The organism is Streptomyces sp. NPDC005962, assembly GCF_040629205.1.
In the GTDB taxonomy this organism is placed as follows: Bacteria; Actinomycetota; Actinomycetes; order Streptomycetales; family Streptomycetaceae; genus Streptomyces.
In genome coordinates, this window is sequence record NZ_JBEXVE010000011.1 from 115137 (window position 1) to 172359 (window position 57223).

The following is a 57223-nucleotide window of genomic DNA, read 5'->3' on the forward strand; positions in this document are numbered from 1 at the left end:
GCGGCCGCCTCCCGTTCCGGCCCGTGCGCCGTCCCGCGCCTCGTCGGACTCCACGTCGTCCATCAGTGTCGTCGCCATATCGCCGTCCGTCGTTCTCCACACTGTCCGGCCCCGTCGGGCACGGCCATTGTGCCCCAACCCATGGCCCGGTACTGCCGCGTTGCCCGGACCCGGCCATCTTCCCGCGTCGCCCGTTCGGCGGACATAAGGACAGGCCGGGGCGCCGGAATCCCGCCCCTGACGGGGCGGGAACGGCGTTCGGGAAGCGGTGCCGGGCGGCGGACCGATTGACCGGATGAACCGGACCCGCCGCGTTGACGGCCGGCCGGCCCCGGGTCAGCTCAGCTTCGCCTGGAGCGTGGTCACGATCTTGGACAGCGGAACGGCCTCCTGCTCGCCCGACTCCATGTCCTTGAGCTGGACCACGCCCTCGGCGAAGTCCCGCTCGCCCGCCACGATCGCGTAGCGCGCCCCGCTCCGGTTCGCGGCCTTCATCGCGGCCTTGAGCCCCTTGCCGCCGTACGCGAAGTCCGTCGCCACGCCTTCCTTGCGCAGCTCGCCGACCACGCCGAAGAGGACCTTGCGGGCCTCCTCCCCCAGCGGCACGGCGAAGACGCTCGTCGCGTCGGGCAGGTCCAGCCGGACGCCCTCGGCCTCCAGCGCGAGCACCGTACGGTCGACGCCGAGCGCCCAGCCCACCGACGGGAGGGCCGGGCCGCCGATCATCTCGGACAGGCCGTCGTACCGGCCGCCGCCGCCGACCGCGGACTGCGAGCCGAGCCCGTCGTGGACGAACTCGAACGTGGTCCGGGTGTAGTAGTCGAGGCCGCGGACCAGCTTCGGGTCGTCCTCGAACTCCACGCCCTGCGCGGTGATCAGCTCGCGCACCTGCGCGTGGTACTCCCGGCAGCCGTCGCACAGGTAGTCGCGCAGCAGCGGCGCCCCGGTCAGCTGCTTCTGGACCGCGTCGCGCTTGTCGTCGAGCACCCGCAGCGGGTTGATGTCGATGCGCCGCCGGGTGTCCTCGTCCAGGTCGAGCGCGCGCAGGAAGTCCTGGAGGGCGGCCCGGTAGACGGGGCGGCACTCGGTGTCGCCGAGCGAGTTCAGCAGGATGCGGAAGTCACGCAGCCCCAGCGACCGGTAGGCGTCGTGCGCGAGGATGATCAGCTCGGCGTCCAGGGCCGGGTCCTCGGCGCCGATCGCCTCGGCGCCGACCTGCGAGAAGTGCCGGTAACGGCCCTTCTGGGGGCGCTCGTAGCGGTAGTACGAGCCGGAGTACCAGAGCTTGACCGGCAGGCTGCCGGCCTTGTGCAGGTTGGCCTCCAGCGCGGCGCGCAGCACCGACGCCGTCCCCTCGGGGCGCAGCGCCAGCTCGTCGCCGCCCTTGGTGGTGAGGGTGTACATCTCCTTGGTGACGATGTCGGTGGACTCGCCGACACCGCGCGCGAAGAGCTCGACGTTCTCGAAGCCGGGGGTCTCGATATAGCCGTAGCCGGACCGCCGGAGCGGGGTGGCGATGGCGTCCCGCACCGCGAGGTAGGTCGCGGAGACCGGCGGGATCAGGTCGTAGGTGCCCTTGGGGGCCTTGAAGGTGCTCAACGTGGGTTCTCTCGTCACATTCCTCGTCGCGGAGCCGCGGCCGCGTCGGCGGCGTCTCCGGGGCCGTCGGCCACCTGCCGCAGGAAGGGGTTGGTGGCGCGCTCGCGGCCGATGCTGGTCTGGGGGCCGTGGCCGGACAGCACCACGGTCGAGTCGTCGAGCGGCAGGCACACACGGGCCAGGGACTCGAGGATCTCGGCGTGGTCGCCGCCGGGCAGATCGGTGCGTCCGATGGAGCCGGCGAAGAGCAGGTCGCCCGAGAAGAACACCGGAGGGATGTCCGGCTGCTCGGGCAGCCTGAAGGTCACCGACCCCTTGGTATGGCCCGGCGCGTGCGCGACGGTGAACTCCATTCCGGCCAGCTTCAGTTCGGAGCCGTCGGCCAGCTCCTTGACGTCGTCCGGCTCGCCGACGGTCAGCTCGCCCATCAGCTGCGTCCCGATGGACCGCCCGAGCGCCTTGGCCGGATCGCTCATCATGTAGCGGTCGGCGGGGTGAATCCACGCCGGTACGTCATGAGCGCCGCAGACCGGGACGACCGAGGCGACGTGGTCGATGTGGCCGTGGGTGAGGATGACGGCGACGGGCTTGAGCCGGTGTTTGGCGACGGCCTCCTCGACGCCTTGGGCCGCCTGATGGCCCGGGTCGATGATCACGCACTCCTCGCCGGCGGCGGGGGCGACCAGGTAGCAGTTGGTCCCCCAGGCCCCGGCGGGGAACCCGGCAATGAGCACGATCGTCCTTAATTGTCGTCCGGAAGAGTTCGGCCGGCGAAAGAATGTCGGCAGCTCCAGAGCCTACCGGCGGCGGCCCCGGCACAGCGAACCCGTATACGGTACGGCCGAGCCCTCCGGCAGGACACCGATTGGCATACGGCGTGAGGAGACGACCCGGTGGTCAGTAGCGAGCAGCGGCGGCGGCAGCTTGCCCGGGAGAAGTACCTGCGGCAGCAGCAGCGGCGTGAGACGGCACGGCACAAGACCCGTCAGCGCAATGTGGTGATCGCCTCCGTACTGGCCGTGGTGCTGGCCGGCGGCGGGGCCGTGGCGGCCGCGGGCGCCTTCTCCGGGGACGGCAAGGACAAGAAGGACGACGCCGCCGCGTCCACCCCCTCGGCCCCCGCCACCAGCAAGGCGCCGGACCCGTGCGCCAAGGAGGCGAAGGCGGTCGCGGGCAAGAAGCCGAAGAAGATGTCGTTCAAGAAGGAGCCGGCGGTCACCATCGACAAGTCGGCCACGTACGCCATGAACATGGAGACCACCTGTGGTGACATCTCCATCGACATGGACGCGGCCAAGGCGCCGCACACGGTCAACTCGTTCAGTTTCCTGGCGGGCAAGGGGTACTTCGACCACACCAAGTGCCACCGGATGGTGAACCAGGGCATCTACGTGCTGCAGTGCGGCGACCCGCAGGGCACCGGCGCGGGCGGCCCCGGCTACACCCTCCCGGACGAGAACCTGAAGGACCCCTCCCTCAAGGGGAACAAGTACCCGGCGGGCACGGTCGCCATGGCGAACCAATACAACGCGCAGACCAAGAAGGGCCGCGACAGTGGCGGCAGCCAGTTCTTCCTGGTCTACAAGGACAGCCAGCTGCCGCCGGACTACACCCCCTTCGGGAAGCTCTCCAAGGAGGGTATGAAGGTCCTGAAGAAGATCGCCGCGGCCGGAGCGGCACCCGCCGATCAGATGGGGAACACCGCTCCGAACGCCAGCGTGGTGATCAACAAGGCGACGGTCACCAAGTCCTGAGGTCGCCGGGCGTGCGTACCGCGAAATTTCGGTCGCGCAGGATACGGACAGCCGGGGCACCGGTCGCCTATGTTGGCGTTGTACAGGGTGTCTGCCGCGATGGCCGTACCACCCTGCTGGGAGACCGGCCCGGGCGTCGCTGCCCGGCCGGAAGAAACTGTGGACGATGCCCGCGGGACGCGCGCCCGCCCCGGCATCATGTGGAGGAGGCGCTGTGAGCAGCGAGCCTTGGGGCCGCGTCGACGAGGCGGGGACCGTGTACGTGCGTACGGCCGACGGTGAGCAGGTCGTCGGATCGTGGCAGGCGGGGTCGCCGGACGAGGCCCTCGCCTACTTCGAGCGCAAGTACGACGGTCTGGTCGTCGAGATCGGCCTTCTCGAGCGCCGGGTCAAGACCACCGACCTGTCTGCCAAGGACGCGACGGCGGCCATCGAGCACATCCGGCACCAGGTCGACGAGCACCATGTGGTCGGCGATCTGGAGGCGCTGCGCAAGCGGCTCGACCAGCTCGCCAAGGACGTCGAGGCGCGCCGTGAGGAGCGCCGGGCGGCCAAGGCGGTCCAGACCGACGAGGCCCGCCAGGCCAAGGAGGCGCTGGTCGCCGAGGCCGAGGAGCTGGCGGCCAGCGAGCAGTGGCGGGCGGCCGGGGAGCGGCTGCGCGCCCTGGTCGACATCTGGAAGGGCCTGCCGCGGCTGGACCGCAAGACGGACGACCAGCTGTGGCACCGGTTCTCGCACGCCCGCTCGGCGTTCTCCAAGCGGCGCAAGGCGCACTTCGCGGCGCTGGACGCGCAGCGCGAGGAGGCCCGGCAGACCAAGGAGAAGCTGGTCTCCGAGGCGGAGGCGCTGTCCGGCTCCACCGACTGGGGGCCGACCGCGGCCCGCTACCGGGAGCTGATGTCCGACTGGAAGGCCGCGGGCCGCGCACAGCGCGAGCACGAGGACGACCTGTGGAACCGCTTCCGGGGCGCTCAGGACGTCTTCTTCCAGGCCCGGGGCGCGGTCTTCGCGGAGCGCGACGCCGAGCAGCGGGAGAACCTGACCCGCAAGGAGGAGCTGGTCGTCGAGGCCGAGAAGCTGCTGCCGATCTCGGACCTGAAGGCGTCCCGCGCGGCGTTCCGGTCGATCAACGAGCGGTGGGAGGCCGTCGGCCATGTGCCGCGGGACGCCCGCGCCCGCATCGAGGGCCGGCTGCACACGGTCGAGCGCGCCTTCCAGGAGGCCGACGAGACCGAGTGGCGGCGTACGAACCCCGAGGCGCGGGCGCGCGCCCAGGGGCTCACCGGGCAGCTTCAGGACGCCGTGGACAAGCTGCGTTCCCAGGTCGACGCGGCCCGCGCGGCGGGGAACAACGCGAAGGCCGACAAGCTCTCCAAGGAGCTGGAGGGCCGGCAGGCGCTGCTGGACCAGGCGCTCAAGGGCCTGGAGGAGTTCGGCGGCTGACGCCCGGCACCTGACACGGCGGAAACGCGAAGAGCGGCCCCGGGAGAGCCCGGGGCCGCTCTTCGCGTTCTGCGGCGCTTTCTCAGCGTGCGCGGGCGGAAGTGACCCGGTACACGTCGTAGACGCCCTCGACGCCGCGTACGGCCTTCAGGACGTGTCCCAGATGCTTGGGGTCGCCCATCTCGAACGTGAAGCGCGAGGTGGCCACCCGGTCGCGGGAGGTCTGGACGGCCGCGGACAGGATGTTCACGTGCTGGTCGGACAGGACGCGGGTGACGTCCGACAGCAGCCGGGACCGGTCCAGCGCCTCGACCTGGATGGCGACCAGGAAGACCGACGACTGGGTGGGCGCCCATTCGACTTCGAGGATGCGCTCGGGCTGCTGGGAGAGCGAGTCCACGTTGACGCAGTCGGCGCGGTGCACCGAGACGCCGCTGCCGCGGGTGACGAAGCCGATGATCGGATCGCCCGGCACCGGCGTACAGCACCGGGCCAGCTTGACCCACACGTCCTCGACGCCCTTGACGACGACGCCCGGGTCGGCGTTGGAGCGGCGCTTGGAGCGCCGGATGGGCGGGGCGGTCTCGGCGATGTCCTCGTTGGCCGCCTCCTCGCCGCCGAGGGCCGAGACGAGCTTGCCGACGACGCTCTGCGCGGAGACATGGCCCTCGCCGATGGCCGCGTAGAGCGAGGAGATGTCCGGGTAGCGCATCTCATGGGCGAGGGTGACCAGCGAGTCGCCGGTCAGGATGCGCTGGATCGGCAGGTTCTGCTTGCGCATCGCCCGGACGATCGCGTCCTTGCCCTGCTCGATGGCCTCGTCGCGGCGCTCCTTGGAGAACCAGCCGCGGATCTTGTTGCGGGCCCGCGGTGACTTGACGAAGCCCAGCCAGTCGCGGGACGGCCCGGCACCGGCCGCCTTGGAGGTGAAGACCTCCACCAGGTCGCCGTTGTCGAGGGTCGACTCCAGCGGCACCAGCCGCCCGTTGACCCGCGCCCCGATCGTGCGGTGGCCGACCTCGGTGTGGACGGCGTACGCGAAGTCCACCGGGGTGGCCCCGGCCGGGAGCGCTATGACGTCGCCCTTGGGCGTGAAGACGAAGACCTCGTTGCGGGACAGGTCGAAGCGCAGCGACTCCAGGAACTCGCCCGGGTCCTCGGTCTCCTTCTGCCAGTCCAGGAGCTGCCGCAGCCACGCCATGTCGTTGACCGCGTCGTCCTTGCCGGCCTTGCCCCGGGGCACGTCGGTGCGCACCTTGGAGGTCCCGGCGACCGCCTCCTGCTTGTACTTCCAGTGCGCGGCGATGCCGTACTCGGCGCGGCGGTGCATGTCGAAGGTGCGGATCTGCAGCTCGACCGGCTTGCCGCTGGGCCCGATGACCGTCGTGTGCAGCGACTGGTACATGTTGAACTTGGGCATCGCGATGTAGTCCTTGAACCGCCCCGGTACCGGGTTCCACCGCGCGTGGATGGTGCCCAGCGCCGCGTAGCAGTCGCGGACGGTGTCGACGAGCACCCTGATGCCCACCAGGTCGTAGATCTCGGCGAAGTCCCGGCCCCGCACGATCATCTTCTGGTAGACGGAGTAGTAGTGCTTGGGGCGGCCGGTGACGGTCGCCTTGATCCGGGCCGCCCGCAGATCGCCCTGGACCTGGTCGGTGACGACGGCCAGGTACTCGTCCCGCTTGGGGGCCCGCTCGGCGACCAGCCGGACGATCTCGTCGTACATCTTGGGGTAGAGGATCGCGAAGGCGAGGTCCTCCAGCTCCCACTTGATGGTGTTCATGCCCAGCCGGTGGGCGAGCGGAGCGTAGATCTCCAGCGTCTCGCGGGCCTTCTTCTCCTGCTTCTCCCGCTTCAGGTAGCGCATGGTGCGCATGTTGTGCAGCCGGTCGGCGAGCTTGATCACCAGGACCCGGGGGTCCTTGGCCATCGCGACGACCATCTTGCGCACGGTCTCGGCCTGGGCCGCCTCGCCGAACTTGACCTTGTCCAGCTTGGTGACGCCGTCGACGAGCAGGGCGACCTGGTCGCCGAAGTCGCGGCGCAGGGTGTCCAGGCCGTACTCGGTGTCCTCGACGGTGTCGTGCAGCAGCCCTGCCATCAGGGTGGCCGAATCCATACCCAGCTCGGCGAGGATCGTGGTCACCGCGAGCGGGTGGGTGATGTACGGATCGCCGCTCTTGCGCTTCTGGCCGCGGTGCCAGCGCTCGGCCACCTGGTACGCGCGCTCGATCTGGCGCAGCGTGGCGCCGTCCGCCTTGGGGTCGTTGCCGCGCACGATGCGCAGCAGGGGCTCCAGAACCGGGTTGTACGGGCTGGAGCGCTGCACGCCGAGGCGGGCGAGGCGGGCGCGTACGCGGTTGGACGAGCCGGAGCGCGGGGCCGGGCTCTGGGTGGTGCGCGGCGCGGCCGGGGCGGGCCGCAGCTCGCCGCGGGCCGCGGCCGGGGGCTTGGGCCGCGTCTGCTCGGGAGCGCCGGACGCCGGCGCCGGACGGTCCGCGCCGTTTCCGGGCGTGGCTGAGGCCGCCGTCGTCTGCTCGGCGGCGGCGGTCGCGTCCGGAGCGGGACGGACTCCGGGAGAGAGCGGCTGGGCCTCGTCTGGCAAGAGATGACTCCTCAAGCGGTCCGGACCCCGGGGGGTCGGGGTGCCAATGGTAGCGATCCCGCCACTCCGCTTGCCTGTCGGCAGCGATGTCCGGGGAATGCCGGAGGGCGGGGACCTGTTCTTCGCACAGGTCCCCGCCCTCCGGCGGCGGTGTCGGCGGATTCCGGTCAGACCGTGATCAAGGCCTCCAGCGGGGCGCTGTCCAGCGCGCCCACCAGACGTCTGCGGCCCTCCAGGAAGCCCAGCTCCATGAGCACGGCCACACCGGCGACCTGGGCGCCGGCCCGTCGGATGAGCTGGAGCGACGCTTCGGCGGTGCCGCCCGTGGCGAGCACGTCGTCGATGACCAGGACCCGGTCGCCGGGCTCCAGCGCGTCCGCGTGTATCTCGATCTCCGCGGTGCCGTACTCCAGCTCGTAGGACTGCCCCAGGGTCGCCCCGGGAAGCTTGCCCGCCTTGCGGACCGGTACGAAGCCGATACCGGCGCGCACGGCGGCCGGGGCGGCGAGGATGAAGCCGCGCGCCTCCAGGCCCACGACCTTGTCCGCCCGGTGCCGCACGCACAGCTCGGCGAGCGCGTCGGTCAGCGCGGAGAAGGCCGCGGCGTCGGCGAGCAGCGGGGTGATGTCCTTGAACATCACGCCCGGCTGCGGGTAGTCCGGCACGTCCTGAATCCGGCTGAGCAGCAGCCCGCGCAGCTCCTCGGTGCCGAGCGGTCCGGGGGCCGCGGTCACGGTGTGTTCCCCGGACTGTTCCGTGGCCTGGCCGCTCATCGGCGCTTCCCCGACGGTCGGCCGCGGCCCCGGTTGCGGGAGGCGGGCTGGCGGCGCTGGCCGACGACTCCGGCCGCGGCCGCGTCCTCCAGGTCCGGTTCGCCGCCCTCGGCCCCGGCCCCGTCGTCCTCCTGGGCCTCGCGCCCGGCATCAGCCTTGGCGGCCGCGGCGCGCTTGGCGCGCACCCGCTTGGCCAGCGCCTTCATCTGCGGGTCGCGGCTCTTGAGGTCGGAGACCAGCGGGGTGGCGATGAAGATCGAGGAATACGCACCGGCGGCGAGGCCGACGAACAGGGCGAGCGAGATGTCGTTGAGCATGCCCGCGCCGAGCAGACCGCCGCCGATGAAGAGCATCGCGCCGACCGGCAGCAGCGCCACGATCGTGGTGTTGATGGACCGCACCAGGGTCGAGTTGAGACTGCGGTTGGCCACTTCGGCGTAGGTGAAGCGGGTCTGCTTGGTGATGTCCTTCGACCCCTCCTTGAGACCGTCGAAGACCACGACGGTGTCGTAGAGGGAGTAACCGAGGATCGTCAGCAGACCGATCACGGTGCCCGGGGTGACCTCGAAGCCGACCAGCGCGTAGACACCGACGGTGATGGTGAGGTCGTGGATCAGGGCGATCAGGGCGGCCAGCGCCATCCGCCATTCGAAGGCGATGGCGAGATAGATCACCACCAGCACCATGAAGATCGCGAGGCCCTGCCAGGCCTTGCCGGCGATCTCCTCACCCCAGCTCGGGCCGACCAGCTGGGTGTCGATCTTGTCGGTCTTGACGCCCAGCTCCTTGGCCAGGTTCTCCTGGACCGGCACGGCCTCCTTGGTGCCCAGCTCGCTGATCTGGATGCGCAGGCCGCCGCGGCCCAGCTGCTGGACGACGGCGGTGTGGCCGCCGGACGCCTTCTCCGCCACGTGCTGGGCCTGGGAGACCGAGATCTTGCTGCTGGGGGTGTTGAAGACCGCGCCGCCGGAGAACTCGATGCCCATGTTGAGCCCGCGCACCGCCACGCCCGCGATGGCCGTGATGGTGATCAGTATCGAGATGGCGTACCAGATCTTCCGCTTGCCGACGAAGTCGTAGCCGACCTCGCCTCGGTAGAGCCTGGCGCCGAGATTGCCGAGTCGCGACATCTCACGCCTCCTTCGTGTCGGCGGGGCCGGGGGCGGCGGGACGACGGCGGCGCAGCGGCGGTTTGGCCCCGAGGCGCTTGGGGTCCAGACCGGACCACGGATGACCGTTCCCGAAGAACGGGCGGCGGGCGAGGAGCGTCATCAGCGGCTTGGTGAACAGGAACACCACGACGACGTCGAGCAGCGTGGTCAGCCCCAGGGTGAAGGCGAAGCCCTTCACCTTGCCGACGGTCACGATGAAGAGCACCGCGGCGGCGAGGAACGACACGAAGTCGGAGACCAGGATGGTGCGCCGGGCCCGGGGCCAGCCGCGCTCGACGGCCGGGCGCAGCGTGCGTCCCTCACGGATCTCGTCCCGGATGCGCTCGAAGTAGACGATGAACGAGTCGGCGGTGATACCGATCGCCACGATCGCACCGCAGACGGCCGGGAGGTTCAGTGCGAAGCCGATACCCGGGCCGAGCAACACCATGATCGTGTACGTCAGTATGGCGGAGACCCCGAGGGACGCCATGGCCACCAGGGACAGACCGCGGTAGTAGCCGACCAGGTAGATCACCACGAGGGCGAGGCCGATGGCGCCGGCGATCAGACCGGCCTGCAGCTGCTCACCGCCGAGGGCCGCGGAGACGGTGGTCTCGTCCGCGATGTCGAAGGACAGCGGCAGCGCGCCGAAGGACAGCACGTTGGCCAGGTCCGCGGAGCTCTGCTGGGTGAAGCCGCCGGAGATGGTGGCCCGGCCGCCGGTGATGGCGCCCTGGGTGACCTCGGGGTCGGAGACGACCTCGCCGTCCAGGACGATCGCGAAGCGGTTCTGCGGCGACTGCTGCTTGGTCAGGTCGCCGGTGACCTTGGCGAACTTCTTGGCGCCCTTGTTATTGAAGTCGAGCTGTACGATCCAGCCCCCGGCGTTCTGGCTCTCGAAGACGGACGAGGCGTCGTCCACGTCGGTGCCCTCGACCTCGGCGGGTGCGAGGACGAACTTGGAGTCGCCCTTCTGGCTGCAGGCCAGAACGGGGTCGGTCGGCTTGATGTTGGCCGCCTTCTCGGCGGCCGCGGCACGTCCGGCCCGGGTGGTGCAGTCCAGCGCCGCGAAGTCCTTGGCCAGCTTCTCCTGGCTCGGGGAGAGCGAGGGCTGGCCCGTCTGGCCGCCCCCGGGCGTCTTGGTCGGGGTGGGCGTCGGTGCCGCCTTGTCGGCCTTGACGGCCGTATCGGCGTTGTCGGCCTTGCCGGTCTGATCAGCCTTGTCGGCCTTCAGCGCCTCGGGGATGGCACGGCCCTGGGTGGAGGCGCTGGGAGTGGGCGAGCTCTCGGGCTTGCCGCTGCTGCTCTGGTCGCCCTTGTCCGTCTTCTTGCCCTTGGAGGCGCTCGCGGAAGGGGACGGGGTGCTGCTGGGCTGCTTGGTCTTGCCGCCGGAGGTGGTGGTCATCACCGGCCGGAAGTACAGCTGGGCGGTGGTGCCGACCTGCTGACGGGCCTGTTTCGCGTTCGTCCCCTTGGGGATGTTCACGATGATGTGCTTCGGGCCCTGGGTCTGGACCTCGGCCTCGGATACACCCAGGCCGTTGACCCGCCGCTCAATGATGCCGACGGCGGTGTTCATGTTGGCCGTGTTGATCGCGTTGGGCTTGCCCGGCTGGTTCTTGGCCTCCAGCGTGAAACTGGTGCCGCCCGCGAGATCGATGCCCAACCGCGGTGTGGTGTGACCGGAGATGAACATCCCCCCGATGAGCGCCACCATGGCGAACAGGATCACGGCCAGCGCGCGCCCGGGCCTGCCCTGTGACCCGGGGGACCTGCGGCCCTTCTTCGGTGCTGCCACCTTGTCGTATCTCCCTGTCCAACCGCCCCGCGGCGAATGTGCTCGGGGCGGCCACGAAGTCTTGTGGGGGCGTGCCCCCGCCGGAGCCTAGACCGTCCATGAATCACGGCGCGCCGAGCGGGGGCACGCCGTGGTTCACACAGTGCAGGACTACTTCGCGTCGGCGCCGCCGTCCCGCTTTTCGTCCTCGGGCGCGTCGGCCGCGTCGGCGTCGTTCTTGCCGAGGTCGATCTTCTTGGCGCCCGCCTTCTCGTCCTCCGGCTCACCGGCGGCCTTCGCCTCGTCGGCGGCGGCGTCGTCGGCACCGCCCGCAGGGGTGGCCGCGGGGGTGGTCAGCGACGAGGCGTCGTCGGGGACGACCGGCGCGTCGGAGCCGTCGACGGCCTCGACGCCATCCTCATCGGGGTCGATGCCGTGAACGATGTGGTTGTACTCGGCGTCGGAGAGGACCGCTCCCACCGCGTTCTTCGCGTAGATCGCGTGAACGCCGGGTGCCACCTCAAGAAGGACCGTGTCGTCGTGGACCTCCTTGACCGTCGCGTACATGCCGCCGATGGTCCGCACGCCGGTGCCCGGCTGCATCTCGTTCCGCATCTGTGCGGCCTGGCGCTGCTTGTTCTTGGCCGACCGCGTCATCAGGAACATGGCCCCGATAAGCACGATGAACGGCAGGAGAGTCACGATATTCACGGGACGGAGATCCTTCACACGACCGCTGGGGCGCGGCCTGGTCTACGGGGATGGGTATGCCGTACGGAAGAACGTCCGGCATACGGACGGCATCGGCGGAGTCTAAGCGAGCCCGCGCCTATGGAACAACGCCCGGCATGGCACCGGGGTTCCTGACCCCACCATTATTCGCTATTCAGGCCATGATGCCGGAGATGCGCGCCTTCATGCCTCGAAGAGGCCGCTCTGGCCGCCCCCGGCACCCCGCTGCGGCGGAGTGAGGCCCAGGTGCTCCCAGGCCGCGGGGGTCCCGATCCGGCCCCGGGGCGTACGGGCCAGCAGGCCCTCACGCACAAGGAACGGCTCGGCGACTTCTTCCACCGTCTCACGCTCCTCCCCCACCGCGACCGCCAGGGTCGACAGGCCCACCGGGCCGCCGCCGAACAGCTTGAGCAGGGCGCTGAGCACCGCCCGGTCCAGCCGGTCAAGACCCCGGCCGTCCACGTCGTAGACCGCCAGGGCGCTCTCGGCGATCTCCCGGGTGATCAAGCCGTCCGCCTTGACCTGGGCGTAGTCCCGGACCCGGCGCAGCAGCCGGTTGGCGATCCGGGGCGTGCCGCGCGAGCGCCCGGCGATCTCGGCGGCGCCGTCGGTCTCTATGGTCACCTCCAGCAGCCGGGCGGAGCGGTGGATCACGCGCTCCAGCTCGGCGGGGGCGTAGAACTCCATGTGGCCGGTGAAGCCGAAGCGGTCGCGCAGCGGGGGCGGCAGCAGCCCGGCCCGGGTGGTCGCGCCGACCAGGGTGAACGGCGGCAGCTCCAGCGGAATGGCGGTGGCGCCGGGCCCCTTGCCGACGATGACGTCGACGCGGAAGTCCTCCATGGCCATGTACAGCATCTCCTCGGCGGGCCGGGACATGCGGTGGATCTCGTCCAGGAAGAGCACCTCGCCCTCGGCGAGGGAGGAGAGGATCGCGGCGAGGTCGCCCGCGTGCTGGATGGCCGGGCCGGAGGTGATGCGGATCGGGGCGCCCATCTCGGCCGCGATGATCATCGAGAGGGTGGTCTTGCCGAGCCCGGGCGCGCCGGAGAGCAGCACATGGTCGGCGGTGCCGCCGCGCTGCCGGGCAGCCTTGAGGACCAGGTCCAGCTGCTCACGGACCCGCTCCTGGCCAACGAACTCCCCCAGGTCCTTGGGGCGGAGGGCGGCCTCCACCGCCTGGTCGTCCCCGTCTGCGTCGGCGCCCACCAGCCGGCTGCCCGCGTCGCCGGGCAGGGCGCCGGTGAGGGCGTCGTCGGCGTCGGCCGGTGCGGTCTCGTCCCAGTTCACTGCGTTTCGCCTCGCGAGATCGTGTCGAGCGGTCCGGCCGGGCGCGACAGGGCGCCCCGGCGGCCGGTCAGCGGGTGCGGTTCAGGGTCTGCAGGGCGGCCCGCAGCAGCTGCGCCACCTGCGGCGCACCGCCCTCGGCCAGGGTCGCCTCGGCCTGCGGGGTGACGGCGGCCACCGCCTCGTCGGCCTCCCGGGTGGCGTAGCCGAGGCCGACCAGGGCGGTGTGCAGCTGGTCGCTCCAGCCCGCGGCCGCGGCCGGGCGGGCGGCGGGCACGGTCCGGCCGACCGGGGCGCCGAGCCGGTCCTTCAGCTCCAGCAGCAGCTTCTGCGCACCCTTCTTGCCGATGCCGGGGACGGCGGTGAGCGCCTTCTCGTCACCGGTGGAGACGGCGAGCCGCAGCGCGTCCGGCGCGTGCACGGCCAGCATGGCCTGGGCGAGCCGGGGGCCGACCCCGCTGGCGGTCTGGAGCAGCTCGAAGACCTGGCGCTCGTCGTCGTCCGCGAAGCCGTAGAGGGTCAGGGAGTCCTCGCGCACCACGAGCGACGTGGCGAGCCGGGCCGGTTCGCCGACCCGCAGTCCGGCCAGGGTGCCCGGGGTGCACTGGACCGCCATCCCGATGCCGCCGACCTCGACGACGGCGGTGGTCGGGGCGAGGGCCGCGACCGGACCGGAGACGAACGCGATCATGTAATACGGCCTTTCGTGGTGCGGCTCGTGGTGCGGTGGGCCGCGACGGCCTGCTGGAGCCGGTTGGTCGCGGGGGCGCGCCAGATGTGGCAGATGGCGAGCGCCAGGGCGTCGGCGGCGTCGGCCGGTTTGGGCGGGGCGTCCAGCCGCAGCAGCCGGGTGACCATCGCGCCGACCTGCGCCTTGTCGGCGCGGCCTGAGCCGGTGACGGCCGCCTTGACCTCGCTGGGGGTGTGCAGCGCGACCGGCAGCCCGCGGCGCGCCGCGCAGAGCATGGCGACCGCGCTGGCCTGCGCGGTGCCCATGACGGTACGCACATTGTGCTGGCTGAACACCCGCTCCACCGCGACGTATTCGGGCCGGTGGGTGTCCAGCCACTCCTCTATGCCGCGCTCGACGAGGACGAGCCGCTCGGCGATCGCGGTGTCCGCCGGGGTCCGTACGACGCCGACGCCCAGCATCCGCAGCGGGCGGCCCGCGACCCCCTCGACCACGCCGATGCCGCACCGGGTCAGCCCCGGGTCCACGCCGAGTACCCGCACCGCGCCCCTCCCCTCGATCACGCTTCGGTCATCTGTTCCCGCAGGCTAGCGGCTGCCACCGACAAACCTGTCCGACAACGCCGACGGGCCGGTGGGGTGTGTCCCCGCCGACCCGCCCGCCATACGCGTACTGATATGCCCTCAGGCGTCGACCTTCGCCATGACCTCGTCGGAGACGTCGAAGTTGGCGAACACGTTCTGCACGTCGTCGCTGTCCTCAAGCGCGTCGATCAGCTTGAAGATCTTGCGCGCGCCGTCCTCCTCCAGCTCCACCTGCATCGTGGGCACGAAGTTGGTGTCGGCCGAGTCGTAGTCGATGCCTTCCTTCTGGAGCGCGGTGCGGACCGCGACCAGGTCGGTGGCCTCGCTGAGGACCTCGAAGGACTCGCCGAGGTCGTTGACCTCCTCGGCGCCCGCGTCGAGCACCGCGGCCAGCACGTCGTCCTCGGCCAGCTCGCCCTTGGGGACGATCACGACGCCCTTGCGGTGGAACAGGTACGACACCGAGCCCGGGTCGGCCATCGAGCCGCCGTTGCGGGTCATGGCCACGCGGACATCGGAGGCGGCGCGGTTGCGGTTGTCGGTGAGGCACTCGATGAGCACGGCGACACCGTTGGGGCCGTAGCCCTCATACATGATCGTCTCGTACTGGGCGCCGCCCGCCTCAAGACCGGCACCGCGCTTGACCGCACTGTCGATGTTCTTGTTCGGAACCGACTGCTTCTTGGCCTTCTGGATGGCGTCGTAGAGCGTCGGGTTGCCCTCGATGTCGGCCCCGCCCATCCGGGCCGCCACCTCGATGTTCTTGATCAGCTTCGCGAAGAGCTTGCCGCGCTTGGCATCGATCACGGCCTTCTTGTGCTTCGTCGTAGCCCATTTAGAGTGGCCGGACATCCGCCTGTCTCCTTCGCGTTACCCATTCCTGCACGAACGCCTGAGATCCTACCGGGATCGCCGCTCAGCGCGCGGCCCGCGCCCTCCCGTCGCCCACCGCCACCCGCAACGGACCGCTACGCGCGCTGAACCATCTCCACGAACAGGGCGTGCACCCGGTGGTCACCCGTCAGCTCCGGGTGGAACGAGGTCGCGAGGACATCGCCCTGCCGGACGGCGACCGCGTGACCCTCGTACGTAGCAAGCACCTCGGCACCGGCGCCCACCGACTCGACCCACGGCGCGCGGATGAAGACGCCCTCCACCGGACCGCCCTCGATGCCCTTGATACCGACCGCGGCCTCGAAGGACTCGTTCTGGCGGCCGAAGGCGTTACGGCGCACGATCATGTCGATGCCGCCCAGGGTCTCCTGGTCCTCCCGGCCGTCGAGGATCTTGTCCGCGACCATGATCATACCGGCGCAGGTGCCGTATACCGGCAGTCCCGCCCGGATGCGCTCGCGCAGCGGCTCCAGCAGCCCGAAGATCACCGCGAGCTTGGACATGGTGGTGGACTCGCCGCCGGGGATCACCAGACCCTCGACCTCGGCCAGCTCCTCGGGGCGGCGCACCGGCCGGGCCCGGGCGCCGGCCGCGGTGAGCGCGGCCAGATGCTCACGGACGTCGCCCTGGAGGGCGAGCACGCCGATGAGGGGAGTCTCGGACGTCTCGGACACGGTACGGGGACCTCTCGGATGTCAGGGTGATACGCGTCCGGTGGACGGCCCGCGGGCGGTGCGGGCCGTCCACCGGACGCGTGATGCGGTGCTTACCGGCCGGTGCCTACCGGCCGGTGCTCACCAGCCGCGGTTGGCGTACCGCTCGGCCTCGGGGAGGGTGTCGCAGTTGATGCCGACCATGGCCTCGCCCAGGTCGCGGGACGCCTCGGCGATGATCTTCGGGTCGTCGTAGAAGGTGGTCGCCTTCACGATCGCCGCGGCGCGCTTCGCCGGGTCGCCGGACTTGAAGATGCCCGAGCCGACGAAGACGCCCTCCGCGCCGAGCTGACGCATCAGCGCGGCGTCGGACGGGGTGGCGACACCACCGGCGGAGAACAGCACGACCGGCAGCTTGCCGGTCTGCGCGATCTCCGCGACCAGCTCGTACGGAGCGCGCAGCTCCTTGGCCGCGGCGTACAGCTCGTGGTTGTCCAGGCCGCGCAGCCGGGCGATCTCGCCCTTGATCTGGCGCAGGTGACGGACCGCCTCGACGACGTTGCCGGTACCGGCCTCGCCCTTGGAACGGATCATCGCCGCACCCTCGGCGATGCGGCGCAGCGCCTCGCCCAGGTTGGTGGCACCGCACACGAACGGGGTGGTGAAGGACCACTTGTCGCTGTGGTTGACCTCGTCGGCCGGGGTCAGCACCTCGGACTCGTCGATGTAGTCGACGCCCAGGGACTGCAGCACCTGCGCCTCGACGAAGTGGCCGATCCGGGACTTCGCCATGACCGGGATGGAGACCGCGCCGATGATGCCGTCGATCATGTCCGGGTCGGACATCCGGGCCACGCCGCCGTCCTTGCGGATGTCGGCCGGAACCCGCTCCAGCGCCATGACCGCGACGGCACCGGCGTCCTCGGCGATCTTGGCTTCCTCCGGCGTGACGACGTCCATGATCACGCCGCCCTTGAGCTGCTCGGCCATGCCGCGCTTGACACGGGCGGTGCCGGTCGCGGGAGCCGCCGGATTCTGGGCGGACGGGGACGTGCTGGCGGACGTGGTGGACACGGTTTGACCTCACTCGATAGTGAAAAGTGCGATGAGCCCATCGTAGGGCCGTTCGATACCTGTTCATGACCCGGCCATCCGGTCCGGGTCATGGACGTGTGTGGTACATCCATCAACGAAACCGGGTCCGGACGGGCCTCGGCAAGGGCCAATCGAAGGCCGGTGGCCCGAACGCCCTCGGCCCGAACGCCCCCGGAAGGCCGTTGGCGCGAACCGGCGTCAGTGCGACGCGCGCGCCACCAGGGCCGCCGGAGGCTCGTCCTCCATCTCGAACGCCAGCGGGAACGGCGCATGGCCCGCCAGCCGGAACCAGCGCACCGCGCGGTGGCGGCGCAGCGCCCGCGCCGCCCGTACCGCGTCGTTGTGGAACCGCCGCGCCATCGGCACCCGGCGCACCGCCTCCGCCAGCTCCTCCAGCGCCGCCTCGCCGCCCGGCGCCTCCCGCACCGCCTCGACCTGCGCGGGCTCCTCGAAGACGGCCCGCAGCGCCTGACTCAGCTCGCTCTCGGCGACCTCACGGTGCTCCTCCTCGCTCTGCCGCGCGGCGTGCGCGGCCTGATAGAGCACCATCGACGAGGCGGGGTCGAGCACTCCGGCGGTGCCCAGCTCCTGCGCGATGGAGGCGCGGCGCAGCAGCTGCGCGTCCAGCGCCGCCCGCGCCGCGTCCAGACGGCTGTGCAGCCGGTCCAGCCGCCCCGCGGTCCAGCTCAGATAGACGGCGACGACGACCAGCGCGACCGCGACCCAGATCAGTGTGCTCACGGCGCGCCACGCTACCGCCTGTAGGGCACCGGGCTCCGCCTTAGGGTCTGTCGTTTGGATCAGGCCGGATCAGGGAGCGGGATCTGGTGCGTGCAGCTGCAAGGCGGAGGAGGGAGTCGACGCGGAGCGTCGGCGAGTGACGACAACGCCGCAGATGCGCGTGCCAGATCCCGCGAGCCCGGCCCTGATCCAAACGACAGGCCCTAGTCCCGGGTCAGGCCCAGCCGGGTCAGGAGGCCGATGCGGTCATCGGCGTCCACGGAGGACGCGCCGTCGCGCACCGTCTCGTAGACCGCCAGGATGTCCGCCCCCACGGTCGACCAGTCGAAGCGCCGCACATGGCGGCTGCCCCGCTCCCGCAGCTCGGCGAGCCGGTCCGGGTCGCCCAGCAGCCGTACCGCGGCGGTCGCCAGCGCGTCCGCGTCCTCGTTCGCGAACAGCTCACCGGCCGCTCCCCCGTCCAGGACCTGGGCGAAGGCGTCCAGGTCGCTCGCGAGGACCGGTGCGCCCGCGGACATGGCCTCGACCAGGATGATGCCGAAGCTCTCGCCGCCCGTGTTGGGCGCGATGTACACGTCCACGCTGCGCAGGAAGCGCGCCTTGTCCTCGTCGCTGACCATCCCCAGGAACTCGACCCGGTCCCGCAGCCGCTCCGGGAGCCCCGCGACCGCCTCCTTCTCGTCGCCGCGCCCGGCGACCAGCAGCCGGGTCCCGGGCCGCTCGGCGAGGATCTTCGGCAGGGCGCGCATCAGCACCGGCAGCCCCTTGCGGGGCTCGTCGATACGGCCGATGAACCCGATCGTCTCGCCCTGCCACTCCTCCTTCGGCTCGGCGTCGGCGAAGAAGCCCACGTCGACACCATTGGGGATGACGACGGCGTCGCCGCCCAGATGCTCGACCAGGGTCCGCCGCGCGTACTCGCTGACCGCGATCCGCGCGCTGATCTTCTCCAGGGCGGGCTGGAGGATCGGATACGCGGCGATCATGGCCCGCGAGCGGGGGTTGGAGGTGTGGAAGGTGGCGACGATCGGCCCCCGCGCCGCCCAGCAGGCGAGCAGCCCGAGGGAGGGCGAGGTGGGCTCGTGGATGTGGATGACGTCGAACGCCCCGTCGTGCAGCCAGCGCCGCACCCGGGCGGCGGACAGGAAGCCGAAGTTGAGCCGGGCGACGGAGCCGTTGTACGGCACCGGGACCGCGCGCCCCGCGGAGACGGCGTAGGACGGCAGCGGAGTCTCGTCGTCCGCGGGCGCCAGTACGGAGACCTCGTGGCCACGCCGGATGAGGTGCTCCGCCAGGTCGCGGATGTGGAACTGCACACCGCCCGGGACGTCCCAGGAGTAGGGGCAGACGATCCCGATCCTCAAGGTTTCTCCATTCCAGGACCCTGATCCGGTCCAGAACCGCCATCCGGTCCAGGACCGCGATCCAGGTCGGCGAGCCACAGCCGCTGGAGCATATGCCAGTCCTCCGGGTGTTCGGCGATCCCCGAGGCGAACGCGTCGGCGACCTGCTGAGCCATGACGGCGGTCCGCTCGGCGGGCGTGCCGCTCTCCGGCACCTCGACGGGCGGATACACCCGCCCCCGCATGACCGGGGACTCGTCATACCAAAGGGTGACCGGCAGCAGCAGCGCACCCGTCTGCGCCGCGAGCCGGGCCGGGCCCGCGGGCATCTTCGCCGTCTCGCCGAAGAACGACACCTCCACGCCCGCGGCGGACAGGTCCCGGTCGGCCACCAGAGCGACCAGACCGCCCGCCCGCAGCCGCCGCGCCAGCGTGCCGAACGCAGCTCCGCCCTGATGCGGCAGCACCTCCATGCCCAGCCCCTCGCGGTAGGCGACGAAGCGGTCGTACAGCGACTCCGGCTTCAGCCGCTCCGCGACCGTGGTGAAGGGCACCCCCAGCTTGGTGGTGACCCAGGCCCCGGCCAGGTCGTAGTTGCCCATATGGGGCAGGGCGAGCACCACGCCGCGGCCGCTGTCCAGGCCGTCGACCAGGTAGTGGGCGTCCTTGATCTCGACGCCGTCGCGGATGCGCTCCGGGCTCCACGTGGGGAGCCGGAAGGACTCCATCCAGTAGCGCATGTACGAGCGCATGCCCGCCCGGGACAGCTCGGCCAGCCGCCGCGGCGAGGCCTCCGGGACGACGCGCGCGAGATTGGCCTCCAGGCGCAGCACGCCCTTGCCGCGCCGCTTCCACGTCTGGTCGGCGACGCGCTGCCCGAGCGCCACGGCGACCGGCTCCGGGAGCTTCTTGACCGTGCTCCAGCCGAGCCCGTACAGGGCGTCGGTCAGCCTGTCCTTCACCGTGTCTCGCCCCCCTGGGGCACCGCCTGCTCCGTGGCGTCCGCCTCGGCGGCCTCCCGGCGCACGGTGACCACGCGCTGGACGAGGGTCACGGCGCTGCCCACCGCGACGATCCACAGCGCGATCGGGAGCAGGATCTCGATATGCGGCACGCCGAAGATCGACAGGCCCGAGAGTCCGCAGGCGACCAGCGAGATCACCAGCCGCTCGGCGCGCTCGACCAGCCCGTTGACGTTCACCGGCAGCCCGATGCTCTCGCCGCGCGCCTTGGTGTACGAGACCACCTGGCCGCTGGTGAGACAGAAGATGGTCACCGCACACAACACATTGTCGTCGCCGCCGCCCGCGTACCACAACGCCAGGCCCCCGAAGATCGCCCCGTCGGCGACCCGGTCCAGCGTCGAGTCGAGAAACGCCCCCCAGCGGCTGGAGCGGCCCAGTTGCCGCGCCATATTGCCGTCGACCAGGTCCGAGAAGACGAAGAGCGTGATGACGACGGTGCCCCAGAAGAACTCGCCGCGGGGGTAGAAGACCAGCGCCCCCGCGATCACACCACCGGTTCCGGTGAGGGTCACCGCGTCCGGGCTGACGCCGAGGCGGATGAGCAGGGCGGCGAACGGTGTGAGAACACGCGTGAAGAAAGCACGCGCGTACTTGTTCAGCATGGCCTTCCCGGTGGGTCGATACGGGCCGGATGGTCAAAAGGCCACCGGCTGGCCCATCGTAGCCAGGCGCTACCAGGGCGCCGCGCACCTGTCGGACCGCTCCCACGCCCCTCCCGTGTGATCCCCGGATGTGCGACGTATGGACGCACCGTGACCTCGGTGGAAAGCTCGAAGTATCGCAAGGTGTCGACCGGGAGGCGAGACACATGGGCGAGAAGACGAATACCCACCCAGGGGCCGCCGGAAGGGCAGCGGCGGCCGACCGGCCCAGCTCCCTGCGGAATGTGGTGCTGGTCGGCCACAGCGGGTCCGGAAAAACGACACTCGTGGAGGCCCTCGCGCTGGCGACCGGCGCGATCAACCGGGCAGGACGCGTCGAGGACGGCGGCTGCCTCTCCGACTACGACGAGATCGAGCACCGGCAGCAGCGCTCGGTACAGCTGTCCCTGGTACCCGTCGAATGGGGCGGGGTGAAGATCAATCTCCTGGATACCCCGGGCTATGCCGACTTCGTCGGAGAGCTGAGGGCCGGTCTGCGGGCAGCGGACGCGGCCCTCTTCGTCGTTTCGGCGGCCCAGGACGCGGTGGGCATCGCGGGCGCCACCCGCATGGTGTGGGAGGAGTGCGCGGCGGTCGGGATGCCACGCGCCATCGTGATCACGCACCTGGAGGCGGCCCGCGCCAGCTTCGAGGACATGACGGAGATCTGCCGCCGGACCTTCGGCGGCGACGACCCCGACGCCGTCCTGCCGCTGTACCTGCCGCTGCGCGGCGAACCGGCACCGGACGGGCACGCCCCGGTGACCGGGCTGATCGGCCTGCTCTCCCAGCGCGTCTACGACTACTCCTCGGGGTCGCGGACCGAGACCCCGCCCACCGACGGCCAGGTCCCGCTGGTGTCGGAATCCCGCGACCGGCTCATCGAGGGGATCATCGCCGAGAGCGAGGACGAGACCCTCATGGACCGCTATCTGGGCGGCGAGGAGATCGAGGTCAAGACGCTGATCGACGACCTGGAGAAGGCCGTCGCACGCGGCAGCTTCCACCCCGTGCTGGCCGCCGCGCCCGCCACCGGCGGCTCCCGGCAGGGCCTGGGCACCACCGAGCTGCTGGAGCTGATCACCCGCGGCTTCCCCACCCCGCTGGAGCGCGAGGCACCCGAGGTCACCACCCCGCGGGGCGGCTCCTGCCCGGCGCTGGTCTGCGACCCGGACGGCCCGCTGGCCGCCGAGGTCGTCAAGACCTCCTCCGATCCGTATGTCGGCCGGATCTCGCTGGTCCGGGTCTTCTCCGGGACGCTGCGCCCGGACGAGACGGTGCATGTCTCGGGGCACGGCCTGGAGGACCGCGGCCATGAGGACCACGACGTGGACGAGCGGGTGGGCGCCCTGTCCACACCGTTCGGCAAGCAGCAGCGCACGCTGTCCCAGGCCATCGCGGGCGATCTGGCGTGCGTCGCCAAACTGACCCGCGCCGAGACCGGGGACACACTTTCGGCCAAGGAGCGGCCGCTGCTCATGGAGCCGTGGCAGATGCCCGACCCGCTGCTGCCCGTGGCCATCGAGGCGCACAGCAAGGCGGACGAGGACAAGCTGTCGCTGGGCCTGTCGCGGCTGGTGGCCGAGGACCCGACGATGCGGCTGGAGCAGAACCCGGACACCCACCAGGTGGTGCTGTGGTGCCTGGGCGAGGCCCATATGGACGTCGCGCTGGAGCGGCTGCGCGCCCGCTACGGGGTACAGGTGGACGCCGTCCCGTACAAGGTGGCGCTGCGCGAGACGTTCGGAAGCAAGGCCTCCGGGCGCGGGCGGCACGTCAAGCAGTCCGGCGGGCACGGCCAGTACGCGATCTGCGAGATCGAGGTGGAGCCGCTGCCGGGCGGCTCGGGCATCGAGTTCGTGGACAAGGTCGTCGGCGGCGCGGTCCCCCGGCAGTTCATCCCGTCCGTCGAGAAGGGGGTACGGGCCCAGGCGGCACGCGGCGTCTCCACCGGAAACCCGCTGGTCGACGTGCGGATCACGCTGCTGGACGGCAAGGCGCACTCGGTGGACTCCTCCGATGCCGCGTTCCAGATGGCGGGTGCGCTCGCCCTGCGCGAAGCGGCCGCCGACACCTGGATCGAACTGCTGGAACCGGTGGTCAAGGTCGGCGTGCTGATCTCCGACGACTATGTCGGCGCCGTCATGAGCGATCTGTCCGGGCGGCGCGGCCGGGTCGTCGGCACCGAGCAGTCGGGCGGCGGCCGGACCTTGATCCAGGCGGAGGTCCCGGAGATCGAGATCGGCCGGTACGCGGTCGACCTGCGGTCGCTGTCCCACGGCACCGGGCGGTTCAGCCGCTCCTACGCCCGGCACGAGCCGATGCCGCCGCAGGTCGCCGAGCGGGTGCGCGGCGAACGGGCCGAGGCCGGGGCGTAGTTCACGGGCCGCCGTACGCCGCCCGCCCCAACTCGGCCGGGGCGGGGCGGGCGGCGGGCGGCGCGCGCCTGTGAGCGGGGAAGTTATCCACAGGCCACCACGCCCTGGCGACAGGCGGTACGCACCCCGGATACGCTGAGGTCGCAGCGCAAGCAGCGTGCGGTATTGGGGGCGTTGGTGACGGACGGATTCGATTTCAGTCCCGGGGCACAGGTGCCCCTGTCCGGGTCTGCGGGAGAGACGGCGGCGACACAGGCGCTGGCCTCTGCCGCGTACCGTGACGACCCGGTGGCGAAGCTGCTGGAGGCCAACTCCGAGTGGACGGTCTCGGAGGTGAAGGCACCCAAGATCTCGCTGTTCGAGCCGAACCTGGGCGAGGCGTTCTCGCGCGCCGTGCAGCTGCGCATGCTCGGCGGCGGCCGCAACCAGGTGATCCAGTCCTTCGGCATCGAGCCGCAGACGGTCGTCGAGCACTGCCTGGCCGCCAACCGGATACGCAAGGTCCGCGACGCCCGGCTCACCGTCGTCATGGTGATCTTCGGGCTGCTGTTCCTTCCCGGGGCGCTGCTCTGGCTCGGCGCCTTCCAGCTGCGCCGCTCGGTGGCCGGCGCCCAGGACAAGCGGATGGGAGCGCTGGGCACCGCCCTCATGGCAGCGCTCGGCATCTTCGTCCTCATCTTCCTGGTCAAGCTGCCCTTCGGCGGCTTCTGGGGCATATATCTGCGGGGCGTGGTGGTCGCGCCGGTGATCGGCTGGTACATCGCCAAGCAGATCTGCGAGCGCACCGCCAAGGAGCTGCGGGACTACTGGGGCGGGCTGGTCTCGGGCACCGGAGTCGGCGCCAAGGTGCCCGAGACGGTGCCCAACCACCCCGGCCAGACCTCCGCCGAGGAGCTCCGCAAGTCGCTGCACAAGCTCACCGCCGAGCAGTACAGCAACGTGGTCTTCTACGCCGGCGCCAAGGGCATACTCGGCATGGGCACCCGCTGGGGCAGCTGGCAGCTCGCCGAGGACCTTGTGTCGGCCGACCCCGACAAGGAGATCGACCCCTTCCGCAGCTGGGACGTCATACGGGCGATCCACGACCAGCTGCGCCTGCTGGAGCGCACCCCGCTGCACACCGGCGGCTTCACCGCCCCGCCCCAGGTGCGCCACTGGGTGGTCTCCGCCGTCACCGAGGGCGCCAAGTCGGTCGAGCGCGGCGGCACTTCCGAAGGGGAAGGTTTCCAGATAAAGGGCGTCGAGCTGCAGCGGATCTGCGATCAGCAGCAGTTCGGCGCCGGTGACCGGCACTACCTGGGCGTGCAGTTCGTGCTGTGGGACGGCCAGTTGGTGATCACACTCATGATCACGGTGACGCTGCTGCACAAGACGATGCGGATCGAGGTCACCGGGCATGCGCTGGGGCCGGTGAACCCACTGTTCCGCGGCAAGCCGTCCGCGCCATCGAAGACGGTCCCCAAGACCTTCCGGTTCTGGGAGACCAAGTCGATCCCGCTGCCGCTCGTGAAGCCCCAGGAGGTGGTGCGGCTCGCCGCGCGCGCCCCCTTCACCTGGTACCCGCCGATCCTCGACCACCTCGGCGGCAAGCTCGTGCTGCCCGAGCCGTTCGGTCTGCGGCACGCCTGGGCGGACAAGCCCTGGCGGCACCGCTTCATGGCGGACGACGCGCTGCGGACCGCCGCCCCCGTCCTGCGGGTGGTCCACGAGGCGGCGATCGGCGTACTCAAGCACCACGGTGTGGACACCGAGCGCTTCGGCAACCGCTCGCTGACACTCAGCGGCCAGGTCCAGGAGGCGTCGCCGAAGAAGGCCGATCTGTACGACGCGTAAGACGCGTAAATCGCAGGGCCCGGCGGCGGTGCCGCCGGGCCCATGGGCAGGGGGTCGCTACGGCTTCGGCCAGGCGTCGGCGAGCAACCGGCGGGTGTCGGCGAGAAGTTGCGGCAGCACCTTGGTGCGGCCGATGACCGGCATGAAGTTGCTGTCGCCACCCCAGCGGGGCACCACGTGCTGGTGCAGATGGGCGGCGATCCCCGCCCCGGCGACGGTGCCCTGGTTGAGCCCGATGTTGAAACCGTGCGCGCCCGAGGCGGTGCGCAGCGCGGTCATGGCGGTCTTGGTGAACTCCGCCAGCTCGATCGTTTCCTCGGCGTCCAGCTCGGTGTAGTCGGCGAGGTGCCGGAACGGGACGATCATGAGGTGGCCGCCGGTGTACGGGTACAGGTTGAGCACGGCGTAGACGCGCTCCCCCCGGGCGATGATCAAGCCGTCCTCGTCGGACTTGTCCGGGATGGAGCAGAACGGACAGCCATCGCCCGACCCCGGGCCCGTGGGCTTGTTCTCGCCCTGGATGTACGCCATCCGGTGGGGCGTCCACAGGCGCTGGAACGCGTCCGGCGTTCCCACTCCGATCTGCTGTTCCGGGTCACTCGTCATGCGGGCCAGCATATTCGTCCCCGGCGGATGGGGGTGCGGTGAGGGGCGGCCCGGCAGGGCCGCCCCTTGTGTATTGCCCCCCCACGCCAGGTGGGGAGCACGTTAACGCGCCGCACATCAGCAAGGCGAAGCTCGGATCACCCCCGCCTACGCGGGGACCACATCACACCTGGGTCCGGCGCTCCACAACGTCAACGATCTCGGCGATGGCCTCGTCACGGGGGATGCCGTTCTTCTGTGAACCGTCGCGGTAGCGGAAGCTGACCGCTCCGGCCGCCACGTCCTCGTCACCGGCGATGACCATGAACGGGACCTTGCTCTTCTGCGCGTTCCTGATCTTCTTCTGCATCCGGTCGGACGACGAGTCGACCTCCACCCTCAGGCCCTTCGCCCGCGCCTGGGCGGCGAACTCCTCCAGGTACGGCACATGGCCGTCGCCGATCGGGATGCCGACCGCCTGGACCGGGGCGAGCCACGCCGGGAAGGCACCCGCGTAGTGCTCCAGCAGTACCGCGAAGAAGCGCTCGATCGACCCGAACAGCGCCCGGTGGAGCATGACAGGCTGCTGGCGCGAGCCGTCGGCCGCCGTGTACTCCAGGTTGAACCGGGCGGGCTGGTTGAAGTCGACCTGGATGGTCGACATCTGCCAGGTACGGCCAATCGCGTCCCGCGCCTGGACCGAGATCTTCGGGCCGTAGAAGGCCGCGCCGCCCGGGTCCATGACCAGCTCCAGGCCCTGCTTCTCGGCGGCCTTGCGCAGCTCCTCGGTGGCCTCTTCCCACTGCTCCGGCCCACCGATGAACTTGTCGGAGTCGTCCCGGGTGGACAGCTCCAGGTAGAAGTCGTTCAGACCGTAGTCCCGGAGCAGGTTGAGCACGAAGGTGAGCAGCGAGTCCAGCTCATCCGGCACCTGCTCCTTGGTGCAATAGATGTGCGAGTCGTCCTGGGTGAAGCCCCGGGCCCGGGTCAGTCCGTGGACGACGCCGGACTTCTCGTACCGGTAGACCGTGCCGAACTCGAACAACCTCAGCGGCAGCTCACGGTAGGACCGCCCGCGCGCCCTGAAGATCAGGTTGTGCATCGGGCAGTTCATGGCCTTGAGGTAGTAGTCCTGCCCGTCGAACTCGATGGGCGGGAACATGCCCTCCATGTAGTGCGGCAGGTGGCCCGAGGTCTCGAAAAGGCGCGCCTTGGTGATGTGCGGGGTGTTGACGAACTCGTACCCCGACTCCTCGTGCCGCTTCCGCGAGTAGTCCTCCATCTCCTTGCGGATCACACCACCGCGCGGGTGGAACACCGCCAGGCCCGAGCCCAGCTCGTCCGGGAAGGAGAACAGGTCCAGCTCGGCGCCCAGCTTGCGGTGGTCGCGCTTCTCGGCCTCCGCCAGGAACTCCAGGTACGCCTTCAGCTCGTCCTTGGTCGGCCAGGCGGTGCCGTAGATCCGCTGGAGCTGCGGGTTGCGCTCGCTGCCACGCCAGTAGGCAGCGGCGCTGCGCATCAGCTTGAAGGCCGGGACGCGAGTGGTCGGCAGGTGCGGACCGCGACACAAGTCCTTCCAGCACAGCTCGCCGGACTTCGCGTCGAGGTTGTCGTACATGGTCAGCTCGCCCGCGCCGACCTCGGCGGACGCGCCCTCGGCGGCGTCGGCGGCCGAGCCCTTGAGCCCGATCAGCTCCAGCTTGTACGGCTCTGCGGCCAGCTCCTCGCGCGCGGCCTCGTCGGTGACCGCCCGGCGCGAGAACTTCTGGGCCCTCTTGACGATCTCCTGCATCTTCTTCTCGATGCGCTTGAGATCTTCCGGCTGGAACGGGGTCTCGACGTCGAAGTCGTAGTAGAAGCCGTCCTTGATCGGCGGGCCGATGCCGAGCTTGGCCTCCGGGAACAGCTCCTGCACGGCCTGCGCCATCACATGCGCGGTCGAGTGGCGCAGGATGTCCAGACCGTCCTGGCTGGTGATCTCCACCGGCTCGATCTCTTCGCCGTCGGCGGGCTCGTACGCCAGGTCCTTCAGCTGCCCGGCCACGCGCGCGGCGACGATCGAGCGGTCGCCGGCGAAGAGATCCGCCGCCGTAGTGCCCGTCGTCACCACGCGCTCTTCCCGCTCGGAATCGCGTTGGATGATCACACGGACGTCTGACACCGGTCTCTCCTGACTGAAGGATCACTACCCGCGGCGAATGCCGCGCAGCGAGAATCGTACCGAGCCGACGGGTCCGACCGCGAAACGGTTATCCGCGCGACCGGCGAAGGCGGCGCCCCGGCGCGATCAGGGTTCGCCGCATGCTCCCTCGCCGCACGTCCCCTCGAAGAAGTCGAGGTTCTCCTGAAGCGACTTGAGCAGCCGGTCCCGCTCCCCGTCGTCCACCCGCACCGGGGCGACGCCACCGGCTCCGGTCAGCCGCCGGAAGCCACCGCGGCTCTCCAGCCGCCCGCTCACCCGGATCGGCAGCCCGACCAGATGCGCATGGCCCGCGATCCGGTAGTCGTCCTCGTCCAGCACGATCCGCAGCTTCGCCACGTCCGCCCCGGCCAGCACCCGCAGCCGCACCGTCCCGGGGCCGCCCGGCCCGGCGCGGCCCAGGCGCACCACGGCGCCGGTGACCCGCACGGGTACGGACGGCTCGTCCCGTACGTAGCGGGCCCCGGCCTCGCGCAGCCCCGGCAGGTCACCGGGCGTGAACTCGACCGGTTCGGGCCGGGTGGAGAACCCCGGCGGCGGACCGGCGGCCGGTGACCATGCCAGGGCCATGCGGGCGCCCTCGGTGCCCTGGACGAGCGTGACGACGGCGTCGGTCAGCTCGCGGCTCACCCCCGCCGCAACGGCCGCGTCGAACGCCTCCATACCGCCGGTGGTCCGCTGGTAGTCGACGGCGTCACGCAGCGCGTACAGGGCACGCAGCAGGGCGGCGGTGGTGGCCCGGCCGTCCTCGACGGGGACGAAGACGGTCAGCTGGTGGCCGCCGGAGACGGCGCCCCCGGGGCCGGTCAGCACGCGCTCCAGGGACGCCTCGGCCGCCCGGCGGTGCCGTGCGCCGTAGTACCCGGCTCTGGCCCGGGCGGCGAGCGCCCCGGCCAGCAGGGTGGCCCGGGCGGCGGCGCGCAGCCGCTCCTGGGCGGGCCAGGCGGCGGCGCCACGGGACGCGGGCACCTCGCGCCACCAGCGGATCTCATCGCTGGGCACGGCGAGGCCGGTGAGCACCTCGCGGGCGGAGGGCGCGGCGCTGCGGGCCAGGGCGAGCAGCGCCTCGCCGAGGAGATCGCCGCTGTCGGGGAAGTCGCGGCTCTCGGGCACGAGCAGGCTGGTGCCCGGCAGCCCGCCCGGGGGCGTCCAGCGGGCGTACCGCCCCCGGGCGCCGCCGCGGCGGTGCCAGCCGTGCCGCGCGAGGAGGGCGCCGAGGACGGCGGGGTCCACCTCGCCGGGACGCGGCCCGGGGCCGGGGTCGCGCTCCGGCAGAGGGCCACGGCCCATCAGAGCCTCGCGGTCCGCAAGGGGGTCGCGGCCCATCAGAGGCTCGCCGTCCATCAGGGTCTCCCTCCCGCCCCGACCCGGGTCATGATCTCGCAGAGCGCGCGGTCGTCGAAGATCCGCGAGGTCGGGACCCGCACGGTGGTCCGGCGGCGGCCCGTCACCGGGTGGCCCGCCAGGTTGATCCAGTAGCAGCAGTGCCGCAGTGCCAGACGGTCGTGACCGGCCCGTATCCAGTCGTCCCGGCCGCGCGGCACGATCATCACCACGAGGATCTTGTGCACGGAGACCGGGCTGCGGGCGAGCTTGACCAGATGGTCGTTGTCGAGGGTGAAGGCGAAGGTCGGGCCGGGCGGACGCGGTGCCAGCTGATACGTGGCCTTCAGCTGCACCTTGATCGTCACCTCGTCGTCCACGGCGTGGCCGGGCGCGCTGTGGCTGACGTGCCAGTCGATGCCGTGATCCGGGAAGGGCTGCGCGAGCGAGCAGCCCGCGGCCGCCGCGACCGCGTGCAGATAGCCGACCTGCAGCGTCTCCATGCAGGCGGTGGTGGCGATATGGCCGCGCGGGGGCGCGGTCCGCTCGGGCAGCAGACCGCTTGCCGACGGGGCCGGTTCGGGCTGCGCGAGCGCCATGAGTGTGACGCCTTCCGGTCGTCGCCGGTGTCCGTACATGTGTGTTGTCTCCCCGTCAGATGGCTTGCAAACAGTGGTGGTTCGGCCATCTCCCTCCGGGTATCACCAGGTCGGGGCGGGATGCGGAGGTCATGGGGTACATACGCACGAGGAGTTGAGGCCATGTCGTCCTGGTTCGAGGGGCCGCTCGCCGCGTTCGACACGGAGACGACCGGGGTCGACGTCGAGCACGAGCGGATCGTGTCGGCCGCTCTCGTCGTCCAGCGCGGCACCGGGAGTCTGCCGGAGGTGCGGCGCTGGCTGGTGAGTCCGGGCATACCGGTGCCGCGGGCCGCGACCGAGATACACGGGCTGACCGACGCGCATCTGCAGCGGCACGGCCGGTGGCCCGCACCGGTGATGGACGAGGTGGCGCGGGCGCTCGCCGAGCAGACGACGCGCGGCACCCCGGTGGTGGTGATGAACGCGCCGTTCGATCTGACGCTGCTGGACCGTGAGTTGAAGCGGCATCGCAATGCCACCCTGGCGACGTATCTGTCGCTGCGTTCGCTGTGCGTCCTCGATCCGCGGGTGCTGGACAAGCACCTGGACCGCTATCGCAAGGGGCGCCGCACGCTCACCGATCTGTGTGCGCATTACGGAGTCGAGCTGACGGGCGCGCATGACGCGGCGGCGGACGCGACGGCCGCCCTGGAGGTCGTCCGGGCGGTGGGCCGCCGCTTCGCGTCACGGCTGGAGACGCTGACGCCCGGTGAGCTGCACGCCCGGCAGACGGCCTGGTACGCGGCGCAGGCGCGCGGCCTTCAGGCCTGGTTCGCGCTCAACGGCTCGGACGAGGTCTGCGACCCGGCCTGGCCGCTGCGGCCGGACCTCCCGGCGGCGGCGTAGCCCGGCTGGCCATGGCGGCTGGCCATGACGGGGTAGCCAGGTCGCCTATGACGCGGGGGCGCGCAGCAGCCTGAAGGGGTGCCCGGCCGGGTCGGAGTAGAGGCGTACGTCGCGTATGCCGCCGTTGTCCTTGGTGTCCAGCGGCCGTGCGCCCAGGTCGACGACCTGGCGTTCGGCGGCGTCCATGTCGTCGACCAGGAGTTCCAGATGGGCCTGCTGGGAGTCGTCCGGGCGGGGCCAGCTCGGCGGGGCGTAGCCGTGATCCCGGAGGAAGGACATGCGCGTCCCGCCGGGGACGGCGATGTCGATCCGGTCGAGAATGATCACCGGCGTGATCTCGGCGCCGAGCACGGTGGCGTAGAACTTGGCCAGCTCTTCGGGCTCGGCGCAGTCCAGGGACAGGACGGCTGCGGTGGCGACGGCCATGGGGGTTTCCTCCGATTCATCCGCGGTGTGCACGCGGGTACCCATGTCCGGTGGCGACAAGCCCGGAAAACACACGGGACCGGACCGCCTGCTGGCGGTCCGGTCCCGGATTGGTGGGCGATACTGGGTTCGAACCAGTGACCTCTTCGGTGTGAACGAAGCGCTCTCCCGCTGAGCTAATCGCCCGGGTGTTCTTCCGGCGTCCTGCCCGGTGGAACGACCTGAACAATACAGGTCGGGCGAGGTGTGGTTCAAACCGGATTCCGCCCGGGCCGCCGCCCGGCCGTCCGCCCGGCCAGATCGGCCCGCAGTCCCCGGCGCCCGGCGCGCATCATCAGGGCGTGGTTGGCGCGGAAAAGCGGCCGCCCGAGCACGGCGAAGCGGCGGAGCAGCGGCTTGCGCGCCACCACGTCCTGCTCGAACAGGGCGCGGGTGCCCGCGCCGCGCGCCGTGACCGTCCAGCGGGCCCAGCCCTCCAGGTCGCCGGAGAAGGTGATCCGCAGGGTGCCGCGGGCGGGGTCGCGGTCTGCCTGGGTGACGGTGACGCGCAGGTCGTACGGGACGAGGGAGCGGAAGCGGGCGGTGCCGGTGCGGTCGTCGACCCGCCGCACGTCACGGACCTGGGGCCACCACCGCGGGTAGCCGTCGCCGTCCGCCAGCGCCGCGAAGACGGCGGCGGGCGGTGCGTCGAGGTCCCATCGGCTGCGGAAGCGGTAGTGGCACCAGTCCATGTCCTCAGTGTCCCCAGCGTGCGGCGGCCTCCGCTAGCCGGACAGCTTGTCCCCCACCAGCGCGAGGTTCTGGATCGCGGCGAGGCCGTACTGCGCGGTGGCGTTGGTGCTCACCCAGGCCGCCTCGACGCCGGGCACGAGTACGTCCGGGCCCTCCACCTTGGCCGTCTTCCAGCTGACGGAGGCGTCCGGGTAGCCGTCGCCCTCGTGGTATTCGGTGAACTTCTGCCAGGCGCGGGCGGCCAGCTGCTCGTCCTTCAGCTGTACGGCGGCGTACGCGTCGAGCCGTGAGTGGCCCTGGACCAGGATCAGCGAGCCGAAGTCGGTGCCGTAGCGGGCCTTCTGCTCGGCCTTGGTGGCGTTGAAGTAGCGGCAGTAGTCGAGCCAGGCCTCCTTGAACTTCGGCAGGTCGATCAGGTCGATGACCTCGGCGCACACCTCGACCAGGCCGAAGACGGCGGACAGGTGGGAGACGCTGACCTTGGGTTTGTCGTCGATGGCGTACTTGCCGGTGTCGAGGTCGTACAGCGCGGCGCCCTGGACGAAGCCGTTGGTCTGGGCGGCGATGGTCTCCATGGTGCTGCGCAGCCGGGCCTCGGCCTTGTCGGCCTGGGGTCCGCGCCGCTCCCATTCGGTGAGCCAGGCGCCCGCCAGTCCGCTCCAGTCGGTGCCGAAGCCGATGGACAGGGCGTGCCGGTCGGGCTTGTAGTCGGGGTCGGGGCGGACCTTGCGCTGCGGGTCAAGGACGAGGAAGGACTCGTCGGAGTCGACGAGGGCGTGCATGATGTCGCCGATCCGCTCGTCGGCGGTGAGGAAGTAGAGGTAGCGGCGGTAGAGGGCGGTGGAGATGCGCTGCTGCTTGGCGCTGTCGGCGAAGTGCTGGACGCCGTGGCGGGTGCCCAGCCCGGTCCACTTGCCGAGGTGGTAGGCGTCGACCTCGCCGGTGTGCCGGGTCATGGCCTCGGCGAAGCGGTAGATGTCGGAGCGGCCGGAGCGCAGATACGCGAGCCAGAGCCACAGGTCGGGTGAGAGTTCGGAGTTGTCCCAGGCGTAGCCGCCGACGTCGTATCGCCACTGGTGCCGGTTCTCGTCGTACGTGTGCATGATGTCGCCGTAGTCCCAGAACCCGTACCAGCGGCGCTGTTCGACCTGGCCCTTGTGGTACTCGAAGAGGAAGTCGAGCCGGTCCTCGATCTTCGCCTTGGCGGAGGTGGAGCGGTCGACGGGCGAGAAGAGGCCGCCGAAGACCTTGGCGCGGACCAGGTCGGCGGGGCCGCAGACGAGTTGCGGCGGGGTGCGCAGGGCGGCGGCCTGCTGGACGAGGGTGTCGGCGCCGGGGGTGGCGGCGTTGGCCCAGAAGGTCAGCTCGCTGGTGCGGGCGATGCCGTACGGGGTGCCGAACTTCGGCTCGTAGTCCTCGTACGTGATGTTGAGGCCCTCCAGCTGTTCGGCGTAGGTGTCCTGGCCCAGGCCGTCGTGGTAGAAGCGCAGGTCCATGGGCTGGGCCTCGGGGGACCAGAGCCACAGGGTGACCTCGGCCTCGTCGCCCGCCGCGCCGCGGATGTCGAGCTGGGCGGGGAACTTCTCCCAGAAGTCGCGCAGTCCGAAGGAGAGCCCGCCGCTGACCCCGCCGACGTAGCCGAAGCCGGACGCCCGGCGTCCGCCGCCCGCGGGAATCCAGCCGTGGCCCGGCTTGGTGCGCTTGCGCAGGGCGAAGCCGTCGGCGGAGAGCTGGGAGAGGGTGTAGTCGCCCCAGGTGGGGATGAGGTGCAGCCGGCTGGTGACCCGCTGGTCCCAGGTGGCGGGGTCGGCCAGCTTCTCGCCCTTGACCTGGGCCGCGCGGACGCTCGCGCCGGGGTCCCGGCGCAGTCCGGTGATGCCCTTGACGGCCTCGGTGAGGAATCCCTTGTCCTCGCCCGCGATGCGGATGTGGCGGTCGTACGCCTCGTCGCGCATGGGCACCGAGAAGCGGACGCCGAGACCGCGGATGAAGTCTTTATCCTGGTCGCCGTCGAAGGTGATCGTGTGCACCATGCGGAACGAGTCGGCGCCCGCGTAGAAGTAGAGCCGGACGCTGAAGGGGAGCCAGCCGCGGCCGCCCTTGCGGTGCTTGCCGTCGATGCGGACGACGGCGCGGACGGGGCCCTTCTGCTCGACCTTGGCGGCGCTGATCTCGCCGTCGAACCGGTCCCACTTGGCGCTGCCGTGGTCGCCGTCGTCGATGTCGCCCTGACGGAGCAGGACGAGGCGGCCGTCGCGGGCGATCTCGGTGGAGCCGCGGGTGACGGAGCGTACGAGCTTCTCGCCGTCCTTGCCGATCACGGCCTTGATCACGCCGGTGTCGACGGTGATCCTGCCGCCCTTCTCGGAGACGGTGACCTTCTTGGCGGGTGCGGCGGGCGCACCGGTGGTGAGCTGGTACGCGGTGCCGCCGCCCAGCCCCTCCCCCGCCGCGTGCGCGGTCCACTTGAGGGAGCCGTCGGGCCAGTAGGCGGTGGCCCAGGTCTGCAGGGGGACGTCCTTGCCGTCGGCGGTGGTGAGCGCGAACGCCTGGTCGCCGGGGTGGGCGCCCTTGGGCCAGGGGACGCCGAAGGTGCTGCCCGCGGCGGCGCCGAGGCCGCCGTCCTCCAGCCAGCTGATCTTCACGGGTTCGCCGGTGGCCTTGTCCCGCTCCGCGGCTGCCGCCCGCGGGGCGTTCTGCGCGAGCATCCAGGAGAACGGGACGGCCGCGCCGGTGGCGGTGGCGGCCTTGAGGAGGTTGCGCCGGGGAATCGGGGGCATGTCGCTCTCACCTTTCGTACGACGGCTACGGGGGGCAGGTGCATGACATCTACGAGATGGCGGCGACGGGGCCGGGCGCCGCCGGGTCAGACGCGGGCGCGGCGCTCGACCGCGACCGCACAGGCCGCGAGGGCGCCCACCGCCGGGGCGGTCAGCGGCAGCATCTGCCAGGCGGCGACGGTGACCACCGCCAGCCCACCGGCCAGCAGCAGCGATCCGCCCGGGTCGGCGGCCAGGCCACGGCGCACGGCGGTACGGGCCGCCGCGGCCCAGCCGGTGCCCGGCCGCCAAGCGGCGGCCGTCCGCAGCCCCAGGACGATCACCGTGAGCGTGCCCGCCACGCTCACGGCGATCAGGGCGGGCCCGCCCGGCAGGGCTCCGGTGCGGGCCACGCGCAGATCGAAGGCGAGCAGCGCGAGCGCCGCCCACCACAGCAGGGAGAACCGCCAGCCGCTACGGGTCGCCTCCCGCACCCCGGAACCGAAATCCCGCAGCGTGGAACGCTCCCCGTCCAGATGGCGGCGCAGATGCGCGCATCCGGCGGCGAACGACGGGAGCAGGGTGAGGAGCGGCAGCGCGGCGAGCACCACCCAGACCCCGGTCAGCAGGCATTCGGCGAACAGCGAGAAGCGCACCAGCCGCCGCGAGGGCCGCTCGGACGTGCGTACCGACCTCTCACGTGCCCGGCGTCGCTCCATGACGGCTCCCCTCAGCCCTTCAGCCCGGAGGTCGAGGCGCCCTCGACCAGATAGCGCTGGAAGGCGAGGAAGAACAGCAGCACCGGCAGCAGGGCCACCAGCGACATGGCGACCATGCCTCCGTAGTCGGCGACGCTGTCCTGGTCGATGAAGAGCTTCAGCCCCATCGAGACCGTGTACTTGTCGGGCTCGTTGAGATACAGCAGCGGGCCGACGAAGTCGTTCCAGGACCAGATGAAGGTGAAGATCGCGCTGGTGATCAGGGCCGGGCGGCACAGCGGCAGCACGATGTTCCAGTAGATGCGCAGGTGACCGCAGCCGTCCAGCCGCGCCGCCTCGTCCAGCTCGCGGGGCAGGCCCCGCATGAACTGCACCATCAGGAAGACGAAGAAGGCGTCCGCCGCCAGGTACTTGCCGAGCAGCAGCGGGACATAGGTGTTGATCAGCTCCATCTTCTGGAACAGGATGTACTGCGGAATGATCAAGATCTGGAAGGGCAGCAGCAGGGTCGAGATCATCAGCGTGAACAGCACGTTCCGCCCGGCGAACCGGATTCTGGCGAACGCGTACGCCGCCAGCGAGCAGGAGAACAGGACCCCGATCACCGAACCGACCGCCAGGAAGAGCGAGTTGGTGAAGAAGGTCGTGACGGGGACGTCCGCGATGCCGTCGCCGAGCCTGCGGTAGTTCTCGGTGATCGGATCGGTGGGCAGCAGCTGAAGGCTTCCGATGATCTGGTCGCCGGGCTTGAACGACCCGCCGATCACCCACACCACGGGGTAGAGGATCACGGCCAGCACGGCGAGCGCGCCCACGTGCCAGACGGCCGGGCGGAACCGGCCCCGCCGCGTGCCGGTGAGGGACTTCGAGCCCGTCAGGGAGGTCGAGGGAGTGGTCACCGGGCGTCCTCCTCGTAGTGCACCCAGCCGCGCTGGGTCTTGAACAGCACCGCGGTCACCAGGCCGATGCCGAGCATCAGCATCCAGGCCATCGCGGCGGCGTAGCCCATGCGCAGGTTCCGGAAGCCCTGTTCGTACAGGTACCAGCCGTAGACCAGAAGCGAGTCGCCCGGGCCGCCGGTGTTGGTGCCGGAGCCCGCGAGGACGACGGCCGAGGTGAAGACCTGGAAGGAGTGGATGAGTTCCAGCAGCAGGTTGAAGAAGAGCACCGGGGAGATCATCGGCAGGGTGATGGAGCGGAACCGCCGCCACGCCCCCGCGCCGTCCATCTCGGCCGCCTCGTACAGTTCGCGCGGGACCTGCTTCAGCCCGGCCAGGAAGATCACCATCGGGGCGCCGAACTGCCAGACGGTCAGCGTGATCAGCGTGGGCAGGGCCCAGTCCGGGTCCCCGATCCAGCCGCCGACGTCCCAGCCGAACAGACTCATCGACTTGTCGACGATCGCGTCGTCGTTGAAGATCGCCCGCCAGACGATGCCGATGCTCACGCTCGCGCCGATGAGCGAGGGCGCGTAGAACGCCGAGCGGTAGAAGCCCTGCCCCTTGCGGGGCTTGACCAGCAGCAGCGCCACGCCGAGCGCGACCAGCAGCTTCAGCGGAGTGCCGATCAGGACGTACTTGAGCGTCACCTCGACCGACGTCCACCACCGGTCGTCCTCGAACATCTCCTGGAAGTTCTTGAACCCGACCCACCGGGGCGAGTCGAAGAGGTTGTAGTCGGTGAACGCCAGATACAGCGAGACCAGCATCGGGCCGAGCGTGAGCAGCGCTATCCCGACGCACCAGGGCGTCAGGAAGAGATAGCCCGCCAGGGTCTCCCGGCGGCCGGACCGCCGCCCGGCCGCCGGGTCCGGAGCGTACGGGGCGTCCGGCCCGGCACCCTCGCGGGCCCCGGGCCGGGGCGCGGCGGCCGAGCGGTCCGCCGCTGCCCTGGCCGCCGCCCCCTTGGCCGCCGCGCGCGTCGTGGTTCGTGTCACGGAAGCTCTCCTCACGAGCCGAGCGCGGATTCCGCCTCGTCGAAGAACTGGTCCACGGCCTTGTCCACCGAACTCTGGCCCACCGTGACATCGGCGTAGGTGCGCAGGAAGGCGGCCTCGGCGACATCGGTGCCGGCCGGATGCGGAGTGATCGGCTCCAGCTTGTCGCTCACGCTCTTCTCATACGCGGCGATCTTGGCGTCGACCCCGGTGGGCTTGTACGCCTCGTCCTGGGCGGTGGTGGCCGGGATGCCGCGGTTGTAGCCCATGATCTTGCCGACCTCGGGGTCGTGCGTCATGAAGTCGATGAGCTGGGCGACTTCCTTGGGGTGCTGGGTGCGGGCGGAGCCGCTGAGCATCAGCGAGGAGAGGTACTGGGCGGTCCGCTTGCCGTCCGTGGTGGGCAGCGGCCCGAGTTCGAGGGGCGTCTTGGTCTCGGCCGCGAAGCGGACCAGGAAGTTGTCCCAGGTGAACTCGGCGGCCGACAGATCGGCGCTGATCGTCGCCTTGGGCTTGGCCTGTTCGGTCTTCTTGCCCGGCACCAGCTCATCCGCCTTGGCGTGCTGCTGCCAGGTGTTCCACCACTGCTTGAGGTCGTCCTTGGTGAAGCCGAGCTTCTTGTCCTCGGTGAAGAACGCCTTGCCGTGCTGGCGCAGATACAGGTCGTACAGGTACATCACACCGGCGTTGTCGCTGGAGCCGTAGAGGGTGCCGTCGGACTTCCGTACCTTCTTGGCGGCGGCGAAGAACTGATCCCAGGTCCATCCGTCCTTGACGGTGATCCCCGCCTTCTTGAAGGCGGCCGGGTTGTAGAAGAAGCCGAAGGTATTGGCGCCGACCGGTACGCCGTAGAGCTTTCCGTCGATGTCCCCGGATTTCTCCAGGCCGTTCCGGAAACCCTTCAGATTGAGATTTCCCGCCTTAACCTGCTGGTTGAGATCGAGCAGCAGATTCTTTTCTCCGTACTTGCGCAGGAAGGCGTATGAGTTCTGGAAGACATCAGGTGCGTTGCCGCCCGCGGCCTGGGTGTTGAACTTGCTCCAGAAGTCGGCGTATTCGGCGAAGTCCGTCTTCACGGTGATGTTCGGGTGCTTCTCCTCGAAGAGCTTCACCGTCTTCTTGATCATGACGGACCGGTCCTTGGCGCCCCACCAGGCGTAACGGATGGTCACCTTCCCGCCGGACGAGCTGCCGCCGTCGCCGCCACAGCCGGTGGCCAGCAGCCCCAGCGCGACCAGACCCGCCGCGGCCCCCCGAAGCCCTCTCGGCCTTGCCGTCCATCCCCGAGCACTCATGACACGCCCCTCCCGGGCAGGTCTGTCCGACTGCCCCAGCACCAAGCTTGAAACGTTTTAGGTAAGCGCTTGCCGGGCTAAGCTAGAGATCGGCGACCGGTACGTCAACGGTTCGGACAGGATCGATGCGGAAGCGCTTCAACGGCGGCGGCGCCCACAGACTTCAGGACATGCGAAAACGCCGAGGGCCCGGAGGCGTGAAGCCTCCGGGCCCTCGGTCCGGGGTGGGCGATACTGGGTTCGAACCAGTGACCTCTTCGGTGTGAACGAAGCGCTCTCCCACTGAGCTAATCGCCCGGGCGCACGGCCAACATTAGCGTATGCCGGACCGTGCTCATGACCATCCCGACCAGCCCGGGGCCCGGACCGATCGGGAGGCCGCCGGCCGTCACTCCTTGATCTTCCAGGGCATGACGAGGCCGAACTTCCACGCGTACACCGTCACCGCCACCGCACAGATCACCAGCCCGATCGTGGTCAGGATGATGTTCCGCTTGCGCACCTTCGGGTCCAGGGCGCGCTGGGCGGCCTCGGTGACCTTGCGCTTGGTCCAGCGCAGCACCAGCTGCGCCCAGACGAACTCGGTCGCCCAGATCGCCATCCCGCCGAAGATCACCAGCCATCCCGGGCCGGGCAGCGGCAGCATGATGATGCCCGCCACCACGACCGCGAGCCCCACGATGAAGACCCCGACCTGCCAGCTCAGGTGCAGCGTGCGCGACCGCTTGATGAACTGCGGCGCCCGGGAGCCGAGAACCGGCTCCTCCGACGCGCCATCCCCCGTGGCGACCTCGGGTACCGGTGGCACGGCACCCGCGTGTCGCTCGTCACTCTCCGCATTCATGTGACCCAACCTACCCGATCCGCTGAAGTCACTGTAATGGCGGCACCGGCGGGTCGGCGGCTCGGCCGCTGGAGCTATCGGAAGACCCGCAAAACGGTCAGAGGGGTTTACAACGGCACCGTAGGTGGCATGTCGATTTCGCCGACGTGCGAATCCCCGAGCGCACACTGAGCGAAAGGCCCTGGCGCTTATGAACACCACGGTCAGCTGCGAGCTGCACCTGCGCCTCGTTGTGTCGAGCGAGTCCTCACTGCCTGTACCCGCGGGACTGCGGTATGACACGGCCGACCCTTACGCCGTGCACGCCACCTTCCACACCGGAGCCGAAGAGACGGTCGAATGGGTGTTCGCCCGCGATCTTCTCGCCGAGGGCCTGCACCGGCCCACCGGTACCGGCGACGTCAGAGTGTGGCCATCCCGCAGCCATGGCCAGGGCGTCGTCTGCATCGCCCTGAGCTCCCCGGAGGGGGAGGCTCTGCTCGAGGCCCCGGCGCGGGCCCTTGAGTCGTTCCTGAAGCGGACCGACGCCGCTGTGCCACCCGGCACCGAACACCGCCATTTCGACCTCGACACAGAGCTCTCCCACATCCTGGCGGAGAGCTGAGACCCGACGAGAGCTGAGCGCGGCCGTCCGACTCGGGGAGACGGCGCGAGCCGGGACGCGAGATTCCGGTAGTGATCCCGGTAGTGACAACCCGGCAGTGACAACCCGAAAAAATGGCAGAGGCAGGCGGCGGTGCCGCCGGCGCGGTACCGTCCGCGCCGGCGGCACCGTCGCGTCACCGTCCGTGTCACATCCCGGCCCCGGCGCCGCTAGAGTCGAGCACATCGGAGGGGCAGTCGAGGAGCACCGCCGACCCAGCGGGCCAGGGAGCCAATCGTGCTGATCAACCACGACACCCGGTGCGCGCTCGACGCGGTCGTCGACCTGGTGAACACCACGCCCGGGGACGGGAGCGAGGACCGGCTCGCGGACGTCGCCGCGCTGCGCCGGTTCGTCGAGCGCAACGTCATCAGCGACATCGGCACGCTCGGTGAGCGCGATCTGGCCGCCGCACGGTCCGTACGGGCCCGGTTCGCCGAGGTCTTCGCCACGGCCGGCAGCGGCACCCGGCACACCGCCGAGCTGCTCAACACGATGATCGCGGCGGCCGGGACCACACCCCGGCTCACCGATCACGACGGCTACGACTGGCATGTGCACTACTTCGCCCCGGGAGCGTCCCTGGCCGACCATCTCGCGGCCGACGGCGGCATGGCGCTGGCGTTCCTCGTGGTGGCGGGCGAAGAGGAGCGGCTGCGGCGCTGTGAGGCCCCGGACTGCCGGTTCGCCTTCGTGGACCTGTCGCGCAACCGCTCCCGGCGCTACTGCGACAGCCGCACCTGCGGGAACCGGCTGCATGTCGCCGCGTATCGCGCGCGGCGCAAGGAAGCCGCGAGCTGAGCCGCGGGGGCGCGCGGCGGGGCGGCGAGCCGCCGCCGGTTCGTCACCATCGGTAGAGGTCATGGAGCGCGGTACCGAAGAGCAGCATGCCTATGAAGGCGAGGAAAAGCATCAGCGGCGGCTGGGACAGGGCGAACAGACAGCCGCGCGGCTCGTCGCTCGTTGGTACAGGGGGTCCTTCGATAGGGGATTGCTCCCCGGGTGATTGCAGCATCTCGCCGGAGATCATGACGCAGCCAGAACAGCCGCTGCGACCGACGAGCGTTTTTTGATCGGGAGCTTGTCAGATTCCGTGCTTTTTGAGAATGGCCTCGATGTCTGAGAAATCTTCTGTTCCGGAGCTGCTTCGGGTGGCGGGTTTCGGCTTGTCCGCCGCCTTCCCTCCGGTGGCTCCGCGACCGGGCCCCAGAGCGGGTTCCGAGGCCCCCGGGGCCACCGCTCCGTCCCGCTCGGCCCGCTCCGCGGCCGCCGCCGCGCGCCGCTCCTTGCGGGTGCCGCCCGCCCGGCGCTCGGCCGCCCGGCTCACCGTGAACAGCAGCCAGGAGACCCCGAGCACGCCGAAGCCCGCCCAGACGCTCGGCTTGAAGACCAGATCGGTCAGCCAGTCCAGGACGCCGGTCATCGCCAGGCCCACCGGAAGCAGCGCGTAGGCCGCGATCCGGGCCGCGGCCCGGAAGCGCTTGCGGTACGCGGTCAGACCCGCGATGCCCAGACCGGTCGCGGACAGCGCGACGCAAATCGTGTCGGTCAGCATCGGTTCCTCCCGCCGATGGGTTGCGCAGTATGTCCATCCTGCACCCCACGGGTCGCCACGAGCCACAGCCGGGGCGCGGGATCAGGGTCATCTCCGGGTACGGAGGAGTCCGCGGGGGCTGGAAGACTGGCCCCATGAGCGACACCGATCCCGCCCGACCCGTACTCGACGTGTGGTGCGAACTCCAGTGCCCCGACTGCCGTACCGCGCTGACGGACGTACGCGCCCTGCGCGAGCGATTCGGCGACGCCCTGGACATCCGGCTGCGGCACTTCCCGCTGGAGCGCCACAAGCACGCCCACGCGGCGGCGCAGGCCGCCGAGGAGGCCGTCGCGCAGGGGCGGGGCTGGCCGTACGTCGAAGCGGTGCTGGAGCGCACCGAGCAGCTCGGCGCCCGGGGTGAGCTGCTGCTCGTCGACGTGGCGCGGGAACTGGGCCTGGACGCCGAGGAGATGGACACCGCGCTGATCGACGGGCGGCACATCCTGATCGTCGACGCGGACCAGGCCGAGGGCAAGGCGATCGGGGTGACCGGCACCCCGACGTACGTCATCGGCGGGGAGCGGCTGGACGGCGGGAAGAGCCAGGAGGGGCTGCGGGAGCGGATCGGGGAGATCGCGGCCCGGCTGCTGGCCGAGCGCGGCTAGTCCAGCGCTCAGAGCAGTTCCTTGATGAGGTGGTACTCCACCGCCTCGTAGCCCAGTGACTCGTACAGCCGCAGCGCCGGGGTGTTCCCGCCGAAGACGTGCAGGCCGAGCGTGCGTGCCCCGGCGGCCACGCTGTCGCGCTCGGCGGCCAGCATCAGGGTGCGGCCGTGGCCGCGGCCGCGGTGCTCCTCGGCGACCTCGACCGAGTAGACGAACGCCTCGCCCCGCTCCTGGGCGTCCGGCTCCCCGGCGCGCAGCGCGATCCAGAGGGTGCCCACGTCCGTATCCCCGTGGGCGAGGACCCGCAGCACGGTGCCGGGGGTGGCGAGGCCGTGCGGCAGCAATCTCGCGTAGTCGGTGTCCGCCTTGGTCTGGGCCTGCTCCCGGGTGAGCCCGCTCTTCAGCACGCTGACGACGTAACGGGCCTGCTCATGGGCGTGCCAGGCCGGGTAGTCCGTCTCCCCCATGGCCCGTATCGCGCTGCCCGGCGGCAGCTCGGGGGGCTCGGCCAGCGGTTTGACCATGTTGCGGCCGCGCTCGCGGTAGCCGAGCGCGGCCGCGAGCCCGAGGGCGGTCGCGGCCTGCGCGGGCACGCTCACCACCAGCCGGGTGCAGCGCCAGCCGCGCAGCACCTCCTCGGCGGCGAGCGCGGCGACCGTACCGCGGCCGCGGTGCCGGTCCGCGGTGTCGATGTGGAGGTGCTCGATCCGCCCGACGGACGGGCCCATCCGGGCGTCCGTGGTGAGCCGGACGCTGCCGACGGGGCGGCTGTTGACGCACACCTCGTACGAGCGCGCGCGCCCGCCGTCGTCGGTGTGCCGCTCGGGCGTGGTGGGTCGCAGGGTGGTGGTCACGATGGTGTTGTACCGGGCCGCGGGGCGCACGTCACCAGGTTTACGCCGGTTCGTTCCCCGCCCCCGGCGGGCCGGCCCCGCCGTCCCCGGGCGCGGTCACGGGTCGATGTCGGAGGCGGCCCGCTCGGTGAAGATCCGCATGGCCTTGGCGGTGACCGGTCCGGGCGTGCCGGGCACGATCCGGTCGTCCACCTGCCGTACGGCCTGGACGTCGCGGGTCGTGGAGGTCAGGAAGATCTCGTCGGCCCGCTCCAGAACGTCGAACGGCAGCTCGGTCTCCCGGGCCCCCACCCACTCCAGGGCGAGGGCGCGGGTGATGCCCGCGAGGCAGCCGGAGGCGAGCGGCGGGGTGTGGAGTTCGCCGTCGAGGACGACGAAGACGTTGGAGCCGGTGCCCTCGCACAGCCCGCCGACGGTGTTCGCGAACAGCGCCTCGGTGGCGTCGTGTTCCCGGGCGCGGGCGAGCGCGACCACGTTCTCGCCGTACGAGGTGGTCTTGAGGCCGGTCAGCGCGCCACGCTCGTTGCGGGTCCAGGGGACGGTGACCACGGACGTGGTGTCCGCCCGGCGGTGGGTCTCGACGAGCGCGACGACGAGCGTGGGGCCCGCCGTGCCCCGGTCGGAGCCCAGCGGCGAGAGCCCTCCGGTGTAGGTGATCCGCAGCCGCCCGAGCGGCATGGGGTTGTCGGCGAGGACCGCCTCGCAGGCCCGCCGCACCTCGTCGAGGTCCGGCTCCTGCAGGCCCAGGCCGTGTGCGGAGCGGGCCAGCCGGTGGAGGTGGCGGGTGAGCGCGAAGGCGCGGCCGTCCACCGCCTTCACCGTCTCGAAGACGCCGTCGCCGACCGTCAGCCCGTGGTCGAAGACCGACACCTGGGCGCTGTCGGCTTCGCGTAGAGATCCGTCGAGCCAGATCGTCACCGCATGGTCCTTCCCGTCGGCTGCTGTACTTCCGACGCTACCGCGAGCAGTCGCGCCGCCTTGAGTTCGGTTTCGTCCCATTCGCGGTCCGGGTCGGAGCCCCAGGTGATCCCGGCCCCGGTGCCGAACCGCAGCACCGCGTCGCCGGGGGACGGCCGGTCGATCCAGAAGGTGCGTATCCCCACGGCCAGCTCGCCGGTGCCACGGTCCGCGTCCACCCAGCCGATGCCGCCGCAGTACGGGCCGCGCGGCGCGGTCTCCAGCTCCCCGATGACGCGCAGGGCGCTGGACTTGGGCGCGCCCGTCACCGACCCGGGCGGAAAGGTCGCCGCGAACAGCTCCGCCCAGCCTGTCTCCGGCGCGAGCTCGCCACGGACCGTGGAGACGAGGTGCACCAGCCCCGGATGCGGCTCGACCGCGCAGAGCGCGGGGACGGTCACCGAGCCGGTGGCGCAGACCCGTCCCAGGTCGTTGCGGACCAGGTCCACGATCATCACGTTCTCGGCGTGGTCCTTCTCCAGCAGGTCTTCCGGGCGGCGCCCGGTGCCCTTGATCGGCCCGGACTCGACGGTCCGGCCGGTGCGGCGCAGGAACAGCTCGGGCGAGGCCGTGGCGACCTCCACGCCGTGTTCCGGCAGCCGCACGGTGCCCGCGTACGGGGCCGGGTTGCCGTGGGCCAGCAGGGCGGTCAGCGCGTCCACGTCCGCCGCGTACGGGTCGGGCAGCGGCGCGGAGAGCACGCGGCACAGATTGGCCTGGTAGACCTCGCCCGCCGCGATGTGGCGGCGGACCCGGCGGACCCCCTCGGTGTACCCGGCCCGGTCGAGCGAGGAGGTCCAGTCGGTGGGCCGGGGGCCGCGCCAGGTGCCCTGTGCGGGGCCCTGTGCGGGGGCGTTCTGTGCGGGGGTGGGTGGGCGGCCCGGCGCCGGGTCGCGGCGTACGTCACCGAAGCGGGCGCAGACCACACGTCCCTCGAAGTCCGCGACAACAGCCCAGAAACCCTCGGTGTCCAGAGCCGAGGGATCGCTCGTCACATCGCGCAGGTCGGTGGCGAGCAGGCCACCGAAGCGGGCGAGAGGGGGCAGGTCGTGCACGCTTGCGAGTCTATGGCGCCTGGTCACAGGGGTCGCGGGAGGGACCTCGGTGGGCGAGCAGCGCAGCACGCTGCGGAAACGGAATTTGAGCTGGCCCCGGAATCCGCTAGAGTTCAACACGTCGCCGGGACGCGGAAGCGCCCCGGGAAACGGCATCTGCGGACGTGGCTCAGTTGGTAGAGCATCACCTTGCCAAGGTGAGGGTCGCGAGTTCGAATCTCGTCGTCCGCTCGAAGTGGGGGTTCACGCCCCTGCGCCTGGTGGAGTGGCCGAGAGGCGAGGCAACGGCCTGCAAAGCCGTCTACACGGGTTCAAATCCCGTCTCCACCTCGGACGATTAGCTCAGCGGGAGAGCGCTTCCCTGACACGGAAGAGGTCACTGGTTCAATCCCAGTATCGTCCACTCGGGACCTTCGCGGTCCCACCTCCGGGGCCCTCGTGGCCCCACACCCGCGCGATTAGCTCAGCGGGAGAGCGCTTCCCTGACACGGAAGAGGTCACTGGTTCAATCCCAGTATCGCGCACGCAGTCCCCGGGACGATTAGCTCAGCGGGAGAGCGCTTCCCTGACACGGAAGAGGTCACTGGTTCAATCCCAGTATCGTCCACACCGATCGGCGAAGGGCCGGAGCGAGACGCTCCGGCCCTTCGCCGTGTGTGGGTGCCGTGTCGTGTGTCGTGTTCAGTCTGTTCAGCGGGAGAACGCGCCCCAGAACGGCGCGAGCCCGGACAGCTCCCCAGCTGTCCGGGCTTCGTGCCGTCCGCCGCACCCCCGTCCCCACGGGGTTGATGGCCAGGATTGTCCCCGGCCCGGGCCGCTCTCCCGGGCCTGGAGCGCTCAGCGCCCCAGCATTCCCGCCACGGACGACGCCTGTGTGACGACGGCTTCCCAGCCGCCGAACGCGATGCTCAGCAGGATGGCCAACGGCAGCACCATGGCTGCCGCGACCAGGGGATGGCGCGTGCCCGTCTGCGGGCTGCCGAACGCGTCGAGGGCGCGGTGCCTGCGTGCCCTGACGACTGTGCGACCCAGCGTGTGCGCCATCGTCCTTCCTCCGTCACATCTGCAGCGGCGAGCGTCTGACCTCGGGGGACGAGTGCTGCGCCCGCCGCTTGACCTCAACATTAGGCGCGCGCCCCGGTGCGCGGCGTCATGCCCTCGTACCGCTTGCCGGGCCTCCCGGAGGATGACGCCGGACCGGGCCTCGTACTCCCCTGGGTGGAGAAATTCGCCCGGCGCTTGGGGTCTTCCCGGAGGGGTCCCCCGGAACGGGTCCTTCCGGGGGCGGAACGGGCCCCACGGAGGCTACTCACGGTCCCCGTCCGCGCCTCGCGGAACCGGCTGTTCCACCAGCGCCAGGACCCGGTTCGCCATGAAGCGGGCCGTCCGCACCACGGACCCGTTTCGGGTGACTTCGCTCACTTCCACCACCCCGCGCCGGACCGCCGTCTCGACCCGGCGCCCCGCCCTCCCGGCCACCACTTCGTACGTCCGCGTCGTGTCGCCCGCGTCCACCACTATCTCCACACGATCACCCTTCACGGTCTCAATCCCCCTTCTGAGACGGTCTTTTGAGGTCACGCACGTGCAGACCGAGGCACGGATTGCCACCATTCCGGCCTACTTCTCCAGGATCTCAGGCACCACTGACAATCCGTGGGCCGACGCATGCGCGGCCTCTCAGCGCGCGGGGCCGTCAATCCGTAAGCTGTGCACGTCAGACGGACGGCAGTGGACCGGCAGCAGACGGCAGCGGTTGGGGCTCCCCGCCAAGGGGTTAGGGAAGGGCTCCCCACCGGAGGTAGGGGACGGACATGGCGATGATGCGGCTCCGGCGCGAGGACCCGCGTGTCGTCGGCTCCTTCCGGCTTCACCGGCGGCTCGGTGCGGGCGGTATGGGGGTCGTCTACCTGGGGTCCGACCGGCGTGGGCAGCGGGTGGCGCTCAAGGTCATCCGGCCGGATCTGGCGGAGGACCGGGAGTTCCGGTCGCGGTTCGCCCGCGAGGTGTCCGCCGCGCGGCGGATTCGCGGCGGCTGTACGGCGCGGCTCGTGGCCGCGGACCTGGAGGCCGACCGGCCGTGGTTCGCCACCCAGTACGTGCCCGGCCCCTCCCTGCACGACAAGGTGAACGAGGAGGGCCCGCTCCCGGCCGCGCACGTCGCGTCCGTCGGGTCCGCGCTGGCCGAGGGGCTGTTGGCGGTGCACGAGGCGGGGGTCGTCCACCGCGACCTCAAGCCGTCGAACATCCTGCTCTCCCCCAAGGGCCCCCGCATCATCGACTTCGGCATCGCCTGGGCCACCGGCGCCAGCACGCTGACCCACGTCGGCACGGCCGTCGGCTCCCCCGGCTTCCTCGCGCCCGAGCAGGTGCGGGGCGCGGCCGTCACCCCGGCGACCGACGTCTTCGCGCTGGGCGCCACGCTCGCGTACGCCTCGACGGCGGATTCGCCGTTCGGGCACGGGAGTTCCGAGGTGATGCTGTACCGCGTCGTGCATGAGGAGCCGCAGCTGCTCGGTGTGCCGGACGCACTGGCTCCGCTGCTGCACGCGTGCCTCGCGAAGGACCCGGAGGACCGGCCGACGACGCTGCAGCTCTCGCTGCGGCTCAAGGAGATCGCGGCGCGGGAGGCTCACGGGCAGGGCGCGGCCGGTGTGGCTCAAGGGCCCGGCTCACCCCACTCGCCCCACTCGCCCCACTCGCCGCATGGGCATGCTTCGGACGGGCGTCCTGTGGGGCGGCGGGCCGACGCGTACGCGGACCAGCACACGGAGCGCCGATCGGGGGCGGGTACGCCGCCTCGGGGCGCGGCGGCGCCGCGGGCGTCGTCGCCGCGGTCGGGGCCGTCCGGTACGGGGTCGTCGTCGCGTACGGCGGGGCGCAACACCCCGGCGCGGGCTCCGGCGCCGCGGCGCGGCGGCCAGCGGCCTCCGGCCCGTACGGTCCGCACCTCCCCGAACGGCCGCCGTCCCGGCGGCCCGGACCGGCTGCGGCTGATGCGGCAGCGGCTGACGGTGTTCGTGGTGGTGACGCTGCTGGTGGCGCTGGGCATCGCGGCCGCGCAGGGCTGCCAGGGGCCGTCGCGCGGCCTGGGCGTACCGACGGCGCCTACGGCGCCGGGGGCGCCTCGGGCGGCGGAGGCAGAACCCCAGGGCGGCCTCTGACCCGGCTGGGCGGCGGTGGTCGGTTCGCTTGGGGTGGTGGGTGCCGGGTGCGGGGCCTCCGGGACAGGGCCCTGGACTCGTATATTTTTGGCGCCACCGCCGTAGAACGTGGGGTGGGCCGGGAGTAGGCGCCACAAATACACGTCATCGTCCAGCACCCCACCCCTGCGACCCCACCCCCTCCCGCCGGTGACCCGGGCCCCGTCCACCTCCGGCCCGCCCGGCGGCGAGCAACCGGACGGGGATGGCCACGGCCCAGCCCGGCCCGCTTCCGATCCGCCGGGTGGCAGGGGACGCCAGGCGAGCGCGGGCACGCCCCCACCCCCAGCGACCCCAACCCACGATCCAGCTCCGGCCCGCCCGGTGACGGGCGGCCAGGCGGGGGCGGGCACGGCCCAGCCCCTCCCGCAGGTGGCCCCGGCCCCGGCCCGTTTCCGTCCCGCCCGATGCCGGGGGCGCCAGGCGGGGGCGGGCACGGCCCTGCCCCTCCCGCCGGTGGCCCCGACCCACAATCGGCCCCGGCCCGCCCGGTGACGGGCGGCCGGGCGGAAGTGGCCACAGCCCAGCCCGGCCCGCTTCCGTCCCGCCCGGTGGCGGGGAGCGCCCGGCGAGGGTGGGCACGGCCCCGCCCCCTCCCGCCGGTGGCCCCGGCCCGCGATCCGGCTCCGGCCCGCCCGGTGGCGGGGGGCGCCGGGCGGGGGTGAGCACGGCCCGTTTCCGTTCCGTCCGGTGGCGGGGGCGCCAGGTGGGGTGGGCGCGGTTTCGCGGTCGGGCGTCGTGTCGCGGCTCTCCGTCGGGGCCCGGCCTCAGGGCGGGGTCGTTCGTTGGGGTGGATGTGCCCCGGGTTGTGGGCAATCGTTCCGCTGGGGCGGAACGGGTGGGCACAACCCGCCCACCGGGCCGCGCCCGGCGTCGAAACCCGAGCCGCTCGCTGGGCGGCGGGTGCCGGGGGCCGGGGTGTCCCCGGTTTCGGGAAGGGGCGGGGCAGGGGCGCGCTACGGGGTGGGGCGGCCCGTGGTGACCGCGTAGAAGGCCACCGCCGCTGCCGCGCCCACGTTGAGGGAGTCGACGCCGTGGGCCATGGGGATGCGGACCCATTCGTCGGCGGCCATGAGGGCCTGGGTGGAGAGGCCGTCGCCCTCGGCGCCGAGCATCAGGGCGACGCGGTCGAGGCGGTGGGGGGCGGCGTCGTCGAGGGAGGTGGCCTTTTCGTCGGGGGTGAGGGCGAGGATCTTGAACCCCGCGTGCCGGACCGCTTCGAGACCGCGCGGCCAGGTCTCCAGGCGGGCGTACGGGACGGAGAAGACGGCGCCCATGGAGACCTTCACGGAGCGGCGGTAGAGGGGGTCGGCGCAGTCCGGGGAGAGGAGGACGGCGTCCATGCCGAGCGCGGCGGCGCTGCGGAAGATGGCGCCGATATTGGTGTGGTCGTTGACGGACTCCATGATCACGACGCGTCGGGCGCCCCCGAGGAGTTCGTCGGCCTCGGGCAGCGGTTTGCGCTGCATGGAGGCGAGGGCGCCGCGGTGGACGTGGTAGCCCGTGACGCGTTCGGCCAGTTCGGGGCTGGCGGCGTAGACGGGGGCGGGGACGTCCTCGATGACGTCGCGCATGACGTCGACCCACTTGGACGACAGCAGCATCGAGCGCATCTCGTAACCGGCGAGGCGGGCTCGCCGGATCACTTTCTCGCCCTCGGCGATGAACAAGCCTTCGGCGGGCTCGCGCTTGCGTCGTAGCTCCACATCGGTCAGACCCGTGTAGTCGCGCAGCCGCGGGTCGTCGGGATCATCGACGGTGATGAGATCAGCCACTTGAGTGATACTGCCTTGTCCTGGATGCCGTGCCAATGCGGCGGCGTGAGGAAGTTACCGGTGGTTACGTCAGCGGGAGCCGAGGGCCACCACATCGCCGACGACGATGACGGCCGGAGGCCGTACGCCCTCGGCGGCGACGGTGTCCGCCACGGTGGCCAGGGTCGCGTCCACGCGGCGCTGGGCGGCGGTGGTGCCCTCCTGGATGACGGCGACGGGGGTGTCCGGGCCCCGGCCGTGCTGGACGAGGGCGGCGGCGATGGCGCCGATCTTCTCGACGGCCATCAGGAGGACGAGCGTGCCGCGCAGGCTGGCGAGTGCGGACCAGTCGACGAGGGAGCGGGGGTCGTCGGGGGCGACATGGCCGCTGACCACAGTGAACTCATGGGCGACCCCACGGTGGGTGACCGGGATTCCGACGGCGGCGGGGACGCTGATGGAGCTGGAGATGCCGGGGACGACGGTGCAGGGGATACCGGCCTCGGCGAGCGCCTCGGCCTCCTCCATGCCGCGGCCGAAGACGAACGGGTCGCCACCCTTGAGCCGGACGACCGACTTGCCCGCCTTGGCGTGTTCGATCAGCGCGTTGTTGATCGCCTCCTGGGCCATGAAGCGGCCGTAAGGGATCTTCGCGGCGTCGATGACCTCGACGTGCGGGGGGAGTTCGTCGAGGAGGTCGCGGGGGCCGAGCCGGTCGGCGACGACCACGTCCGCCTCGGCGAGCAGGCGGCGGCCGCGTACGGTGATCAGGTCCGGGTCGCCGGGGCCGCCGCCCACCAGGGCGACGTGCGGGCCGCGGGTGCGGTGGCGGGGGGCGGCGAGGGTGCCGTCGCGCAGGCCCTCCACCACGGCGTCGCGCACGGCGGCGGAGCGGCGCGGGTCCTGTCCGGTGAGCACGGCGACGGTGACGCCCTCGCTGCGCCCGGTGGCCGGGGTCCAGGCCGAGGCGGCCTCGGCGTCGTCGCTGCGTACGCACCACACCCGGCGCGCCTCGGCTTCGGCGGAGGCGGCGGCGTTGGCGGCCGGGTCGTCGGTGGTGATCAGCGCGTACCAGGCGCCCTCGAAGTCGCCGTCCCGGTAGCGGCGGCGCTCCCAGCGCACCTCCCCCGCCTCGGCCATGGCCTCGACGGAGGGCGTCGCGGAGGGCGAGATCAGCAGGACGTCCGCGCCCGCGGCGATCAGCGCGGGCAGCCGGCGCTGGGCGACCTGGCCAGCACCGAGGACGACGACGCGCCGCCCCGTGAGGCGCAGTCCGACCGGGTATGCGAAGTTCTCGGACATGGCGGTGCGGCTCTCCTCATGCGAATGCCTGCCGCTGCGGCGCTGGAGCGGCTGATCAAGTGGTGCTGATCATGTGGTGGGGCGTGGCCCCCGCCGACACCTTACGTGGCGGGGGCGCACGTCAGTTCTTCTCCGTGACTCCCGCGGAGTCGAACGTGGCCACCTCGTGCATCGCCCGCGCGGCGCTCTGCACCACGGGGAGGGCGAGCAGGGCGCCCGTTCCCTCGCCGAGGCGCAGGTCCAGGTCGACCAGGGGGCGCAGGCCCAGCTTGTTGAGGGCCGCGACATGGCCCGGCTCGGCGCTGCGGTGGCCCGCGATGCACGCGGCCAGCACCTCGGGGGCGATGGCGCGGGCGACCAGGGCGGCGGCGCCCGCGCTGACCCCGTCCAGGATGACGGGGGTGCGCAGGGAGGCGCCGCCCAGCAGCAGCCCCGCCATCGCGGCGTGTTCCAGGCCGCCGAACGCGCAGAGGACGGCGATGGGGTCGGCGGGGTCGGGCTGGTGCAGCTCCAGCCCGCGCCGTACGACGTCGATCTTGCGCGCGTGCATCTCGTCGTTGATGCCGGTGCCGCGGCCGGTCACCTCGGCCGGGTCGGCGCCGGTGTAGACGGAGACCAGGGCGGCCGAGGTGGTGGTGTTGGCGATGCCCATCTCACCGGTGAGCAGCGCCTTGTTCCCGGCGGCGACCAGGTCGCGGGCGGTCTCGATGCCCACTTCGAGGGCGCGCAGCACCTCTTCGCGGGTGAGGGCGGGGCCGGTGGTGAAGTCGCCGGTCCCGGGCCGGATCTTGCGCGGCAGCAGACCGGGGGTGGAGGGGAGTTCGCTCGCCACGCCCACGTCCACGACGCACACCTCGGCGCCGACCTGGCTCGCGAAGGCGTTGCAGACCGCGCCGCCGCCCAGGAAGTTGGCGACCATCTGGGCGGTGACCTCCTGCGGCCACGCGGTGACGCCCTGGGCGTGCACCCCGTGGTCGCCGGCGAAGATCGCGACCGAGGCGGGCTCCGGAATCGGCGGCGGGCACTGCCGGGACAGGCCGCTGAGCTGCGCGGAGATGATCTCCAGCATGCCGAGCGCGCCGGACGGCTTGGTCATCCGCTTCTGCCGCTCCCACGCCTCGCCGAGCGCCTTGGCGTCCAGCGGACGGATGCCCTGGAGGGTCTCCGTCAGCAGGCTGTGCGGGTCCTCGCCGGGCAGCGCGCGCCGCCCGTACGTTTCCTCGTGGACGACCCACGACAGCGGGCGGCGCTTGGACCACCCGGCCCGCAGCAGCTCCGGCTCCTCCGGGAACTCGTCCACGTACCCGACGCACAGGTACGCCACGGCCTCCAGGTGATCCGGCAGCCCGAGCGTACGGACCATCTCGCGCTCGTCGAAGAAGCTGACCCAGCCGACGCCGAGCCCTTCGGCGCGGGCGGCGAGCCACAGGTTCTCCACGGCGAGCGCCGAGGAGTACGGCGCCATCTGCGGCTGGGTGTGCCGCCCGAGGGTGTGGCGGCCGCCGCGGGTCGGGTCGGCGGTGACGACGATGTTGATCGGCGTTTCGAGGATCGCCTCGATCTTCAGTTCCTTGAACTGCTTGGCCCGGCCCTTGGGGAGCGACTTGGCGTACGCGTCGCGCTGGCGCACCGCCAGCTCGTGCATGGTGCGCCGGGTCTCCTCGGAGCGGATGACGACGAAGTCCCACGGCTGGGACTGCCCCACGCTGGGCGCGGTGTGCGCGGCCTCCAGTACGCGGCGCAGCACCTCGTGCGGGATGGGGTCGGGCCGGAAGCCGTTGCGGATGTCGCGGCGCTCGCGCATCACGCGGTGGACGGCGGCGCGCTCGGCGTCGTCGTACCCGGCGTCGGCGCGGGGGCCGACGCCGATGCCGACCGGCTCGGATTCCGGCTCAGCGTCGTCCGCGTCTTCCTTGTCCCCGTTTTCCTGTTCGCCGGATGCCTCCGCGCCCTCGCCTTCGGCCGCGTTCTGGGCGTCGGCTCGCGCGTCCGTCGCGGCCTCAGTCGCTTCGTCCTCGGGCGCGGTGGCCTCGGTGTCGGAGGGTTCCACGGCGTCCGCCTCGGTCTCGGACGCTTCCGCGTCGACAGCTTCGTTCTGCGGGGCCGGTACCTCGGCGGGCATCTCCGAGGCGGTGGCCTCCCCCTCGGGTGCCTGCGGCTCGGCGGCCGGGGGCTGCGCCTCGGCCTCCGGCGCCGGGACCTCGCCCGAGGCGGACGGGTCGCCCGCGGCCTCCTCGGCTGGGACGGGCTCGGCCTGCGCGTCGGCCTCCGGGACCGCAGCCGGGTCGCCCGGGGCCTCTGCCCCGGCCGCCTCAGCGGGGGCAGGCTCGGCCTGCGGCTCGGCGGGCGCGTCAGCCTCGTCGGCGACGGCCGAGTCAGCCGGGGACTGCGCCTCAGCCTCCGACGCCGGGACCTCGCCCGCGACGGGCGCGGGCTGCGCGTCGGCCTCCGAGGCCGCAGCGTCCTCGGCAGCAGCCGAGTCGGCCTGCACGTCGGCATCCGGGGCCGCGTCGGCGACAGCCGGATCGACGGGGGCCTGCCCGTCGGGCTCCGAGGCCGGGCCCTCACCTGCGACGGACGGGTCGCCCGGGGCCTCTGCCCCCGGCGTCTCGGCGGGGGCAGGCTCGGCCTGCACGTCGGCCTCCGGGACGGGGGCCGCGTCGGCGGCAGCCGGGTCGGTCGGGGACTGCGCCTCGGCCTCCGGCGCCGGGTTCTCACCCGCAGCGGCCGGGGCGCCCGAGGTGTCCCCGGCGGGGGCGGGCGCGGACTGCGCGTCGGCCTCCGGGACCGGGGCCGCATCGGCGGCAGCCGGGTCGACGGGAACCTGCGCGTCGGCGTCCGACGCCGGGATCTCACCCTCAGCGGCCGGGTCGCCCGGAGCGTCCCCGGCGGGGGCGGGCTCGGACTGCACGTCGGCCTCCGGAACCGGGGCCGCGTCGGCAGCAGCCACGGACTGCGCCTCGGCTTCCGACGCCGGGATCTCACCTGCGGCGGACGGGTCGCCCGAGGCGTCCCCGGCGAGGGCAGGCTCGGCCTGCACGTCGGCCTCCGGAACCGGGGCCGCGTCCGCAGCAGCCAGGTCGGCCGGGGACTGCGCGTCGGCGTCCGACGCCGGGATGTCACCCGTAGCGGCCTGGTCGCCCGGGGCGTCCTCGGCGGGGACGGGCGCGGACTGCGCGTCGGCCTCTGGGACGGGGGCCGCGTCGGCGGCAGCCGGGTCGACGGGGGCCTGCGCCTCGACCTCCGAGGCCGGGAGCTCACCTGCGGCGGACGGGTCGCCCGAGGCGTCCCCGGCAGGGACGGGCTCGGACTGCACGTCGGCCTCCGGGGCCGCGTCGGCGGCAGCCGGGTCGACGGGGGCCTCCGGGACCAGAGCCTCGGCCGAAGCCGACGGGGCGCCCGGGGCGTCTGCCCCCGGCGTCTCGGCAAGTGCCTGCTCAGGCGTGGCCTGCGCGTGGGCTTCCGGCGTAGGGGCCTCGCCCGGGGCGGACGGGTCGGCCAGGGCTTCTGCCCCGGGCATCCCGGCGGGAACGGGCTCAGCATGCACGTACGCGGCCTGCATGTCGGCGGGCTCGGCCTGCGCGTCGAAATCCGGGGCCTGGGGCGCGTCGGCGACAGCCGGGTCGACCGGAACCTGCGCGTCGGCGTCCCACTCCGGGGCCTCGGCGAAGGCGGGCTCGGCAAATGCCTGCCCGGCCGCGGCCGCCTCGGCGGCAGCCAGGTCGGCGGCGGCCGGGTCGATGGGGGCCGGGGACTGCTGGGCCGTGTCGGCGACTATCGGGTCCGCGTAGAGGTGGGGGGCGTCCTCGTGGGGGATCTGGGCCGGGATGACGGCGTGGGGGCCCGTGTGGAGCTGGTCCGGGGTGACACCCGGCTGGATCTGTGCCGGGATGTCGACGTGCGGTTGCCCCGGCTCCATGAGCGGCGCTCCGCCCTGGGGCGGGATGGTCACGGCCGGGTCTGCGTACCCCGGGTCGGCGTAACCGGGGTCGGCGTAACCCGGGTCCGCGTACCCCAGGTCCATCGCCATCGGCTGCTCCCCGAGACCGACCGTTTCTGCTGGTGCGGGCAGGGGCGCGGGCGGCGGCTGGGGGTCCCAGGCGTCGCCGGGCGGCGGGGCGTCGCCGATCTGCGGCATGTCGGCGAGCTGCGGGCCCGGGAGCGTGCCGGAGTCCTCCGGCTGAGGCTGGGGCTGGGGCTGGGTGGCGAAGTACTGCGGCCCGGCGGCGTACTCGGGGGCGCTGGCGTAGTCGGCCCCGCCGGTGTACTCGGGCTCGGGCTCGGGCGGGGGCGCCTGCGGGGGCTGCTGGACGGGCGGGGCGGTGTTCCGGCCCGCGGCCGGGCCACGGTCGGCGAGGGAACGGACGATGCCGCCGCCGGAGGTGTGGTCGGGCACGGGCGGGCCCATGTGCAGGGGGCGGCGGGCGGGCGTGGGGGGCGCGGCGTGCGCCGGGGGCTGCGGTGCGGGCTGCTCCGCCGCCGGGTGCTCGACCGGCCCTGCCAGCGGCTCGGCCACCGGCTGCGGCTCCGGCATCTGCGTCTCGGCGTACGCGGCCATGCCGGGGTCCAGCACTCCGCCCTCGTACATCCCCTGCATCCCGTAGTCGGGCTGCTGCGGGTACTGGGTCTGCATCGGGTTCTGCATGGCCTGCATCTGCTGCTCGTACTGTGCCTGCTGCTCGCTCCAGGCGCCCTGAGCGCCCGGCATCAGCAGCAGGTCGTCCTCCTCGCCGCCGGTTTCGGGGCCGTCGAGGAAGGGGTATCCGGCGCCGGGCACCACACCGGGCTGCGGCTGTTCGATGTAACCGGCGTCGGCAGGCGGGGAGTGGACATCCGCCGGGTGCGGTTGTCCGAGTCGTCCGCCTGCGTTCTCCGGCAGTCCCTCGCCCGGGACCTGGCCGGTGTCGGTCATGCGTACCCCTCGCCCATCGCTAGTGCTCCTTCCAACCGCCTACCGCCGGGAGCAAGCCCCGTGAGCAAGAACGAGCGTGCGCCGTGCGCGGCACGTGGCACGCCCGAGGCTTGCCCACCGCGACCCGGTAAGAAAGGGGCACATTCCGGCCTTTGGCCGATAAAGCGCCGAACACCGGGCAGCGGCACAGGCAGTACAACGATCCGCCAGCCTACCCCGCGCGGCCCTTCCGGAAGGTCACCGGGGCGAAGCTCGGGGCGAACGTCACAGGGACAAAATCACTGGTGCGGGCGGTGTCCGCAGAGGAGAAAGGCGACCGCGCGTTCGCGTTCGGCCCATACCCGGGTGTCCAACTCGACCGATTGCAGCAGGAGGCACTCGACCGCGTAGCCGCCGTCCTCCAGGGCGGCGCCGACGGCCTCCGCCTCGTCGCGGGTGGCGGCCTGGGTGACGATGCGCTCGGGGCGGCGCGCGGCGCACGCGGCGACGACGGACGCGCCCCCGCCGCCGACGCGGACGACGTCCGGCTCGGGCAAGTCTTCGAGGACCTCGGGCGCGGTGCCGTGGACGACCTGGAGCTGGACGCCGAAGCGGCGGGCGAGGGTTTCGGTGCGCTCACAGGCGTCCGGGTCGCGGTCGACGGCGATGACGGCGGCGCCGAACCCGGCCGTTTCGACGGCGGCGGCGCCGCTGCCCGCGCCGATGTCCCAGACCAGGTCGCCGACGCGGGGGCCGATGCGGGCGAGTTGGAAGGAGCGCAGCTGCTGCGATTCGTTCTCGCCGAGCACGGTCGCGTACGCGGGGGCGGGCAGGGCCCAGCCGCGTACGGAGCCGGGGTAGCCGGGGTCGCGGCCGGCGATCCAGCCGCCGCTCTGGAGGGAGCCGCGGGCGGCGCCGGTGGGGGTGCCGCCGCGGCCGGCGGCGGCGCCGGAGCCGCCGATGACGATGACGACGTTGGGGTCGCGCCAGCTGTGGTCGGCGGCCTTGTCGGAGGTCAGGACGGTGACCTGCTCGCGTTCGGTGCCCAGGGCC

At 71.7% G+C, this 57223-nt stretch carries 49 protein-coding genes and 7 tRNA genes (2 of these 56 only partly in view); 14 read left to right on the forward strand and 42 right to left on the reverse strand.

The annotated features are described in order from the left end of the window. From ABZ370_RS20090 to ABZ370_RS20100, 3 genes are all read right to left on the reverse strand, one after another. Positions 1-78, reverse strand: the 5' portion of a protein-coding gene (locus tag ABZ370_RS20090; RefSeq protein ID WP_358622473.1) for a vitamin K epoxide reductase family protein. Its footprint begins 570 nt before the window's first position; 78 of the gene's 648 nt are visible here — the first part of the coding sequence; it begins with the start codon at positions 76-78; its stop codon lies beyond the left edge, outside the window. 258 nt (positions 79-336) lie between these two features. Next, positions 337-1599 carry a histidine--tRNA ligase gene (hisS, locus tag ABZ370_RS20095; protein ID WP_358622476.1) on the reverse strand — a complete coding sequence of 421 codons (1263 nt, stop codon included), beginning with the start codon at positions 1597-1599 and terminating at the stop codon, positions 337-339. 14 nt (positions 1600-1613) lie between these two features. Next, entirely contained in the window at positions 1614-2333 is a 720-nt protein-coding gene (locus ABZ370_RS20100; protein ID WP_358622478.1) for an MBL fold metallo-hydrolase, read from the reverse strand. Between the two features lie 159 nt (positions 2334-2492). Between ABZ370_RS20100 and ABZ370_RS20105 the strand changes: the two genes are divergently transcribed. Then, positions 2493-3353, forward strand: a complete 861-nt coding sequence (locus ABZ370_RS20105; protein WP_358622480.1) for a peptidylprolyl isomerase — start codon at positions 2493-2495, stop codon at positions 3351-3353. Between the two features lie 214 nt (positions 3354-3567). Further along, positions 3568-4797, forward strand: coding sequence for a DUF349 domain-containing protein (locus ABZ370_RS20110; protein ID WP_358622482.1), 1230 nt, complete (start codon positions 3568-3570; stop codon positions 4795-4797). Positions 4798-4879: 82 nt separating this feature from the next. Here the strand turns inward: ABZ370_RS20110 and ABZ370_RS20115 are convergent, their stop codons facing one another. The 15 genes from ABZ370_RS20115 to pgsA form a co-directional block, all read right to left on the reverse strand. Continuing rightward, positions 4880-7405: a RelA/SpoT family protein gene (locus ABZ370_RS20115; RefSeq protein ID WP_358622485.1), complete on the reverse strand. Its 2526-nt coding sequence runs from the start codon at positions 7403-7405 to the stop codon at positions 4880-4882. A gap of 167 nt (positions 7406-7572) precedes the next feature. Further along, the gene (locus ABZ370_RS20120; RefSeq protein WP_358622487.1) at positions 7573-8178 is read right to left on the reverse strand and encodes an adenine phosphoribosyltransferase; all 606 of its coding nucleotides are present in this window, start codon (positions 8176-8178) and stop codon (positions 7573-7575) included. Beyond that, positions 8175-9308 (reverse strand): protein translocase subunit SecF, encoded by a 1134-nt coding sequence (gene secF / locus ABZ370_RS20125; protein WP_358622489.1) that lies wholly within the window; start codon positions 9306-9308, stop codon positions 8175-8177. The genes ABZ370_RS20120 and secF overlap by 4 nt, the downstream gene beginning before the upstream one ends. Position 9309: 1 nt before the next feature. Then, positions 9310-11130 carry a protein translocase subunit SecD gene (gene secD, locus ABZ370_RS20130; RefSeq protein ID WP_358622492.1) on the reverse strand — a complete coding sequence of 607 codons (1821 nt, stop codon included), beginning with the start codon at positions 11128-11130 and terminating at the stop codon, positions 9310-9312. 150 nt (positions 11131-11280) lie between these two features. Continuing rightward, positions 11281-11820 carry a preprotein translocase subunit YajC gene (gene yajC, locus ABZ370_RS20135; RefSeq protein WP_358622494.1) on the reverse strand — a complete coding sequence of 180 codons (540 nt, stop codon included), beginning with the start codon at positions 11818-11820 and terminating at the stop codon, positions 11281-11283. Positions 11821-12024: 204 nt separating this feature from the next. Then, the gene (gene ruvB / locus ABZ370_RS20140) at positions 12025-13128 is read right to left on the reverse strand and encodes a Holliday junction branch migration DNA helicase RuvB (protein WP_358622497.1); all 1104 of its coding nucleotides are present in this window, start codon (positions 13126-13128) and stop codon (positions 12025-12027) included. 67 nt (positions 13129-13195) lie between these two features. Further along, positions 13196-13816, reverse strand: a complete 621-nt coding sequence (gene ruvA, locus ABZ370_RS20145; protein ID WP_358622499.1) for a Holliday junction branch migration protein RuvA — start codon at positions 13814-13816, stop codon at positions 13196-13198. Beyond that, entirely contained in the window at positions 13813-14358 is a 546-nt protein-coding gene (gene ruvC, locus ABZ370_RS20150; protein ID WP_358622850.1) for a crossover junction endodeoxyribonuclease RuvC, read from the reverse strand. Before ruvC ends, ruvA begins: the two co-directional genes overlap by 4 nt. A 141-nt stretch (positions 14359-14499) precedes the next feature. Next, on the reverse strand, positions 14500-15252 hold the full coding sequence (locus ABZ370_RS20155; RefSeq protein ID WP_358622502.1) for a YebC/PmpR family DNA-binding transcriptional regulator: 753 nt from the start codon (positions 15250-15252) through the stop codon (positions 14500-14502). A gap of 116 nt (positions 15253-15368) precedes the next feature. Continuing rightward, complete coding sequence (gene pdxT, locus ABZ370_RS20160; protein WP_358622504.1) at positions 15369-15968, reverse strand: pyridoxal 5'-phosphate synthase glutaminase subunit PdxT; 600 nt, start codon at positions 15966-15968, stop codon at positions 15369-15371. 120 nt (positions 15969-16088) lie between these two features. Then, complete coding sequence (gene pdxS, locus ABZ370_RS20165; protein ID WP_358622506.1) at positions 16089-17021, reverse strand: pyridoxal 5'-phosphate synthase lyase subunit PdxS; 933 nt, start codon at positions 17019-17021, stop codon at positions 16089-16091. A 219-nt stretch (positions 17022-17240) separates the two neighbouring features. After that, positions 17241-17783 (reverse strand): hypothetical protein, encoded by a 543-nt coding sequence (locus ABZ370_RS20170; protein WP_358622509.1) that lies wholly within the window; start codon positions 17781-17783, stop codon positions 17241-17243. Between the two features lie 203 nt (positions 17784-17986). Then, positions 17987-19147, reverse strand: coding sequence for a glycosyltransferase family 4 protein (locus ABZ370_RS20175; RefSeq protein WP_358622511.1), 1161 nt, complete (start codon positions 19145-19147; stop codon positions 17987-17989). Then, positions 19144-20088, reverse strand: a complete 945-nt coding sequence (locus ABZ370_RS20180) for a phosphatidylinositol mannoside acyltransferase (RefSeq protein ID WP_358622514.1) — start codon at positions 20086-20088, stop codon at positions 19144-19146. The genes ABZ370_RS20175 and ABZ370_RS20180 overlap by 4 nt, the downstream gene beginning before the upstream one ends. Then, positions 20085-20753 carry a phosphatidylinositol phosphate synthase gene (pgsA, locus tag ABZ370_RS20185; protein WP_358622516.1) on the reverse strand — a complete coding sequence of 223 codons (669 nt, stop codon included), beginning with the start codon at positions 20751-20753 and terminating at the stop codon, positions 20085-20087. Before pgsA ends, ABZ370_RS20180 begins: the two co-directional genes overlap by 4 nt. A 206-nt stretch (positions 20754-20959) precedes the next feature. On the opposite strand from pgsA, the gene ABZ370_RS20190 reads away from it, so the two are divergent. Continuing rightward, entirely contained in the window at positions 20960-23170 is a 2211-nt protein-coding gene (locus ABZ370_RS20190; RefSeq protein WP_358622517.1) for an elongation factor G-like protein EF-G2, read from the forward strand. A 177-nt stretch (positions 23171-23347) separates the two neighbouring features. After that, entirely contained in the window at positions 23348-25003 is a 1656-nt protein-coding gene (locus tag ABZ370_RS20195; RefSeq protein ID WP_358622519.1) for a hypothetical protein, read from the forward strand. A gap of 57 nt (positions 25004-25060) precedes the next feature. Here the strand turns inward: ABZ370_RS20195 and ABZ370_RS20200 are convergent, their stop codons facing one another. The 4 genes from ABZ370_RS20200 to ABZ370_RS20215 all read right to left on the reverse strand — a co-directional run bounded on the left by ABZ370_RS20200 (position 25061) and on the right by ABZ370_RS20215 (position 29710). Then, positions 25061-25621 (reverse strand): HIT domain-containing protein, encoded by a 561-nt coding sequence (locus tag ABZ370_RS20200; protein WP_358622522.1) that lies wholly within the window; start codon positions 25619-25621, stop codon positions 25061-25063. Positions 25622-25772: 151 nt separating this feature from the next. Next, positions 25773-27749, reverse strand: a complete 1977-nt coding sequence (thrS, locus tag ABZ370_RS20205) for a threonine--tRNA ligase (RefSeq protein ID WP_358622525.1) — start codon at positions 27747-27749, stop codon at positions 25773-25775. 126 nt (positions 27750-27875) lie between these two features. After that, a complete protein-coding gene (locus tag ABZ370_RS20210) occupies positions 27876-29078 on the reverse strand; it encodes a hypothetical protein (RefSeq protein ID WP_358622853.1) in 1203 nt (400 codons plus the stop codon). Positions 29079-29131: 53 nt separating this feature from the next. After that, the gene (locus ABZ370_RS20215) at positions 29132-29710 is read right to left on the reverse strand and encodes a DUF4365 domain-containing protein (protein WP_358622527.1); all 579 of its coding nucleotides are present in this window, start codon (positions 29708-29710) and stop codon (positions 29132-29134) included. Positions 29711-29872: 162 nt separating this feature from the next. Here ABZ370_RS20215 and ABZ370_RS20220 point away from each other — a divergent pair, with 162 nt between their 5' ends. Beyond that, entirely contained in the window at positions 29873-30598 is a 726-nt protein-coding gene (locus tag ABZ370_RS20220; protein ID WP_358622529.1) for a 3'-5' exonuclease, read from the forward strand. Between the two features lie 45 nt (positions 30599-30643). On the opposite strand, the gene ABZ370_RS20225 is transcribed toward ABZ370_RS20220, so the two are convergent. The 10 genes from ABZ370_RS20225 to ABZ370_RS20270 form a co-directional block, all read right to left on the reverse strand. Continuing rightward, entirely contained in the window at positions 30644-31024 is a 381-nt protein-coding gene (locus ABZ370_RS20225) for a VOC family protein (protein WP_358622532.1), read from the reverse strand. Between the two features lie 111 nt (positions 31025-31135). Further along, positions 31136-31210: transfer RNA gene (locus tag ABZ370_RS20230), tRNA-Val, on the reverse strand. A gap of 65 nt (positions 31211-31275) precedes the next feature. Beyond that, positions 31276-31755, reverse strand: a complete 480-nt coding sequence (locus ABZ370_RS20235; RefSeq protein WP_358622534.1) for an SRPBCC family protein — start codon at positions 31753-31755, stop codon at positions 31276-31278. A 33-nt stretch (positions 31756-31788) separates the two neighbouring features. Next, on the reverse strand, positions 31789-34536 hold the full coding sequence (locus ABZ370_RS20240) for a Tat pathway signal sequence domain protein (RefSeq protein WP_358622536.1): 2748 nt from the start codon (positions 34534-34536) through the stop codon (positions 31789-31791). Between the two features lie 86 nt (positions 34537-34622). Beyond that, positions 34623-35234 (reverse strand): hypothetical protein, encoded by a 612-nt coding sequence (locus tag ABZ370_RS20245; RefSeq protein WP_358622539.1) that lies wholly within the window; start codon positions 35232-35234, stop codon positions 34623-34625. Between the two features lie 11 nt (positions 35235-35245). Beyond that, positions 35246-36112, reverse strand: a complete 867-nt coding sequence (locus ABZ370_RS20250; RefSeq protein WP_358622855.1) for a carbohydrate ABC transporter permease — start codon at positions 36110-36112, stop codon at positions 35246-35248. A gap of 17 nt (positions 36113-36129) precedes the next feature. Next, positions 36130-37170: a sugar ABC transporter permease gene (locus ABZ370_RS20255; protein ID WP_358622542.1), complete on the reverse strand. Its 1041-nt coding sequence runs from the start codon at positions 37168-37170 to the stop codon at positions 36130-36132. Between the two features lie 11 nt (positions 37171-37181). Beyond that, positions 37182-38465: a sugar ABC transporter substrate-binding protein gene (locus ABZ370_RS20260; RefSeq protein WP_358622544.1), complete on the reverse strand. Its 1284-nt coding sequence runs from the start codon at positions 38463-38465 to the stop codon at positions 37182-37184. Positions 38466-38690: 225 nt separating this feature from the next. After that, positions 38691-38762: transfer RNA gene (locus ABZ370_RS20265), tRNA-Val, on the reverse strand. 91 nt (positions 38763-38853) lie between these two features. Next, complete coding sequence (locus ABZ370_RS20270) at positions 38854-39309, reverse strand: TIGR02611 family protein (RefSeq protein WP_358622547.1); 456 nt, start codon at positions 39307-39309, stop codon at positions 38854-38856. 190 nt (positions 39310-39499) lie between these two features. On the opposite strand from ABZ370_RS20270, the gene ABZ370_RS20275 reads away from it, so the two are divergent. Both ABZ370_RS20275 and ABZ370_RS20280 read left to right on the forward strand, forming a co-directional pair. Further along, positions 39500-39913 carry an SsgA family sporulation/cell division regulator gene (locus ABZ370_RS20275; RefSeq protein WP_003959770.1) on the forward strand — a complete coding sequence of 138 codons (414 nt, stop codon included), beginning with the start codon at positions 39500-39502 and terminating at the stop codon, positions 39911-39913. Positions 39914-40189: 276 nt separating this feature from the next. Then, complete coding sequence (locus ABZ370_RS20280) at positions 40190-40753, forward strand: CGNR zinc finger domain-containing protein (RefSeq protein ID WP_358622550.1); 564 nt, start codon at positions 40190-40192, stop codon at positions 40751-40753. A 283-nt stretch (positions 40754-41036) separates the two neighbouring features. On the opposite strand, the gene ABZ370_RS20285 is transcribed toward ABZ370_RS20280, so the two are convergent. Then, positions 41037-41507 carry a hypothetical protein gene (locus tag ABZ370_RS20285; protein WP_358622552.1) on the reverse strand — a complete coding sequence of 157 codons (471 nt, stop codon included), beginning with the start codon at positions 41505-41507 and terminating at the stop codon, positions 41037-41039. Positions 41508-41641: 134 nt separating this feature from the next. On the opposite strand from ABZ370_RS20285, the gene ABZ370_RS20290 reads away from it, so the two are divergent. Next, on the forward strand, positions 41642-42154 hold the full coding sequence (locus ABZ370_RS20290; RefSeq protein WP_358622555.1) for a DsbA family protein: 513 nt from the start codon (positions 41642-41644) through the stop codon (positions 42152-42154). 8 nt (positions 42155-42162) lie between these two features. Here ABZ370_RS20290 and ABZ370_RS20295 read toward each other — a convergent pair whose 3' ends face one another. The 3 genes from ABZ370_RS20295 to ABZ370_RS20305 all read right to left on the reverse strand — a co-directional run bounded on the left by ABZ370_RS20295 (position 42163) and on the right by ABZ370_RS20305 (position 45020). Further along, positions 42163-43008 (reverse strand): GNAT family N-acetyltransferase, encoded by an 846-nt coding sequence (locus ABZ370_RS20295; protein ID WP_358622558.1) that lies wholly within the window; start codon positions 43006-43008, stop codon positions 42163-42165. Positions 43009-43104: 96 nt separating this feature from the next. Further along, positions 43105-43926 (reverse strand): aminodeoxychorismate lyase, encoded by an 822-nt coding sequence (locus ABZ370_RS20300; protein ID WP_358622561.1) that lies wholly within the window; start codon positions 43924-43926, stop codon positions 43105-43107. After that, a complete protein-coding gene (locus tag ABZ370_RS20305; RefSeq protein ID WP_358622564.1) occupies positions 43923-45020 on the reverse strand; it encodes a chorismate-binding protein in 1098 nt (365 codons plus the stop codon). Before ABZ370_RS20305 ends, ABZ370_RS20300 begins: the two co-directional genes overlap by 4 nt. 158 nt (positions 45021-45178) lie before the next feature. On the opposite strand from ABZ370_RS20305, the gene ABZ370_RS20310 reads away from it, so the two are divergent. The 5 genes from ABZ370_RS20310 to ABZ370_RS20330 all read left to right on the forward strand — a co-directional run bounded on the left by ABZ370_RS20310 (position 45179) and on the right by ABZ370_RS20330 (position 45627). Further along, positions 45179-45251: transfer RNA gene (locus tag ABZ370_RS20310), tRNA-Gly, on the forward strand. 28 nt (positions 45252-45279) lie between these two features. Then, a tRNA-Cys gene (locus ABZ370_RS20315) sits at positions 45280-45350 on the forward strand. A gap of 1 nt (position 45351) precedes the next feature. After that, positions 45352-45423: transfer RNA gene (locus ABZ370_RS20320), tRNA-Val, on the forward strand. A 49-nt stretch (positions 45424-45472) separates the two neighbouring features. Further along, a tRNA-Val gene (locus ABZ370_RS20325) sits at positions 45473-45544 on the forward strand. Positions 45545-45555: 11 nt separating this feature from the next. Next, positions 45556-45627, forward strand: a tRNA-Val gene (locus ABZ370_RS20330). 230 nt (positions 45628-45857) lie between these two features. On the opposite strand, the gene ABZ370_RS20335 is transcribed toward ABZ370_RS20330, so the two are convergent. Both ABZ370_RS20335 and ABZ370_RS20340 read right to left on the reverse strand, forming a co-directional pair. Then, positions 45858-46064 (reverse strand): hypothetical protein, encoded by a 207-nt coding sequence (locus ABZ370_RS20335; protein ID WP_358622566.1) that lies wholly within the window; start codon positions 46062-46064, stop codon positions 45858-45860. Between the two features lie 261 nt (positions 46065-46325). Further along, entirely contained in the window at positions 46326-46562 is a 237-nt protein-coding gene (locus tag ABZ370_RS20340) for a hypothetical protein (RefSeq protein ID WP_055557600.1), read from the reverse strand. Between the two features lie 272 nt (positions 46563-46834). On the opposite strand from ABZ370_RS20340, the gene ABZ370_RS20345 reads away from it, so the two are divergent. Next, on the forward strand, positions 46835-48184 hold the full coding sequence (locus ABZ370_RS20345; RefSeq protein WP_358622568.1) for a serine/threonine-protein kinase: 1350 nt from the start codon (positions 46835-46837) through the stop codon (positions 48182-48184). Between the two features lie 995 nt (positions 48185-49179). On the opposite strand, the gene ABZ370_RS20350 is transcribed toward ABZ370_RS20345, so the two are convergent. The 4 genes from ABZ370_RS20350 to cbiE all read right to left on the reverse strand — a co-directional run. Continuing rightward, positions 49180-49998, reverse strand: a complete 819-nt coding sequence (locus ABZ370_RS20350; RefSeq protein WP_358622570.1) for an RNA methyltransferase — start codon at positions 49996-49998, stop codon at positions 49180-49182. Between the two features lie 69 nt (positions 49999-50067). Next, positions 50068-51279 carry a uroporphyrinogen-III C-methyltransferase gene (gene cobA, locus ABZ370_RS20355; protein ID WP_358622573.1) on the reverse strand — a complete coding sequence of 404 codons (1212 nt, stop codon included), beginning with the start codon at positions 51277-51279 and terminating at the stop codon, positions 50068-50070. Positions 51280-51400: 121 nt separating this feature from the next. Continuing rightward, positions 51401-56191 (reverse strand): nicotinate-nucleotide--dimethylbenzimidazole phosphoribosyltransferase, encoded by a 4791-nt coding sequence (cobT, locus tag ABZ370_RS20360; RefSeq protein ID WP_358622575.1) that lies wholly within the window; start codon positions 56189-56191, stop codon positions 51401-51403. 278 nt (positions 56192-56469) lie between these two features. Further along, on the reverse strand, positions 56470-57223 hold the 3' portion of the coding sequence (gene cbiE / locus ABZ370_RS20365) for a precorrin-6y C5,15-methyltransferase (decarboxylating) subunit CbiE (RefSeq protein ID WP_358622578.1). 500 nt of this gene lie beyond the right edge of the window; 754 of the gene's 1254 nt are visible here — the last part of the coding sequence; its start codon lies beyond the right edge, outside the window; its stop codon occupies positions 56470-56472.

Bases quoted from the DNA above. Each gene is read 5' to 3' on its own strand.
- ABZ370_RS20120 (WP_358622487.1), bottom strand. From the start codon at position 8,178: ATGAGCGGCCAGGCCACGGAACAGTCCGGGGAACACACCGTGACCGCG.
- ABZ370_RS20290 (WP_358622555.1), top strand. From the start codon at position 41,642: ATGAGCGACACCGATCCCGCCCGACCCGTACTCGACGTGTGGTGCGAA.
- ABZ370_RS20260 (WP_358622544.1), bottom strand. From the start codon at position 38,465: ATGAGTGCTCGGGGATGGACGGCAAGGCCGAGAGGGCTTCGGGGGGCC.
- ABZ370_RS20275 (WP_003959770.1), top strand. From the start codon at position 39,500: ATGAACACCACGGTCAGCTGCGAGCTGCACCTGCGCCTCGTTGTGTCG.
- ABZ370_RS20190 (WP_358622517.1), top strand. From the start codon at position 20,960: ATGGGCGAGAAGACGAATACCCACCCAGGGGCCGCCGGAAGGGCAGCG.
- pgsA (WP_358622516.1), bottom strand. From the start codon at position 20,753: ATGCTGAACAAGTACGCGCGTGCTTTCTTCACGCGTGTTCTCACACCG.
- ABZ370_RS20235 (WP_358622534.1), bottom strand. From the start codon at position 31,755: ATGGACTGGTGCCACTACCGCTTCCGCAGCCGATGGGACCTCGACGCA.
- ABZ370_RS20285 (WP_358622552.1), bottom strand. From the start codon at position 41,507: ATGCTGACCGACACGATTTGCGTCGCGCTGTCCGCGACCGGTCTGGGC.
- ruvA (WP_358622499.1), bottom strand. From the start codon at position 13,816: ATGATCGCGTTCGTCTCCGGTCCGGTCGCGGCCCTCGCCCCGACCACC.
- ABZ370_RS20240 (WP_358622536.1), bottom strand. From the start codon at position 34,536: ATGCCCCCGATTCCCCGGCGCAACCTCCTCAAGGCCGCCACCGCCACC.
- ABZ370_RS20245 (WP_358622539.1), bottom strand. From the start codon at position 35,234: ATGGAGCGACGCCGGGCACGTGAGAGGTCGGTACGCACGTCCGAGCGG.
- cobT (WP_358622575.1), bottom strand. From the start codon at position 56,191: ATGACCGACACCGGCCAGGTCCCGGGCGAGGGACTGCCGGAGAACGCA.
- ABZ370_RS20345 (WP_358622568.1), top strand. From the start codon at position 46,835: ATGGCGATGATGCGGCTCCGGCGCGAGGACCCGCGTGTCGTCGGCTCC.
- ABZ370_RS20270 (WP_358622547.1), bottom strand. From the start codon at position 39,309: ATGAATGCGGAGAGTGACGAGCGACACGCGGGTGCCGTGCCACCGGTA.
- ABZ370_RS20225 (WP_358622532.1), bottom strand. From the start codon at position 31,024: ATGGCCGTCGCCACCGCAGCCGTCCTGTCCCTGGACTGCGCCGAGCCC.
- ABZ370_RS20220 (WP_358622529.1), top strand. From the start codon at position 29,873: ATGTCGTCCTGGTTCGAGGGGCCGCTCGCCGCGTTCGACACGGAGACG.
- ABZ370_RS20200 (WP_358622522.1), bottom strand. From the start codon at position 25,621: ATGCTGGCCCGCATGACGAGTGACCCGGAACAGCAGATCGGAGTGGGA.
- ABZ370_RS20155 (WP_358622502.1), bottom strand. From the start codon at position 15,252: ATGTCCGGCCACTCTAAATGGGCTACGACGAAGCACAAGAAGGCCGTG.
- ABZ370_RS20210 (WP_358622853.1), bottom strand. From the start codon at position 29,078: ATGGGCCGTGGCCCTCTGCCGGAGCGCGACCCCGGCCCCGGGCCGCGT.
- secF (WP_358622489.1), bottom strand. From the start codon at position 9,308: ATGTCGCGACTCGGCAATCTCGGCGCCAGGCTCTACCGAGGCGAGGTC.
- ABZ370_RS20335 (WP_358622566.1), bottom strand. From the start codon at position 46,064: ATGGCGCACACGCTGGGTCGCACAGTCGTCAGGGCACGCAGGCACCGC.
- cobA (WP_358622573.1), bottom strand. From the start codon at position 51,279: ATGTCCGAGAACTTCGCATACCCGGTCGGACTGCGCCTCACGGGGCGG.
- ABZ370_RS20215 (WP_358622527.1), bottom strand. From the start codon at position 29,710: ATGGCGCTCGCGCAGCCCGAACCGGCCCCGTCGGCAAGCGGTCTGCTG.